We start from the raw sequence: 57,070 nt of genomic DNA on the forward strand, positions 1-57,070 counted from the left end.
CGAGAGGACGATCCCGGTGACCACGCCGACCCCGAAGCCCATCGCGAAGATGCCGAGCCAGAAGCGGTAGATCTGCAGATAGAGCGGGTCTTTGGTCTTCAGCCATAGGCCTTCCATGATGGCCAGAAACGCGGCGAGTCCGATGGAGATCGTCGGAAAGATGATGTGGAAGCTGACGGTGAACGCGAACTGGATGCGCGCGAGGATGGCGGGATCGAGGCTCACGGCTGTTTCCGTTCGGTTTGTGGGCGCCGGGAGATCGCCACGGCAAGCGCTACGAAGAGTGCGAGCGCGATGATCGACGCGGGCAGGCCGAAGACGCCGATGATGAAGAAAAAGAACGCCACGCCGAGCAAGGTTGCGCCGACTGCGCCGGGCAGGCGCCACGTGGAGGTGGACATGGCGCTCATGGCTGCGTGCCTCGGCAACTCGATCCTGCGGCCGCGACCACGTAGGCGTCGGGCGAAAACGGGTCGTGAGACATAGAAGATTCCTTCAAGATTACGTGCGTTTCCAGGCGGCGTCAGGAAATCGCGCAGATTGGGCTCAGTTACCGCACCGCGCGACGGATCCTGTGCACTGTCCAGTGGGGCAGATCCTGACAGCGGCACAACGGATCGAACGCTGGTGCAGCAATGATGCCGTATGGCAACCTTAAAAGTCCTGAGCGGGTCGTGAATCCTGCTAAAAGCGCTGGTCCCCAAGGCATCGACAGCCAGCGTCTCACTCTTCCGCACTCACGCATGCAGTGTCCGCGCAGACGTGCTCGAGCGGATCGATCCTGAGTACTGCCGCATGAACTTTTGCGGGCTGATTCTTGGCGCACAGTGGAAAAACTAGCGGGCGATCCGCAAACAGCCGCGCGATTCACTCGTGCAAAGGATCGTTCGACGGTTGACGATCAAAGCCGTAGCAAAGGCAAGCGCGTATGCGCATGAGGAGTTGAGCCATGTCTTCTCAAGGAGCAATAGGCCACGGGGACGCCCAGCGCACGTCGGCATACAGGCCGGGTTTGGTTGATGGAACACGCAGTGCATCGTCCTGTATGATCGAAGCTTCAAAAAATTCGATTTGATCAATCGAAATTTTGCGCTATTTGCGGGCTCGAACTCCCGTAGTATTTCCCCTATCTGAGGATCCTCACGAAGTTTTCGGATTCCGGTTGCACACGCGTCCGTCCTGACCTGACAACCCATAGAACAGACGATCGTGACATACGCAAAGCTGTCGCTTAATCAATTCACTCTCCTGGATTCGCGAGCTTGCGATGATTCAAATTGGACAACTTGATATTTCGCTCGAGCATCGGGAAATACGCTCGCATGGCGAATCAGTACGTCTCGGCAGCCGCGCCTTTGACATCCTCGAATTGCTGATCGCCGCGGAGGGGGCGCTGGTCTCCAAGGAGAAGATCATGCGGCACGTCTGGCCCGACACGATCGTAGAGGAAAACAACCTCCAGGTGCACATTGCGGCGATACGCAAGGCGCTGGGCGCGGATCGCGACCACATCGTGACTGTGCCGGGCCGCGGCTACCGTATGACCGGCGTGAAGAAGGGGGTGGGCGCTGAGATAGCAGAGGCGGGCGAGGGCGCCCTCGCTACACACCTGTCAAATACGCACAACCTTCCTCTCCATGTGTCGGCGCTGGTGGGGCGGCAATGCGCCGTCGCGGACGTGCTGGCCGCCATCGAACCCGCGCAGATCGTGACGCTAGTCGGCTCGGGTGGCATCGGCAAGACGAGCCTCGCTATTGAAGCGGCGAGACAGATGCTGCCGCGCTTTCCCGACGGTGTGGCGTTCGTGTCGCTTGCGCCGGTGTTGGACTCGCGCTTTGCGCTGGACGCACTTGCGATGGCGCTCGGCATGAAGATTTCTTCGTACGGCCTTTCGCTTGCGCAGATCGCGCATGAGATCAGGGGCAAGCGCCTGTTGATTGTGCTGGACAATTGCGAGCACGTGATCGAAGCGGCTGCCGCAATGGCGGAGGCGCTGGCGGCCGCCGGCGAGGGCATGCGGGTGCTGGCGACGAGTCGCGAAGCGCTGCGCTCGCGTGACGAAGTCGTCTATCCGGTTCTGTCGCTCGACGTGCCCAGCCCCGGAAACCCAAGCGATGACGTGTTGCAGACGAGTGCGGTCCAGCTGTTTCTCGCCCGTGCCCGTGCTGCCGATCCGCAATTTTCGTCTGACGAACGTAGCATCTTTCTGACCGGGGAGGTCTGCCGGCATCTGGACGGCATTCCGCTCGCCATCGAACTGGCCGCGGCGCGTGCCGCTGTCCTCGGCATCGAAGTGCTGGCGGCGCGGCTCGATGACCGCTTGCGGATACTGTCGGGAGGTTACAGGACAGCGTTGCCGCGCCATCAGACGTTGAGGGCGACCCTCGACTGGAGCTATCGTCTGCTCGACGACAGCGAACGTGCCATCTTGCGCTGGCTCGGCATGTTCGTCGATGCGTTCACGTTCGATTCGGCCTGCTACGTCGGCGCGCAACTCGGCCTCACGCAGGCGGAAGTGCTGAATGCGCTGGGTGGCCTCGTGTCGAAGTCGCTGGTCATCCGCGCCGACGGCAGCGCTTCACCGAGGTATCGTCTGCTGGAAACGACGCGTGCCTATGCGCTGCAGTGGCTCGACGACAACGGCGAGCGCGGCGCCGCCGCACTGGCTCACGCAAAGTCGTTCTGCGAGCGCTTCAAACGCGCGCGGCACGATCTGACGGTGACGTCGCTGCAAGACGGTCTGGCGGATTTCATGCGTGAAATCGGCAATGTGCGAACCGCGCTCGACTGGGCTTTTTCGGCCACTGGCAATCGCGCGGTCGGCGTCGAGCTTGCCTCGATTGTCGTACCGTACCTGTTCGATCTTTCTCTGGTTGACGAATGCCGTAGCCGCGCGCGCGTCGCGCTCGATGCCGCGTGTGACGCAAACGCTTCAAACTTTCCGGCCGAAGCGCGCTTGAGGCTGACGACGAGCTGGGCGGCTGCGCTTGTCTATACGCAGGGTCCTACTGCGCAGACGCTGGAAGCATGGTCCGAAGTGTTGGCGCTTGCCGTCGCCGTGGGCGATGCCGGATTTGAATCGCGGGCGTTGTGCGGGCTACGGCACTCGTATCAGGCGAGCGGCGAGGCGCGTCAGGCGCTGGTCGCGGCTCGGCGCTTCGAAGCGCTGGCCTGTCAGTTCACCGATGCGACGCACAGGCTGATCGGCCGCCGCATGGAAGGCGTCGCGCTGCACTACGTCGGCGAGCAGCGCATGGCTCGGCAGAAGCTCGAAGAGATGTTGAGCGCCTGGGTACCCACGGCTCACGGGTGGAACACGATCGGCTTCAGGTTCGACCAGGCCATCGTCGCGCGGGCGCTGCTCGCGCGCGTGACGTGGGCGCTCGGGGACACGGCAGGGGCAATGCGGCTTGCCGGGGAGACGCTGGAGGCTGCCCTTCAGTACGATTTCGAACTCGTGACCTGCTATGTGCTCGGCGACGTTTTTGTGCCGCTAGCGCTGCTCACCGGTGAGCGTGCCGCGGCAGAACGCGGGCTCGCGATGCTGAAGGGTATCTCGTCGCGGGTATCGCTGTCGATCTGGCACACCTGCGGTGCGTGCTACGACGAGTATCTGTTTTCGCTGTCCGGCGAGCACCCGCATCGGCTGGCGCAATTTCGCAGCGCGCTGGACGAGCTTCGCGACATCGACTTTCTGGCGCCGCTGACGATGCTGCTATGTCAGTTCGCACGCGCACTGATGCGTGCGGAACAGTACACAGAAGCGCTAGCCGCAATCGATGAAGCCTTGCAGCATTGCGAAGAGACGGGGGAGCGGTGGTACTACGCCGAGCTGTGCCGTGCGAAGGGGGACTTGATGGGCACGTTGCAGAGGGACGCGGATGCCGAAGCATGGTTGACGACCTCGCTGGAGTCGGCGCGCCGGCAGGGCGCGGCGGTTCTCGCGTTGCGCGCCGCGAGTAGTCTCGCGCGGCTCTGGATGGAGCAGGACCGCGTGGGCGAGGCGCACAGGTTGCTGTCGCGAGCGCTTGCCCGCTTGAGCGGGTACCCGGACGATCCGGATGTTCGAGACGGGCGGGCCTTGCTGGCCGGGCTGGAGGCAAAAATCGCCGCCGTGAGCGACGAGGATTACCGGCCGGCCTGTATCGGCGCCTGACACGTTCCGGCAGCCGTCATACGTACTGATGGCCGACGAAACGCTCCACGAGATCGGGCGCGTCGAGACGATCGATCCACCAGCGCATCGCCTGTCCGGTTTCGTCTTCGCGCCAGGCCATATAAAAGTGCGTCACTTCCCGCATGCCGAAGACCTGCTTGGCGACGAGCTCGCCGCGTGCGATAGGCGCTGCCGCGAGGCACTCGGGAATGGTGCCGACAGCGAGCCCTTCGAGTTGCGCGGCGAGTTTGCCGGCAAGGGTGGGCAGCGTAAGGCAATTCTCCGTAGCGGCTGCGCCGACAGTGCGCGGCACCAATTCGCGCGAGGTATCGCCGATGACCGCGCCGCGATGGCGCGCGACGGTTTCCATGGTCAGCGGTTCGGGCAGCTCTGCGAGCGGATGGGTGGGCGCCACCACGAAAATGTGGCGCATCGAACCGATCGGGCGGGCGACGAGATTGGGCACGTTGGGTGGATCGCCCGCGGCGCCGATCACCAGGTCGGCACGCCGGGTGATCAAGGCATCCCACGTACCGCCCAACACTTCCCTGGACAGGCGCAGGCGAGTCTCCATGTTCATTTCGTAAAACGCATGGACGTGCGGCCAGATGGCATCGAAAGGCAGGATCTCGTCGATGCAGATGCGCAGATCCGCTTCCCAGCCGTGTTGCACGCGTTTTGCCTTGAGCTCGAGTTCTTCGGCACCTTGCAGCAGACGCCTGCCTTCCTCGACCACCACCCGTCCGGCGTGCGTGAATTTCGCCCGCCGGCCGCTCCGGTCGAACAGGGTGACTTCGAGGTCGCTCTCGAGCTTCTGCACCAGATAGCTCAACGACGACGGCACACGATGCAGAAGTTCGGCCGCCTCCGCGAACGTACCGGTGCGATCGATTGCATCGAGTACTTCCAATACCTCAAATGACAGCTTCATCAATGATTCCTGGGGTAGTTGCCTGATTGCGCCTGTCCGGGACCGCGCGTGGTCGGATAGTGTCGATTGTCGCACTGAGTGGGGGCGGTGGCGAGGCCGATGCCCGCCGTGCGGATTCCCTATGCGTCGATCTGCCGGCGCAGGCTATCGCCACTCAAGGGCATGTCGCGCAAGCGCTTTCCGGTCGCATCGAATAACGCGTTGCCGATCGCGCCGGCGGTCGGACCCATCGACGCTTCTGCGGCGCCGAGAAAGGGCGCACCCGGGCGATTGATCAGATGTACGTTTAAACTGCGCGGCACGGCGGAAAACCGCAGGATCGGATAGCTGCTCCAGTCGAAGCTGCGGATTCCCGCTGTGTCAAACTGCAATTCTTCATAGAGTGTCCAACTGGCGGATTGAATCAGGCCACCTTCGATCTGGTTACGGATGCCGTCGGGGGTGACGATCTGCCCCGCGTCCACCGCTACTTCGGCGCGTTCGAGAATCACCTGACCCGTCTCGCGCACCACGGATATCTCCACGGCGATCGCCACATACGCCATCAGGTTCTTGTACTTGCCGAACGCAAAACCGACGCCGCGATTGGCCTTGCGCGGCGCGTGCGGCCAGCCGAATTTATCGGCCGCGAGCCGGATCACGTCGCGGGCACGCGGATCCTGCATATGCCTGAGCCGGAACGCGACGGGGTCGGTGCCGGCCGCAGCGCTCAACTCGTCCATGAACGTCTCGATCGTGAAGATGTTCATGTGCGCGCCGAGCGAGCGCATCGCCGACGTTTGCAACGGCATGGTCGGCGAAAAGTTGTTTATCACGTGCATGTTGGGGAACGCGTACAGCGGAATCGCGTTGCGGTCGCCACCGCCTTCGGGCTGCACCATCGGCACGGACGGCGCCGGCGCGAACGGTTTCTCCAGCATTTGCGCGGGGATGAGCCGGCCCGCGTTCACGATCCGCTCGTTGTGCGAGCTACTCCACAGCGCATAATTCCAGTCGACGATGCTGCCGCTCGCGTCGAGCGATGCGCTCACTTCGGTGACCATCGCGGGCGTGTAGTGATCCCAGGTATGCTCCTGTTCGCGCATCCATTGCACGCGAACCGGCTGGCCCACCATCTCGCGGGCGATCAAGGCGGCGTGCGCTGCTACGTCGTCCGCGCCGTTGTGCCCGTAGCAGCCCGATCCTTCGACGTGAACGCAGCGCACCTTCTCTTTCGGCAGCGACAGCATTTCCGCGAGCGCATTGCGCAGCGGATAGACCCCTTGCGAGTGCGTCCAGACGGTCATGAAGCCGTCCTTGAACTGCGCGACCGAGCAGGACGGGCCGATCGAACCGTGCAGCATGTAGCGCTTCGTGCACTTTGCACTCAGCGTTTTGACGGGGGTGCCGGCCGCACTGTGCGTGTTCGCAATCTCGATGTGTTCCGTGGAGATCGTCTTCAGATCGCGGTGTACGGTAGTCGGGTCGGGCAACGTGCGTCCGGCGCTCCACTGACTTCCCGCGGCCAGTGCACGTTGCGCCTGCACGGCCTGCCATTCGCCTTTGGCGACCACCGCCAGCATGCTGCCGTCCCTGACCACCTTGACGACGCCCGGCATCTTCAGAATCTCGGGAGAATTGGTCCGCAGCAGCTTCGCATCGTAGACCGGCGGCAGCACCACCCGTGCATGCAGCATGTCCGGCATCGATATGTCCTGGACGTAGCTCGCGCCGCCCGTCACCTTGGCCGGAATGTCCAATCTCGGCAATGATGTGCCGATCGTGACGAACGTCGCAGGGTCTTTCAACGGCGAGACCGGCGTGGCCATGCGATGCAGATCGACCGCGCCGACTGCCTGGCCGTAAGTCATCGCGCGGCCGTCGGACGTCTTGATCACCGCGTCTTGCACCTTCAACGTGCCGCTGTCGACGCCGAAGTGTTTGGCCGCCGCATCGACGAGCAGGCCGCGCACCTGGGCGGCGGCGTTCAGCAACGCGCTGCCGCTGTCGGCGATGGTGTGGCTGCCCGCCGTGAGTCCCTCGTCCGGCGAGGCACCCGTGTCGGCGGTCAAAAACGTGATCAGCGTGGGCGCCATGTCCAGCTCTTCGGCTGCGATCTGCAGCAGCGCAGTGCGTATGCCGGTGCCTAGTTCCACCTTGCCGGTGTAGACGGTCACCTTGCCCGCGGGATCGATCTTGATCCATGCATCGAGAAACGGATTGGTCTTCAGGCTGCCCGCGAGCGCCTCGGTCGATTTGGCAATGTGCACCGCGGCGCCTTCGTCTGCGATCACTTCCTGGGCCATCGCCTTGACGCCCGGAAACAGACTGAAACTCACGACGACGGCGCCGGACATCATGAAGCGGCGGCGTCCTTCGTTGATATCGCCGTCTTTGACGCTCATTGCATGCCTCCATGGCTTGGCGCGCCTTGGGGATTGCCGGACGCAGCGTCGCCTGGCGGCAGATGCGCGACTTCGCGGATCGCGGCGAGGATGCGTGTGTGGGTGCCGCAACGACAGAGGTTCGGCTCCATATGATCGACCAATTCACGCTCGGTCGGCCGCGGATTGCGATCGAGCAGTGCCTGGGCGCGCATGATCATGCCGGCAATGCAATAACCGCACTGCGCGGCCTGATGTTCGATGAACGACTTTTGCAGTGGGCCGGGATGCTCGGCGGTGCCGAGACTCTCGATCGTGCGCACGGGGCGGCTGCCGACCGACGACACGGGAATCAGGCAGGAAAAAGCCGCCCGGTCGCCCACGATCACCGTGCACGCGCCGCATTGTCCAAGCCCGCAGCCGAACTTGGCACCGTGCAGGCGCAGGTCGTTGCGCAGGACATAAAGCAGTGGCGTCGACGGATCGATATCCAGCGCGTGCTGCACGCCATTGACGGTAAGCTTGATCATCGCGCGTTGTTCTCCTGTCTGACTTTGGCCACCGTTTCCTCGACGTCCTTCCACGCGCCGCGCCGCGAATAGGATGCGCGGATGTAGGACACCAGGTCTGCGATCTGCTGGTCGCTATAGATTTCGCTGAAGGCCGGCATGTAGTTCGTGCTGTCCTCGCCGTGCCAGCCGTTGCCGCTGAGAATCATCTGGGCGGCGTTGCGTGGTGTTGTGGCATTGACGGCGGTGCTGAACGCGAGCGTCGGGCGCTCGCCGATCGATTGCATCGGCGCGGCGGGGCCGTGGCACTGCGCGCACGATGCGCCGAACAGGATTGCGCCGCGTTGCGCCGCAGACGGCGCATCGACGTGAACCACGCTGTCGGCCGCGGCAACCATGACGGCCGGTTGCGCTTTCTGAATCGACAGGATGTATGTGGCAATCGCCTGCACGTCCTCTTCAGGCACAGTAGCGAGGTCACGCGTGACGGGCAGCATCGGGCCGGCCGCGGCGCCATGTTCGCTGGCGCGGCCGCTGCGCAGATACGTGACGAGCTGTTCTTTGGTCCAAGGCTTCGGCGCCGCGCCAAGTGCATTCAGCGGGGGGGCTTCCCAGCCGTCGACGACGCCGCCGTCGAACGCGTGTCCCGACTTTTCACCGCCGATCGCGTTGAGCGGCGAATGACACGAGGCGCAGTGACCGAGCCCATCCACCAGCAGCTTTCCGCGATTCCACCCGGCATCTTTCGAGGCATCCGCCGCCTGCTCGCCGGGGTGCAGGAACAAGATGTTCCAGAAGGCCAGCAAAGGCCGGAAGTTCAACGGAAAGATCAGGTCGTTGGCAGGTGCGATCGCGCTGACCGGCTCGCGCGTCATCAGATACGCGTAAGCAGCAGAAATGTCGCGATCGGACATGCGCGTAAAGTGAATATACGGAAACGCGGGATAGAGCAGGTGCCCATCGCGGGCGACGCCGTATCGCACCGCTCGCGTGAATGCTGCGAGCGACCAGCTGCCGATGCCCGTTTCGACATCGGGCGTGATGTTGGTCGCGTAGAGGGTGCCGAAGGGTGTGGCAAGGGGCAGGCCGCCGGCGAACGGTTTGCCGCCCTTCGCGGTGTGACACACGATGCAGTCGCCAAGCGCCACGACGCGCGCGCCCGCGAGCTTCATCTGCGCGTCGAACGACGCCGCTGCCGGAGCACTGATCGGTGCGATGGTGGCCTTCCACATCAGCAAAGCGGCGACGATCAGTGCGGCCACGATGACCACGCCGCTCACCGCCAGCAATCTAGACTTGCGAGTCATTCATGCACCTGTCTTGGAAGTCCTGATTCAAAGAACCGGCACTCACCAGGCCGTGCGCGCGGTCCATGGATGCGATGCCTGCGCGTGTCATCGGCGCCATCACGACGTGGTTCGGCAAGCGCAGCCCATGCAGGTCGTAACCGTTGAGCAGTGGCGAAAGGGAGGACAGGGTGGTTCCTTTGCAAACGATTGAGCGTCGTTCAGGTAGATGACTATGTTGATTAGCGTATCGCCAATGTCCCGGATTTTCCTGAAGCCACGCTGAAATGTTGTTAACCGGACAGCGCGTCGTCCGGGTGCCTGGGTGGAGATGCGGTCAAGTGCTGCGGGCGGCGTGCGGACGGCCGATCGCGAGGTAGTGCGCCAGTGCAATGAGCGGGAAGGCGGTGGCGACGCCGGCGACCAGCGCCCAACCACCGTGTTCATAAAGCGGGCTGGCGAGCGCGGAACCGAAAGCACCGCCGACGAAGATGCTGGTCATATACAGCGCGTTCAGGCGGTTTCTGCTCGCCGCGTGCAACGCATAGATTTCGCGTTGGCCGAGCACCATGTTCATCTGCACGGCGAAATCGAGGACGATGCCGGTCGTGACGAGTCCGAACACGCCCCACGCCGGATGGATCAATGCCGGCATGTAAGCGAGGGCCCCCACCACGAGCGCAATCAGCGTCGCGCGCACTGTGTGACCCGCATCGGCGAGGCGTCCGGCCACCGGCGCCGAGGTTGCGCCGATCGCGCCGATCAGCGCGAAGATGCCTATGGCGGTTTGCGAGAGTCCGAACTGCCGGGTCAGCTCTACCGGGATCGCGGTCCAGAAGAGACTGAACGAAGCGAACATCAATGCCTGATACAACGAGCGGTGACGCAGAACCGGCATCGTGCGTATCAGGTGGCCGAGCGAGCCGATCAGTTCGAAGTAGGTGGCCTTGTGTTCCGGCTGGCGGGGTGGAATGGTCAGCGCCAGCACGCTGGTGACGATCGCCATCAGCACCGCTGCGGAACCGAACACAGCGCGCCAGCCGAAGTGACCGGCTACCACGCTGGAGATCGGACGCGACAGCAGAATGCCGAGAAGCAGCCCGCTCATGATGGTGCCGACCACCTTGCCGCGCGACTCGTCCGGTGCGAGATGCGCGGCGAGCGGGATCAGAATCTGCACGGCCACGGAGCTGAATCCGACCAGCAACGAGATTGCGAGGAACAAGCCAGGTTGATGAGCGAAAGCCGCGGCGCCGAGACTCACGATCGACACCAGCGCCGTGGTGATCATCAGTTTGCGGTTTTCCAGCAGGTCGCCGAGCGGCACCAGAAAGAACAGGCCGAATGCGTAGCCGATCTGCGTGAGTGAAACGATCAGGCTGGCTGTATTGCCGGACATGTGAATGTCCGGCGCGATCAGTTCGGTGATCGGTTGCGCGTAGTACAGGTTCGCGACGATAGCGCCGCAGCAGAACGCGAACAGCGCGATGAGGCCGCGTGTCAGCTTGACGGGGCTTGTGCCGCCCGCCGTGTTGGATGCCTGGGTTGACATGACAACTCCCTGAAGTGAAAAAGCGGAAAACGCGGACTCAGCGGGCGAGGTTCATCACCCGGTTGCCGAGCGAAACGCCCAGATCGGTCATCAGCCTGCCGCGTTGCAACTGTTGGATTTCCCAACGCTTGAGGGCTGCATCGATCGTTGCGCCGCTTTGCCATGTCGATGACAACGCAAGCGCCAGAGATGTAACGGATGCAGCTTATGCGTTGCGTTGAATTTATAGAATGGGTCTAAAATGCAACCTCGCGTTGCGCTGTCCGCAACCAAACGGTTGATGAGGCCATGCATGGACAAGTTCCTCGCTCTGAATACGTTGCTGGAAGTGGCTGACGCCGGCGGTTTTTCAAAGGCCGCACAACGTCTCGGGGTGGCCACCTCCTCGGTTACGCGTCTGATGGATTCGCTGGAGGCCTCCCTGGGTACCGCATTGCTGACCCGCACACCGAGAAAGGTCAGCCTCACGGACGCCGGCATTGCGTACGTCGAGCAGGTCGGCAAGGTGCTCGACGATCTGGCTGAGGCGGACGAGAGCGTCTTCGACAGCGGCGCGTCGCCGGTCGGCTCGCTCAGAATTTCGGTACCGTCCACCTACAGCCGCTTGCGGCTCGCGCCGCACCTGGCGGCCTTCCTTTCTGACAATCCGCGCGTGTTCCTCGACGTCGTCGTCGCCGATCACTTTGCCGATCTCGCGCTCGACCGGATCGACGTCGCGATCCGGATCGGCCTGCCCGATCGTGACGCCAACCTGATCGTCAGAAAGCTGGCGAACAATCTGCGCTACGTCGTGGCAAGCCAGGACTACCTCGAACGCAGCGGCATGCCTCAGACACCGCAAGCGCTCGAAGCCCACGAGTGCCTTCGTGTCGCGTACGGCGGCGGCTATCGCACTCGCCAGGTCTGGACCTTCCGCCGGGAAAGCGTCGAGCAGCGCGTCGAGGTGCGCGGCCATCTGTTGTCGAACAGTCTCGACATCCTGTTTGAGGCCGTGATGGCGGGACGCGGCATCGCCTTGTTGCCCGAATGGCTGGTCGGCGCCGAGATTCGCGCGGGACGCCTGATGCGCCTCCTCGAGAACTTCGATGCGAGCCCTCATCAAGGCGATGCACTCGTCTATGCCGCCTATCTGCCCAATCGCCGTCATTCCAGCAAAGTGCGCTCGCTCGTTCAGTTTCTTGAAGCGCGGCTTCACACCTCACTCGAAGGCTGAACGGCGACGCACGTCCGCGAGCAACGTCGTCAACGCGACGGCAATGTCGCGGGTCTCCTCTTCAGTCAGGCGAGTCGGTGTCTTCAACGGCGCCGCGCGATGCGCTGCTGCTTCAAGTGCTTCTTTCATGGCGAATTCCTTCGACTGTGTTGATAGGCGAAACTTGCGTCGACGACTACGGCTGATTGAAGTGTAGGAATGCCGCGCACATAAAGTCCTGCAGAAAATGTGAAATGTTCTGAGCCGGCATTCGCCCCGCGCCGTGCCACGGATTTTAGGATCGTCATCTTTTTTAAGAACGATTAAGGACTTTGCCAAGGACTCTGAGAAGAGCCTTCAATAGACTGGTCATCAGCTTTTCTCGCACTTCAAGCGAGTGCGGCATGTCCTCCCATGTTCACCAAATCTTTAGGATGTACAAAGCCATGGCAAATCCGAAACTTGAAGTCCTGACACCTGCAAACTCGCAGATCATCTTCATCGACCACCAGCCGCAAATGGCCTTTGGGGTCCAGTCCATCGACCGTCAGGTACTTAAGAACAACGTGGTAGGCCTCGCGAAGGCCGCGCGAGTATTTAACATTCCTACCACTATTACGACAGTGGAATCTGAAAGCTTCTCGGGATACACGTACCCCGAGTTGATGGATGTGTTTCCGGGGCACAAAGTGCTCGAACGCTCGTCCATGAATTCGTGGGACGACCAAAAGGTTCGTGACTCACTTGCCGCAAATGGCCGAAAAAAGGTGGTGGTGGCAGGTCTGTGGACAGAGGTTTGCAACAACACGTTCGCGCTATGCGCCATGGACGAAGGTGACTACGAAATCTATATGGTCGCCGACGCGTCGGGCGGCACATCCAAGGACGCACATGATTATGCAATGCAGCGCATGATTCAGGCCGGCGTGGTTCCGATGACCTGGCAACAGGTGCTGCTCGAATGGCAACGCGATTGGGCGCACAGAGAGACTTACAACGAAGTCATGGCGATTGCCAGAGAGCATTCGGGTGCGTATGGGATGGGCATTGACTATGCCTACACCATGGTGCACAAGGCTCCCCAGCGCGCGTCGGGGGAGCACGAGGTTCTGGCACCCGTGCCCGCAAAAAAGTAAGCAGTCGCATTACGTCGCCCGGCGAAGCGGCTCGAACAATGATCGGGTCGCGTCGACCTCGGATCTATTGAGCCTCCACCGGCACGAACGTGCCGGTGGAGGCGGCGGGACTCGAGTGCAGTGCATCGATATCCTGTCCCACGTGCCGGCGGCGACGGGTGTTCGAACGCTCAAAGGAAGGCCCTCGCGACGAGCGTGCGCTTCCCGGTTTCCCGCTTCCCCGGAAAGCTCCGCATCTTGAGCGCGGAGCGCTCCCTATGAGGACCATCATGAATTCCAATACTTCCGGGCCGACGCCGGCCGAGGTTGTGTTCTTCAACGGCAAGATCGCTACGCAGGACGACAAGCGTTCATTCGCCGATGCGCTTGCCGTCGCGAACGGCCGTATCATCGCTTCGGGATCTCGCGAGGCCGTGATGCGTCACGTGAACCACTCGACGCGGCAGGTTGACCTCAAGGGGCGCACGGTCATTCCCGGTCTGAACGATTCCCACTTGCACATCATTCGGGGCGGACTGAACTTCAACATGGAGTTGCGTTGGGACGGCGTGCCGTCGCTCGCGGACGCGCTCGACATGCTCCGCAAGCAGGTGGCGCGCACGCCGGCGCCGCAATGGGTGCGCGTGGTGGGCGGCTGGAACGAATTCCAGTTCGCCGAGCGCCGTGGACCGACGCTCGAAGAAATCAATGCGATTGCGCCGGACACGCCGGTATTCATCTTGCATCTGTACGACAGCGCGCTCCTGAACGCGGCGGCGCTGCGCGCGGTCGGTTACACCAAAGACACACCTAACCCGCCCGGCGGCGAGATCCAGCGAGATAAGCGCGGTAACCCGACTGGCATGCTGATTGCGCGGCCGAACGCCGGCATCCTGTACGCAACGCTCGCCAAAGGGCCCAAGCTCGCACCGGAAGATCAGCGCAATTCCACGCTGCATTTCATGCGCGAACTGAATCGCCTCGGCGTGACGAGCGCGATCGACGCGGGTGGCGGCTACCAGGCCTATCCGGATGACTACGCGGTCATCATGGACCTGGCGAAGCACAACGAACTGACCGTGCGTATCGCGTACAACCTGTTCACGCAGAATGCCAGGAAGGAAATCGAAGACTTCGCAAAGTGGGTCAAGGTCACGAGGCCCGGCGAAGGCGACGATTTTCTGCGTGTCAATGGCGCCGGTGAAATGCTGGTGTTCTCGGCAGCGGACTTCGAAGACTTTCTCGAGCCGCGCCCGGACCTGCCGGATACGCTGGAGGACGAACTGGAAGCTGTCGTCAAACTGCTGGTGGCGAACCGCTGGCCGTTCCGGCTTCACGCCACGTACAACGAATCGATCGAGCGGTTCCTGAACGTATTCGAACGCGTGAATGCCCAGATTCCGTTTAACGGGCTGCGCTGGTTCTTCGACCATTGCGAGACCATCACGCAGCAGAACATCGACCGGGTGCGCGCGCTTGGCGGCGGCATCGCGATCCAGCATCGGATGGCCTTTCAGGGCGAGTACTTCATTCAGCAATATGGCGAGGAGGCCGTCAAGCACACGCCGCCTGTCCGCCGCATGCTGGATGCCGGACTGCCGGTCGGTGCGGGCACGGACGCCACGCGCGTCGCGAGCTTCAATCCGTTCGTTTCGCTTTACTGGATGGTGTCGGGCAAAACGGTTGGCGGCACGGCGATGTATTCGAGCGTGAACAAGCTCGACCGCATGGAAGCGTTGCGCCGCTACACGGTAGGCAGCGCATGGTTCTCGAACGAGGAAGAACGTAAAGGGGCGCTGGTTCCCGGCCAGTTCGCAGACTTCGCGGTACTCAGCGAAGACTACTTTACCGTCGACGAAAACCGCATCAGGTTTCTGACCTCGGCGATGACGGTTGTTGGCGGCAAAGTCGTATACGCCGACGACGAATTCGCGCCGCTCGCGCCTCCCGACCTGCCGGTTAGCCCCTCGTGGTCTCCGGTGGCGGAATTCGGTGGCTACAGCCGTTATAAGCCGACTGCCGTGGCGTGCGCGGATGGCTGTGTGAATCTGTGCGGAGTGCATGCTCACGCGCACGGCTGGGCATGGCGTAAAAACGTGCCGGTCAGCGATTCGAATGGTTTCTGGGGCGCGTTGGGGTGTAGCTGTTTCGCGTTCTGATAACCATGGGTTCGTGCCACCACGCGAGCGAGGACCTTCGTGCCGACCCTGACCGACAGTGTGCTGTTCGGAACTGGCAGCGAAACTGACGAAGCATGAGTTCGAAGCCGCCGAGACCATTTATGCCGCGACGGATGAGGGTGATCCGGCACGCGTGTAGCGGGGCACACCGGGGAGCGGAGCTGACACCGAGGAGTTGACATGAAGAAAACCATTGCCGGCGTTGATATTCCCGACGGTGTGTTGGCTCAGGCGGCGACGGATCAGATCCGGGGCACGGAGTCAGAGTTGATGTTTCATCATGCGCTAAGGGCATTTCTGTTCGGTGCGCTGACCGGATACCGCGAGAACCTGACGTTCGACGCCGAGCTGCTTTATGTCGCTGCGATGTTTCACAACGTCGGGCTGAACGAGAAGTATCAGCGTTCGCCATACCGGTTCGAGGTGGATGGCGCGAATGCCGCGCGCGATTTTCTGCGTCAGCACGTCGTCGTCGACCGTTTGATCGACGAAGTATGGGCGGCGATTGCGTTGCACATGACACCGGGCATTCCCGAGCACATGTCGCCGCTGGTCGCGCTCATCAGCGCCGGCGTGCACATGGATATTCGGGGCGCGCGCTACGACGGATTCACGGCCCAGCAGCGCGACGAAATCGTGCAGGCCTTTCCACGCGAATCCGGCTTCAAGAAGAAGGTCATCAAAGCCTATGCGCGTGGCATGGAGCATCGTCCGGAGACGACATTCGGGACGGTGTGTGCGGACGTGCTGGACCGGTGTGACCCCAACTATTGCCGCTTGAATTTCTGCGGACAGGTGCTGGGATCGGACTGGTCGAATTGATAGCTGGTTTTAAAAAGGACGAATAGCATGGGCTACATCATTTCATTGGGAGTCGGCTTCGGTGTCGGGCTCCTCTATTGGCTGCTCAAGGTGCAATCGCCGGCGCCGCCGCTGATTGCGCTGGCCGGATTGCTCGGCATGGTGTTGGGCGAGCACGCCATCCCGGTTGCCAGGGCGCAGTTTTTCGCCCAGACGCCGACGGTTCAAGTCGCTGGGGCAGTGAAGGGCGCTGCTGCGCAAAAGCCGGTAGTGCCGGGTTCGACGAAAGAGGGCGGTTGATGTCGCCGGCACACGTCCGTCGACTCGCGCCTCTCTGCGCAGCGATACTGATTGGATTGACACCTGTTGCATCCGTATTCGCCGATGCCGGGCCGCCGGAGGTGTCGAACGGAAAAACCGCATTCACCGCGAAATATCCCGACGTATCGATGGGCGCGCAGTACAGCACCACTCACGTGTATGTCGCTTCCGCCGATCTCAACGCGTTCGTCAACAGCTTTCTCGCGACGTTCGGCGGCAAGGCATCCCAACGTGCGGTTTTCACAGTGACGCCCACGCCGAGCAAGACCGCGTCGCAGTATGTGCATACGCCGGTCGGCATGCTTTCGGTATTCGGATTCGAAACGCCGATTCCGTACCACTTCGGCAATGAGCGAACCGGGTATCTGGTCACCGATATCGATCAGGCGGTGAAAGCCGCGCGTGCGGCCGGTGCCGACATCGTCGTCGATCCGTTCGACGACCCGATTGGTAAGGACGCGATCATTCAATGGCCAGGCGGCCTGACGATGCAGCTCTATTGGCACACCAGGGCGCCGAACTATGCGCCGTTGCAGAGCGCGCCGGACAATCGCGTGTACGTGTCGCGCTACGAAGCGAACAACTTTGTTCGCCGGTGGCTGCGCTTCTCGCACGGCAAGGTGGTGTCGGACAACCCGCGCGCGGACGCCGGCGTGATCGGCCGGCCGGGCGAGACGATCCGTGTGATCCGCATCAACTCGGGCTTCGGCCATATGGTCGTGTTCGTCACGGACGGCAAGCTGCCGTCCCCGTTCGGGAGTGAAACGACCGGTTATGACGTGGAAGATGTCGCCCAGACGGTCGAGCGCGCACAGGCGGCCGGCGCGAAGGTGCTCTACCCGCCGTACCACAGCGGAACAGGTACGACCGCCATACTCGAATTCCCGGGCCGGTACGTCGCTGAAGTGCACGATGGCAAGTGACGCAAGCGCCACGAAGCCGTTGAGGTCACTTAAGTCCCGCAGGCGCGCGCCGCGCTTTCTCGCGCCGCGCTTTCTCGCGCTGCGCGCTGCCCGTGCCTTGCTGATCAGCACGGGTCTCGCGGCCGCGCTGCCGGCTTCAGCGGCAGACACTGCGCTCGGCGGGGCTGACGATACCTCCACGGCCAACACCGCCGTGACTTCGGCCCCCGCGAGTGCGTCGTGTGTGCGGCCTGTAATCATGTTCAACCGCTGGCAGGAAAACTGGTCGGTATTGGCCAATCCCTGTGTGCCGAAACGGCCGTTCGATTCGCTGAAGTACATTCCGCTATTCGGCAATCCCGACGCGTACATCTCGCTCGGCGCGGTGCTTCGCGAGCGTCTGGAGATGAACGACGCGCCGCTGTTCGGCCTCGGATCGGCACAGGACGATACGTATCTGCTGCAACGTCTGGAGGTTCACGCGGACGTCCGGCTCGGCCCGCATGTGCAGATCTTCACGCAGTTCGAAGACGCGCGCCCCTACGGCAAGGACAACGTCACGCCGGTCGATAAAAATCCGCTGGATCTGCGCCAGGCGTTCGTCGCGATCACCGAGCCGCTTGGCCCCGGCACCTTCAAGTTCCGCGTCGGCCGGCAGGAAATGGCGTTCGACTTGCAGCGCTTCGTCTCGGTTCGCGACGGCCCGAACGTGCGTCAGGCATTCGACGCGATCTGGGCCGACTATGAAACCGGTCCATGGCGCTGGATCGCCTATGCGACGCAGCCGGTTCAGTATCGCGACAATTCGGATTTCGACGACATCTCCAATCGCGATCTGACGTTCAGCGGCGTGCGCGTGGAGCGCAAGGGGGTTGGGCCGGGCAGTCTGTCCGCGTACTACTCCCGCTACAACCGCAGTAACGCGCAGTTTCTCGACGCAACCGGCGACGAACATCGCGACGTATTCGATGCGCGGTATTCCGGCAACGTCAACCACATCGACTGGGACATCGAAGGGATGTATCAGTCGGGCCATGTCGGCAGCAATACGATCGGCGCGTGGGCGGTGGGTTCGCTCGCCGGCTACACGCTGACGACCGTGCCATGGACGCCTCGCATCGGCATCCAGATCGACGCCGCATCGGGCGACCGCCATCCGGGCGACGGCCGCGTCGGTACGTTCAACCCGCTGTTCCCGAATGGTTACTACTTCTCGCTGGCCGGCTACACCGGCTACTCGAACCTGGTTCACGTCAAGCCATCGCTCATCGTCAAACCGGACAGCAAGCTGACGCTGCTGGCCGGCGTGGGGCTGCAATGGCGCGAGACCACCGCTGACGCGGTCTACCAGCAAGGTTCGGCGGTCGTGCCGGGCACGGCGGGACGGGGCAGCCGCTGGACGGGTTTCTATACGCAACTTCGCGCTGACTGGGCAGTCACCGCGAACCTCGCCGCGGCGCTGGAGGCCGTGCATTTCCAGGTCGGACAGTCGCTGAGCGAATTGGGCGCCCGTAATGCCGACTATGTAGGTGCCGAACTCAAATTCGGCTGGTAGAAGCTGTGATCAGCAATCCGTCACCACGATGATGTGCCAGATGAGGTCATGTTATGAGCACCCGGGATTTGTCCGCCGACGCGATCACCCAGTCGGAACTCGATATTCCGTATTCCTCGCTGGAGTACCGTCAGCACCAGATGTTTCCCCGTCTTTCGGCGGCGGAGATTCAAAGCTTGCGACGGTTCGCCAGGCCGATGTCGTTCAAGGCCGGCGAACTGATCTTCGAAACGGGGCACGTTGCACTCGGCCTGTTCGTGCTGCTGCGTGGGCGCGTGAGGATCTGTTCGCGCGACAGTTTCGGCCGCTCGACGCTCGTCACTGAACATGAAGACGGACACTTCATGGCCGAGATGGCGCAACTTTCCGGCAAGCCGGCATTGATCGACGGCGTCGCACTGACGGACGTCGAGACGCTAGTGATCGAGCCGGACAAGCTGCGTGCGTTGATCGTGGCCGATGCGCAACTTGGCGAACACATCATGCGCGCCCTGATCCTGCGGCGGCTTGGATTGATCGAGCAGGGGCTTGGACCGATCATCGTGGGCAATGGCGACGACGCGCGGCTGATCGGGCTGCAGGGTTTCCTGCGCCGCAATGCCTACCCCGCGATGGTGATCGACGCGCGTAGCGATCCCGAGGCGATCACACTGCTGGGTGGCATGACAACCGGCCCCGACGACTTTCCGCTCGTCTTCTGCCCGAACGGCTGTGTGCTGCGCGCGCCGGACGAGGCGCAGCTCGCATCGTGCCTTGGACTCGTGCCGACCTTCGAGCAGTCGCATGTCTATGACGTCGCGATCGTCGGCGCCGGGCCTGCCGGGCTGGCGGCGTCCGTGTATGCTGCAACGGAAGGCTTGTCGGTTGCCGTATTCGATCAGCGTGCGCCGGGCGGCCAGGCCGGCGCCAGCTCGCGGATCGAGAACTATCTGGGCTTTCCCACCGGTATATCGGGCCAGGCACTCGCCGCGCGGGCGTTCCAGCAGGCGCAGAAATTCGGCGCGCATCTGGCGATTCCCGGCAAGGTCACGAATGTGAGCCGCCATGAAGGCATCTTTCAGCTGTCGCTGCTCGACGGGCAGCGCATCAGCGCCCGCACGGTCGTGGTCGCGAGTGGCGCCGCCTATCGGAAGCCGACGGTGGATGGCTTCGATCGCTTCGAGGGACGCGGCACCTACTACTGGGCGTCGACCATCGAAGCCAGGCTGGTGAAGGGGCAGGACATCGTGTTGATAGGTGGGGGCAACTCCGCCGGCCAGGCGATCGTGTTTCTCGCCAATTTCGCGCGCAGTATCCGCGTGCTGATTCGTGGCAAGGACCTCGAGGCCAGCATGTCGAAATACCTGATCGACCGGATTGGCTCCTTGTCTAATGTCGTGCTGTGCACGCGCTGCACGCTGCGTTCGCTTGATGGCGACGAAGCCGGACTCACTCGCCTTCATGTCCGGCATGAAAACGAGGATGTCGACGAAGTCATTGCGACGCGTCATCTGTTTCTCTTTGTCGGCGCGGACCCGAAGACCGATTGGCTCAGTTCGAGCGGCGCAGAGCTCGACAACAGAGGGTTTGTCGTCACTGGTTTCGCCCGCAGCGCGCATGGGCTGCCTGAAGCAGGTGAGCGATATCCGCTCGAAACCAGCATACCGGGCATGTTTGCAGTCGGCGACGTGCGTTCGGAGTCCGCGAAACGGGTGGCTGCGGCCGTAGGCGACGGCGCGGCCGTGGTCAGTCAGATCCATGCGTACCTGAGCCAGCTGACGACAGCCGCCGTCTAGCATGGTTTAAGCGTTACCTCATGTCGGGTTTTCGCAGGGACCGACCAGGCGGCCATGACACATTCGCGCCCACGACATCAGATTAAGGCCTGCCCTGTATCATTTATTTATGAGACGGCGTGTCCTGATATCTTCGATGTACGATCGACTTCGCCGCAATTCCAACTCGCTCGGCGCGCGAGCGCGCGTACAGGGTGAAGCAGTGCTCGGGAGGATTTCTACCGAAGCGCCGGATCGGGCGTTATGGCGAGCCGAGCCCGAACGACTGGGCAAGCTGTGGGCCCTTCAGGAGCAGGGGCTCGACGGCGGCACGCCGCGCTGCTGCCCAGTCAGCAAGGACGTGCACGACGTCCTGCCCTGGCGCGGCTAGCGCCTGCGCGAGGCTCACGGCGTCGTCGGCGGCTTTCGAGGTGCCTGAGCCTGTGTGAGGCCGCAGCGTGCACGCAGCGTCGCCCACCAGAGCGATGCGTCCCTTGGAGAAAGACGGGCTCAGCGCGTCTGAGATGGCTTGCATGAAGGGGGCGTCGGTCGCGGCCACCAGTTGCGACAATCTGCGTGGAAGTCTGTCGAGCGCCGCGCGATGCAGGTGCGCCAGTGACTGCGCCGACAGCTCGCCCGGCGCAACCGATGCGTGGTGCCGTTGCCCGTCGCGACCGGTCAGGAACGAGTCGATCGACGACGCGTCAGATTCATTCCTGTACCAGAGCCAATTGAACCGGCGCATGCCCGGTTCGAGGGAGCCGTCCAGCGCTGGAATCAGAAACGTCATGAACAGTTCGGCTTGCGAGGGGAACAGCGTCATGTTCTCGATCAGATCTGCGATGTCGGCACGGTTGAAGGCGCTTTCATTCACCAGGCCGCGCCAGGCGATGTAGCCCGCGTACGACGGGGCGCTGCCGGGAAACAGCATCGCGCGAAGTCGTGAGCCGGTGCCGTCCGCGGCGATCAGTATGTCCGCGCGCGCTGGTGCCGGGCCGCCGTCGAAGCGGAGCTCGAGGCCGTCCGCGTCTTCGGCGACGCTCGCGACGGTGTGTCCATAGTGAACCGCGCCGGGCGGCAGCATGCTGCACAGCGACCGGTAGACGGCGTCCCACGATGAAAACGGCAGCAGCTCCGGGTCGTCGCGAGTCACGTTGCCGTCGCTATCGATCCAGCGCCGCCGGTGCGTCGGCACCGAGAGCATCGCGCGGGTTCGATGGCCGTGCTGTTCGAGAAAACGCAGCATCCGCCGCAGCACCACGACGCCGCCGCCGCGACCCCGAAGCGGCGCAGCGGAGCGCTCATAGACGAGCACCTCGTGACCCGTGCACGTCAGCGTCAAAGCGCAGGCGAGTCCTGCTATCGAGCCACCCGCAATGGCAATCTTCATGAGCGAATTGCTTCAGGCGCTACGGATGTTTTTTTCATGGCGAGTCCTTTTGATGTGTCGACAGGTAAAACTGTAAGGCTGTCTCGCAAGGTGGGGCAAGCTGTCTGCGTGCCGCAGCGGGTCACGAATTGCGAACCTTGACAAGGTCTCCAGTATCTGTCTTTGGTGTTATCCGTTCTTCACCATGCCGAGTTCGCAGTCGACGAGCTGGTTGCCATACAACGCACGTTCGCGCGCGGCACGTGGCGAGTTGTCGGTGATCGAGAAAAAGAACACGCCGGCGAAGGCAACGATCATCGAGAAGAGCGCCGGGTATTCGTACGGGTAGATCGCATGCGCGTGTCCAAGCACCTGCACCCAGACTGTCGGACTGAGGATCGTCAAGGCCACCGCCGTGATCAGCCCGAGCGAGCCGCCGAGCACCGCGCCTCGCGTAGTCAGGCCGCGCCAGTAAACCGAAAGAAGCAGGACCGGAAAGTTCGAACTGGCCGCAATCGAAAAAGTCAGGCTCACGATGAACGCGATGTTCTGCTTCTCGAAGGCGATGCCCAGCAGAATGGCCAGCACGCCGAGCACGAGCGTGGTGATGCGCGACACGTGCATTTCTTCGCGGTCCGTGGCTAAGCCGCGGCGAATCACATTCGCGTACAGATCATGTGAGACCGCTGAGGATCCGGCGAGCGTCAGACCTGCGACGACCGCGAGAATCGTCGAGAAGGCGACCGCGCAGATGAAGCCGAGAAACACGTTGCCGCCTACTGCGTGCGCAAGATGGATGGCTACCATGTTCACTCCACCGATCACGGCACCGGACGCCGTGTGGTAGCGCGGTTCCGTCGCAACCAGCGCAATCGTCCCGAAGCCGATGATGACGATCAGCGCGTAGCCGATGCCGACAATGCCCGTCGCGTACAGAATGCTTTTTCTGGCAGCCTTCGCGTCGCCCACCGTGAAAAACCGCATCAGGATGTGCGGCAATCCGGCAGTGCCGAAAATCAACGCCAACCCGAGCGAGACGGCAGAAACCGGATCCGACACGAGGCCGCCCGGCCTCATAATCGCGGCATGCTTCGGATGGGCGAGGATCGCCTGCGAGAAGAGGGCATTCAGGCTGAAACCGAAGCGGCTGAGCACCATGATCGCCATGAAAGCGGCGCCCGCGAGCAGCAATGCTGCCTTGATGATCTGAATCCATGTCGTGGCGAGCATGCCGCCGAAAAACACGTACACCACCATCAGTACGCCGACCATCACGACTGCGACCGTATAGTTGAAACCGAACAGCAATTCGACGAGCTTGCCGGCGCCGACCATCTGGGAGACGAGATAGAGCAGCACGATGACGATCGAACTCGACGCGGCGAAGGCGCGGATCGGCCGCTGCCGCAATCGATAGGAAACGACGTCGGCCAGCGTATATCGCCCGAGATTGCGCAGCGGCTCGGCAATCAGAAAGAGAATGACTGGCCAACTGGCGAGAAAGCCGATTGAATAGATCAGACCGTCATAGCCGCTCATGAAAACCAGCGCAGAAATGCCGAGCAGCGAAGCGGCGGACATATAGTCGCCGGCGATCGCCCAGCCGTTCTGGAAAGCGGTGATCTTGCCGCCTGCCGCATAGTGGTCGGAAACGCTGTTGTTCTTTTTTGCCGCCCAGCGGGTGATGAGCAGCGTCGACGCGACGAACAGCAGGAACATGCCGATCGCGACTGGATTGTGCGATTGCGCTGGCGCCGCGGTTTCGGCGGCAGCGGCGGGCAGCGCGGTGAGGGTGGTGAGGGCACTGACAAGCGGTACGCTCAACAGCTGGCCATGCAATAGAGGAATCCGTTTCATTGCCGTGCTCCTTGCCGGATTTCACTCACGGCGCGGTCCTGGGTGGTATTGGCTCGCGCGACATATACCGCGACCAGCGCAAACGTAAAGACGAACATACCGAAGCCGACCGGAATTCCCCACGTAGCCGGATAGCCGTCGACGATCGGCCGGCCGAGCAGCGCGGGTGCGAACGCAAGCGTGAGAATGAAGGCAAAGTACACCGCCAGCATCAGGATCGTGAGCGTCCACGAGAACGTGCGTCGCGCTCGCACAAGTGCGCGAAAGCGCGGATCGTCGAGCAGCGGATTCGCCGGGGGCGGCGGGTCGCTGGCGACGTGTCGCGCGCTCATCGGATAGGTTGGGGCGCCATGTTCCACTTTGTCTCCTTTCGAAACGACTTGCTATCGGTGCTGCAACAGTTGATTGAACCCGCTGCAGGCACAACGAATGTTTAAAAGCGTGCAGGTACCGCGGTCTCGCGCATCACCGCATCGGGTGTGCGATAGCGCTCGGCCATTTCACGATCGACCTCGTTTTTCAATTGCGCCTGCATATAAGCGCCGAGATGGCGCGCGTGCTGGACGATCGCCGCGCCGACTTGCGTGCGCACGCGGCTGTATTCCGCGAGTGCGTCCTGAATGCCGGCCTGGCTATTCAACGCGCTGACGAGTGCCATCGCATCGCTCGCCGCTTTGGTGACGCCCATGCCGCAGTGCGGCCGCGCGACGAATGCCGCGTCGCCCAACAAGGCGACCCGGCCGAACGCCATGTGCGGCACTTCAAGGTCGAAGATGGGTTGAAAGAGCGGTTGCGTCGCCCTGGTCACCACTTCGCCGAATTGCGGGGCGAGTAGCGTGAGCGCCGCGTCCTCCATGTCGGCGAGTACCTCACGGCGGATCAGCGTTGGCGGAATGCCGCCCACCCAGCGCTTGCCGGACTCATCGGTCAGCAGGTTCGGCAACTGGATGTCTTCGCTCGTCGCGCGATACCAGACGAAGTTATAGCGGCGTTCACCCGGGGTCGTGCTATTGCCCTGGCCGGCAACCGGATAGCCGAGAATCTGTTCGTGCGGGGGCAGGCAGAAGGCAAACTTGTCGAACAGCGCCTCGCGCGTTGCAGGCGAAAGCGACGCTTCGTCGACAAGGCCGCGCCATGCGACATAGCCGGCATACTGAAGCTTCACGTCAGGCAGGAACTGCTCGCGAATCGCCGACTTGAAACCGTCCGCCGCAATGACGAGGTCCGCGCGCAGCACGGTGCCGTCACTGAGCGACACCGTTGCCTGATCGGCTCCGTCTTCCACGGATACGACCGTGCCGCCGGCATGGTAGTGGACGTCTGGCAGCGCGGCGCGCAACACGTGATACATCTTGCCCCACGCGGTCAGCGTCTGCGGCAGTTTGCGCTCGGACAACACCGCGCCGTTCTGCGCGAATGTCACGCGCGACTGCACTTTGACGCCGATCGAGTCATCAATGTCGACCCCGGCTGCGGCCATTGCGTCGAATAACTCGGGATGGGTGACGATGCCGGCGCCGCGGCCGGCCAGTTCTTCAGGAACGCGTTCGAATATGTCGACATCCCAGCCATTGCGGACCAGCAGATTGGCCGCAAACAGGCCGCCCAGCGAGCCGCCGACGATGATCGCTTTTGAGCGTGCGGAAGGCTTGACCATGGTTACTCTCCTGCGTTGATGGGTGCTCGATCGACGGCCGGATGTGCTTCGGCCAGTTGGGCGATTTCTTCGGCGGGGAAATTCAGTTCGATGGTCACACCGGACGGGTCCTCGATGAACACCTGATGCAGGCCGAGGCTCGGCACCGCGCGATCGCGCCAGGCGATGCCTTCCGCCTGCAACGTTTTCCACATGTCTTCGACACCCGTCGCGAGAAACGCGATGTGGTCGAGCGTGCCGGTTCCGGTGGCGGGTAGTGCCTTGTCGCCGAGATAGGCGGTGAGCCCGGCGGGATTGTCCGGATCGACGCCAATGATATGGACGATGCCGAAGTCGGCTTCATCGCCGCCCTTGTAAAGCCACGCGCCCGGAAAATCGAAGGGCGGGCGGTAGCCCCGCTTGAAACCGAGAATCTGCTCGTAGAAGCGACAGGATTTCTCGAGATCCATCGTGCGGATCGAGTAGTGCGCAAGTTTTGAGACGGGCATCAGAAACTCCTTCTATTTATCGATCGATTAGTGATCGATGGATAAATTGTAGGCGAAATGCACTGGCAGCTGGAAGCTGCATAACGACGGTGTTTACCCTGGAAAACGCGTAGGAAACTGCGCAATGGGCGATGAAGCAAGCGGCCGGCTGTGGTGCCGGCCGGCGTCAGGCTTTGGCCTGACTGGAAGCTTTCTGCGCGTGCTTGAGCGCTTCAGGCACGCCGTTGAGGAAGGCGTCGATCTGGCGCGCGATGTGGTCTTCGACGTTGTCGCTGACCGGCAGCCCGTAAATCCATTTCCGGACGCCGAGATAGAAGATGCTGGCGTGCAGGCTCCAGATCAGCTCGAGGTCGATGTCGCGCTGCTTCGTGCTGGACGATGCCGGCAGGTCGTAGGCCGAGCGGATTTCCGCCATGACGGGCAGGAACACGCGTTCGCGCAGCCGCGACAGATATTTGGAGTTGATGCCTTCGCGCGTCAACCCGGCGAAGATGAAAATCCGGATCCATTCGCGCCGCAGGATCACGCCGGCGTACGACGAGTAGAAACTGACCATCCGTTCCTGGATCGGCACGGACCGGTCCTTGATCAGGCTTTCCCAACTCGTGTCCCATTGATAGACCTCTTCGTACACGCGGTCGATCAATGCTTCCTTGCTCGGAAAATAGCGGTAGAGAAGCGGCTGCGTCACGCCAAGCTGGCGCGCGAGTTCGCGGGTGCTGCCGGAAAAGCCGTGCGTGGCGAAGTGGTCGACGGCCTTCAGCACGATCTGGCGCTCCCGCACTTCGGGGGCGAGGCGGCGCGTGACGCCCTTCTCGTGGTCATGCACCTTGCTCTTCGACGCTGGTTCGACTGTCCGTACTTTTCTCGGCATGATGTGTTCGGTACCCAGGATGTTCGGACGCATCATACAAAGATTGCCCCGGTCTGGCTAGGCGAATGCGCCGGGCGGATTGTCCGCCCGCCGTGCAACGTCTTAAGGCTGGCTACCGGGAAAGCTGACGCTCAGTTCATGGTCGGGTAGTCGATATAGCCAGTCACATCCCCGCCGAAGAAGCTGGCGCTGTCGGCGGCATTCAGCGGGTGTCCGTCGCGTAGACGGGCCGGCAGGTCAGGGTTCGCGATGAAGGGCCGCCCGAACGCGATGATGTCGGCTCGGCCGCTGGCGATCGCCTTTTCGGCTGTATCACGATCATAGCCGCCGGCGATCATCAGCACGCCTTTGTATTCGTCTCGCAGCAGTTTGATGATGGCGTCCCACCGCGGGTCGAAGTTCTCGTCCTTCATGGTCCCAACCATCGCTGGTTCGACGAGATGCAAATAGGCGAGGCCATAGCCGTTGAGCCTTCTCACGATGTAGCCGAACGTTGCCTCGGGCGTTTCATCACCCATACCCATGAAACGTCCCATGGGGGTGAGACGAACCGCGACGTTTTGCGGACCTACTTCGTCGCTGACAGCAGCGACGACTTCAAGCAGCAGGCGGGCGCGATTTTCGATGCTGCCGCCGTAGCTATCGAGGCGGTGGTTGCTGTTGCTGTTGATGAACTGGTCCAGCAGATAGCCGTTCCCAGCATGAATCTCAACTCCGTCCATGCCGGCCGCGATCGCATTGCTTGCGGCACGCCGGTAGTCAGCGACGATTTCCCGGATGCCTTCAACGGTTAGTTCTTGCGGTACCGGCACGTCGCCCCACACGCCATTGCCGGCCTCGTCGACAATGAACGTCTTTCCGGGCACCGGCATGGCGGTGGGTGCTACAGGCAGGCTGCCATTCGGCTGGAACACGGGATGCGAGACACGGCCGACGTGCCACAACTGGAGGAACATGTGGCCGCCTTCTTCATGGACAGCCTTGCTGACAGCACGCCAGCCTTCAATCTGCTGTTCCGTGTGGATTCCCGGCGTCCACGCATAACCTTGACCTTGCTGTGAGATCTGCGTTGCTTCACTCACGATCAATGCCGCGCTGGCGCGTTGCCGATAGTATTCGACGTTCAGGTCTGTCGGCACGTTTCCCGGCTGGCCGGCACGCGAGCGCGTGAGGGGGGCCATCGCAACGCGGTGATCGAGGGAAAGCCGGCCCAGTTTGACAGGCTTAAAGAGGTGCTTAGTCATGGTGTATCTCCGTCAAAGATGTGGAACGCGCCCTGCAGACCCGCCATTTGCATTTCAAGGCGTAGCGTGATACGCACGCGTCACCTGTTCCTTTCGCAACCAGCCTGTGAGATTTCGTATTTGCCGTTGACTGTCGTGCCGCGGTGCTGCATGTCTGCGCGCTAGGCTGATGTATGTAAGGGTAGGCGGGACGGGGCTTGGGCGGAATCCCAACGGCGCGCTACGCACCATTGCGTGGTGTGCAAAGATCGAGGAAGGTGCTGCTGGTGTTGCCGGCGTTTGCCGGTACTGATCGAATGCCGGTTGCTGATGAGGGACGTAAGAGTTGGTTCAGAGATGCGAACAGGTTGGCAATGCCCTGGGAGAGGGAAGTTACGACGCCGGCTAGAGCGCATTTCTTCAAGTGGATTGCGTACCAGAACGATTATCAGCACTCCACGCAGTCACTGAGGGCCGCCCGCCAGTTCGGACACGAAATCGATAAACGCATTTACTCTTCGCGAGCCCCGCTGATTAGGTAGATACAGTGCGCTCACGACAGCCTGGGCGTTGTTCGGTCCCGCTTCGAACTCGGCGAACAACCGGGTGAGGGCGCCTGACTGAACGTCGGACGCCACCAGCCAGTCGGGAAGCAACGCGATGCCCATACCGTCCAACGCCGCTTCGCGCAATACTTCGGAACTGTTTGCCTTGAGTCTGCCCGTCACCGGCACGCGTTTTTCTTCCTTGTCACGCGAAAACGTCCAGACTTGAGGTTCTGTCGTGTATGTAAATCGAAGACATTCATGGTCTACCAGGTCGTCAGGAGACGCGGGATAACCTGCTCGATCAAGATATTCGCTGCTCGCGACAAGATAACGAGCGAAGATGCCGATGCGCTTGCTGACGACGTCAGCCATGGAAGCAACCTCACCAAGGCGAATAGCGACGTCTATTCGGTCGCTGACCAGATCTACAAAGGCATCGCTAAGTTTGACGTCCAACTCCAGCTTTGGATATTTTTGCAAGAACACGGCGAGGGAAGGTGCGATCCGTCGGGAACCGAATGCGACGGGCACGGAAACGCGTAGTGGACCCGACGGTTCGCCGCTTCTGTCCGAAACCGACGCATCCGCGTCGGCCATATCTTCGAGCAGCTTTTTCGCCTTGACGTAGTAGGAGGTCCCCGCGTCGGATAAGGTCACCTGGCGGGTGGTCCGATTCAGGAGTACCGTACCAAGCTCCTTCTCAAGGGAATCGACGGAGCGCATGACCGAGGATGTCGCCAGATCGAGGCGTCGTGCTGCACTCGAAAAGCCGCCTGCCTCAGCGACTTCCACGAACGCCCGAAGCGACAATAGCTTGTCCATAACCTTGGTCCATACAGTTTGCTGTTTTGCGCTGGGCACGCCACGCGGCGAGTGCGGCTATCTTTCTCGATGCGTCAGACATAATCGCCGCAGAGCGGTGAATTCGACGGTTGCCATGATCGTGGCGGCGCGCCGATTCGCGCCCGGCTGATTATCCTCTCGAAGGCTTTACCTTCTCAACAATTTCGCATTTTGTCGGATTGAGGAGCACACCGGCACCCATCGTCCGGGCCTTTTCCAGGCGAGGACCGTTCGCTCTAGAATGGCCGACTGCTGCCGGGCGGTGCGGGTTGGCACTGCCCGGCAACGTCTTGCTTTCTCATGCAGGTGAAAAATGCGAACGCTAGCGTCGAAGCTGCATGATGCGGTCACCAAGCGAGATGCCGAGTTCCGACATGCTGATACCGAGCCGTCTTTGCTGTAATTCCCAGCCGGACAGCGCAGACTGCAAGTGCTCGTTGCCAGTCGAGAGTGCGTAAGCTAGCGCAACGGCATTCGTGGCGGCTTTTGCGGTGCTGCCTGCGGTATGCGGACGTGGTACGTACGCAGAATCGCCAAGCAAAATCGTCCGGCCGAAGACCATTTGTTCAACCCGAAGGTCCTGGATCGCCTGAACGAACGGTTCGGCCGTAGCCTGAACGAGGACCTGCAGCGTAGGCGCGAGCAATCTGCTAGCGTCGGAACGCAGCTCGGTGATATCGTCATCCTTTGTTGTTCCGGGCGGCAGCGACGTCCTGCGTTGCATCCCGTTCCTGTCCAGCATCAATGCCCTGAGCCTGTCGTCTGACATCGGGCGATACCAGACCCAATTCCAGCGCCGCTTGCCGACCTCGGTTGCACCGTTCTCCCCTGGTACGAGATAAACCAGAATCAGATGTGCTTCACCTTGCTGGAAAGTAAAGCGGTCACGGAGAACATCCGCAGCCTCGGCTGGCAGATCATTTTCTTCGACAAGACCTCGCCACGCGATATAGCCCGCATAACTGGGCTGTGAATCAGGCAGCAGTTGAGCCCGAACCGAGGAGCGTGCACCATCGGCGCCGATCAGAAGATCCGCTTCCTCGACACGGCCACTTTCAAAATGAGCCTTTACTGTTTCCGCTGTTTGCTCGAGATGAGTGAAACGTTCGCCGGGGTGAATGACTTCAAGGGGCAAAGCACGTCTCATGGCGCTGTAAATAAGGCTCCATGAGGTTTGCGTCTGAGGCATATAGAACTGCTCGACGATACGGCCGTTCTGGTCGAGATAGATGCGATCTCCGGAGTCCACGCCTGGACAGGCCGGCAGTTGCACCCCGCCGAAACGGAAAGCTTCCAGAACGTCAGGCTGCAGCACGATGCCCCCACCCCGGCTGTCGAGCTCATTGGGCGACTGCTCAAAGATCTTGACGTCCCATCCAACTGCGCGCAGCGCTGTCGCCGTGAAAAGGCCGCTGAGCGAACCGCCGACAATAATTGCGCGGGGTCGATTGACATTGGCCATGAGGCGCTCCTGATGATTCTGCGTCTGATCTTTCGGCAGAGCTACGGCGTTCATGGCGTTCTCCTTCGATGGCTTGGTAGAGGAAGATTAGCGGTTACGGAATCAGCGGAGAATCCAGGCGTAACGCAACCCACTTTTGCGCGACATGCAAAGCTAGCCTTTCAGAAACGCTGTGGCTCGCTGAGCGGCAATAAGCGGCTATCTGCACAAGATGAGTTATTCTGAGCACGCTGCGCCGTTCGCCTCATCTCACTGCCCGCCACGCAAAGGTGCATTGCCTCACGTTGCGATTCCTGTCGGCTGGCAACCGCACTATCGTGCTTCTGCAAACAATCCCTTTTGGAGATGTTCGATGGACAAGCTGAATATCGAGGTCACGTACGATTTCATTTGCCCCTGGTGCTGGATTGGCGAGGAAAAACTGAAGAAAGCGATTAGCGAAGCGAATGCCGGCGAGCAAACTAAATTCGTGTTCGTTCCTTATGAATTGAATCCGGGTATGCCCGTCGAAGGTCTCGACCGTAAGGAATACCGGTCTGCGAAGTTTGGAAGCTGGGCGCGCTCGCAAGCAATGGATGTTCAAGTCGCAGAGGCCGGACGTCAGGTCGGTCTGGAATTCAACTATGCGCTGACCAGGCGCACGCCGAACACGCTCGCGGCGCATCGGCTTGTATGGGTGCTGCAGCAAGGACACGATGTAGCGGCGCTGGTGGAGGCGATCTTCCATGCGTATTTTTCCGCTGGGCGCGATATTGGAGACGTTGCCGTGTTGACGGAGATCGCGGTCGCTGCCGGCTTTAGGAGAGACAAGGTCGAAGCGTTTTTTGCATCAGACAGTGGCGTAGACGAAGTGCGTGCGCTTGAAGTTCAGGCAATCGAGCATGGCGTCAACTCGGTACCGTCGGTGAAGATTGGCAACCAGATTATCAGTGGCGCACAGTCTGTCGCTTTGTTTCGGGCAACACTTGAGGATGCCCTGAAGCCCAGCAAAACCGCGATGTAAGCGGAACCGCGGTGTCCTGCAGGTTCGGCAATTTGATCGTGCTCTCATATTCATTTTGCTCGCCATTTCAGTCGTTTTCGGCCTTTATGGTCTCGCCACCGGCAGTTTGACGATCTGAGCCGGTGGACAAGCGATGGCCCCCAATCCGTGCAGAATATGACAGGAATTTCGCAACCCCGATGAGAGGACAACAATGCGGCGCGCAGCATTCAAGGTGGTAAAAATAAGCGTCTTGATCGTTGTCCTGCTGATCATAGGCGCGCTGGGGTTTCGCGTCTGGTCTTCGCAGCGAGGACCGGGCCTCGCCGTCTGGCATACCTACGTACCGCGTGAGATGACAGTCAAGGAAATGGACGCCAGCGACTGGAACGGCTACCTGGCGGCGGAGTCCCGGGTATTCGACGAGGTTCGCACCAACGTCGTCGAGAAGCTGGACGCCGCCTCACGCGTCCCTTCGAACCGGTACTACGAGGGCTCGCCGATCTATCCGGAACACTTTGCGCAGAACTGGAACCGCTCTTACGTGCTCGAACCGAAGGGCGAGCCTGTCGGCGCAGTGGTGCTGCTGCATGGCCTGACTGACTCGCCCTATAGCCTGCGTCACATCGCCCGCAACTACCGTGATCATGGCTTTGTCGCAATCGGCATCCGCCTGCCGGGACACGGTACGGTTCCGGCGGCGCTCACCCAGATCGAGTGGCGCGACTGGGCAGCAGCGACGCGCCTCGCCGTACGCGAAGCACGCCGGCGTGTCGGCCCGGACAAGCCGCTGGAACTGGTCGGATACTCAAATGGAGGAACCCTCGCGCTGCAGTACTCGCTGGACGCCATTGAGGATAAATCTCTGACGCGCGCTAGTCGCATTGTGCTGATCTCGCCCATGATCGGAGTGACTCGATTCGCCCGTTTCGCGGGACTGGCCGGGCTTCCGGCGGTTTTACCGGCGTTCGCCAGGGCCGCCTGGATGGGGGTCGTGCCCGAGTTCAACCCTTTTAAATACAATTCCTTTCCGGTCAACGGTGCACGTCAGTCCTTCCTGCTGACCCAGGCACTTCAGGATCAGATACAGCGTTTGCACCGCGAGAACCGGCTGGTCGAACTGCCGCCGGTCCTGACGTTCCAGTCTGTCATCGATTCCACGGTCAGTAGTCCCGCGCTGATGTCGGCGCTCTATGATCAGCTTCCTGAGAACGGCAGCGAGATTGTGCTGTTCGATGTCAACCGCAGCGTGAAATTTCGCACCTTTCTACGCGCGGCATCCTACGGCGCGCTTGGCCGGCTTGTACGCGCCGGGCCGCAGAACTACCGGACGACGATCATTGGCAACGCTGGCCCGGACTCGGCACAGACCGTCGAGCGCACCATTGAGGCAAGCGAAGTCAAAGAACACGTGCGGCCGCTGGGCATCGACTATCCGCCGGACATTTTCTCGTTATCTCACATCGCCCTACCATTCCCTGTGACCGACCCGGTCTATGGAACTTCACCCGACACCGATGAAAATTTCAACGTGAATCTCGGGGCGCTCGCTGCGCGCGGGGAGCGCGGCGCGTTGATTCTCACGCTTGATGCCATGTTCCGGATCGCGTCGAATCCCTTCTTTCCGTATGTCGAGCAGCGGATCGACGAAGGTATGGGAAAGAAGCCAGGCCTAGTGATCAACGCGCCGGAACGATCCCACCAAAGCGCAGAAGGCGTAACGGACGAAGCGGTCGACGAGTTGCCGGAAGTCGAGCCAGCGGAGGCATACGGGCCGTGAGAGCCTCCTGCTGAAACGAAATGATCGGCAGGATTGCCTGCCGGTAACGGCTCACGGCTTTTCGCGAGATAGCGAAACACCCGCTATGGAAGGGGATTCCCACGAATCCCCGTCTCGCGCAAGTTCGCGAGTCGTGCGTGCGGTTCATGGAAGGCCGCGTTTCCGGGAGCAAACGCGGTTACCCTCTTCAAACTGCCGACGTTGCTGCGAGCCGGTATGACCGCTCAGGAATACCCGACGGCTTAGGACTTGATGAACGCCAGGAGATCAGCGTTGATCGTTTCGGCTTCCGTGGTGGGCATGCCGTGCGGGAAGCCTTTGTAGGTTTTCAACGTCCCATTGCGCAGCAGTTTGGCGCTCAGCGGCCCTGAGTCGGCATAAGGCACGATCTGGTCGTCGTCGCCATGCATCACCAGTGTCGGGACCGAGATCTTCTTCAGGTCCTCGGTAAAATCCGTCTGGGAAAAGGCGACGATGCCATCGTAGTGCGCCTTGGCGCCGCCTTCCATGCCCTGGCGCCACCAGTTCTGGATGACCCCTTCGGACGCTTTGGCGCCCGGCCGGTTATAGCCGTAGAACGGTCCCGCGGCCAGGTCGCGATAAAACTGCGACCGGTTGTTGGCTACCTGTGCCTGCAAACCATCGAAGACTTCCTTGGGAAGGCCCCCAGGATTCGCATCCGTTTTGACCATCAGCGGTGGCACGGCGCTGATCAGCACGGCCTTGGCCACGCGACTCTCGCCGTGACGCGCCAGATAACGCACGACTTCGCCGCCCCCTGTGGAATGCCCAACGTGGACGGCGTTCTTCAAATCAAGATGCGCGGTAACAGCCGCGAGATCGTCAGCATAGTGATCCATATCGTGGCCGTCGGCAGTCTGGGTCGAGCGCCCGTGACCTCGGCGGTCATGCGCGATGACCCGAAAACCCTGATTCAGGAAGAACATCATCTGCGCGTCCCAATCGTCAGCGCTCAGTGGCCAGCCGTGCGAGAAGACAATTGGCTGTCCCGTGCCCCAGTCTTTGTAGAAAATTTCGATGCCGTCCTTGGTCTTTACAGTATTCATCGCCTTATCTCCATTGTTGCGGTCGCTATGGACCGAAGTTTTCGCGGCGCGCTCGGTAGCAACGCCGCGAGAGGCATCGCGGCGACCGCACCGACGGCCGCGGCGGCTTTCAGAAGCGCCCGAGACGTTGCCATTAGCGTCGTTGGCGGCTCTGGATCTGGACTTGCAATGTCATTCTTCCTCTCTGCCTTAGCGGAACAAGTCGACGCCGCTCTCTTGTCGCGGTCTCAAAAGAAAGTGTTCAGGAGTCTTGAGGCGGTATGGAACAGGCCTCATCGGGGCGCGCCAGCCGTATGAATGCTTCGGAATCTCCCCTGGTTCCAACCGGGGGCAACCGCTGCAAGCTGATGTCTCAGATTAACTTCGAAGGCGCCCGCTTCGAGCAACACGTGTTGTGCGGGAAATAAATGAAACAAACTGAACGCTATGACGTCGTCGACCGAAGGGACGGCCGGAGGTAATCGTTACCTCGATTCACGAATCTTCCATCGCAGATCATAGGCTACTTTGCAGTGAAAGTGCGCAGTCTAAAAGGCAATAGCGGGGGCAAACCGGGACGGGCCACGAAATTCTGCAGCGCGCGGCTCGCGGGCGGGGCGTATCAGGCCGGTTTGCGTTTGCGTCCTGCACCAACCATACTCGCACTGTCGGGCAATCTTCCGGGCGAACTTCGATGAACCGTAACGATTCTCAAGGCAATCAGCAGGAGCATGCGCATGCAGACGCTCATGACCACAATGGTACTGCGTTGTCAGAGATGGATTTGCGTGTGCGTGCGCTGGAATCCTTGCTGGTAGAGAAGGGGTACGTCGATCCCCGTGCCCTGGATATCCTGATCGAGACATACGAGCACAAGGTCGGGCCGCACAATGGCGCGCGCGTGGTCGCGAAGGCATGGCGCGACCCGGCGTTCCGGCAATGGCTGCTCGACGACGCTACCGCTGCGATCGCTTCGCTCGGCTACACCGGCAGGCAGGGCGAACACATGGTGGTGCTGGAGAACACGCCCGCCCTGCACAACATGGTGGTCTGCACGCTCTGCTCGTGCTATCCCTGGTCGGTGCTTGGGCTTCCACCTGCCTGGTACAAGTCGGCGCCGTACCGGTCGCGCGCGGTGATGGATCCGCGTGGCGTGTTGAAGGAGTTCGGCTTCGAATTGCCCGCCGAAGTGGAGTTTCGCGTGTGGGACTCCACCGCGGAGGTCCGTTATCTGGTGTTGCCCATGCAGCCTCCCGGAGCCAGTGGCTTCTCCGAGGAGGCGTTGGCAGAACTGGTGACACGTGACTCGATGATCGGCACAGGATTGCCGAAGACACCGGAATCGAAACGGGAGCCCGCATGAACGGCGCACAAGACCTCGGCGGCATGCAGGCATTCGGCCCGATACTGCCGGAAGCCGACGTCTCGCTCTTTCACGCCGACTGGGAGCGCCGGGTGCTGGCGATCACGCTGGCGATGGGCGCAGTCGGCAAGTGGAACATCGACATGTCTCGTGCCGCACGGGAGAGCTTGCCGCCGGCGCAATACCTTTCCAGCAGCTACTACGAGATCTGGTTCGAAGCGCTAAAAAAGCTGCTGCTGAGCTCAGGGCTGGCAACGGCGGAGGAAATCGGCACCGGCGAGTCGAGGAGTGCGGCGGCGCCGGTCCCTCGAGTGCTGATGGCCGATGAGGTAGCCGCCGCGCTGCTCCGAGGCAGCCCTGTCAATCGCCCCGCGGCCGCCGGTGCACGCTTTAAGGTCGGTGACAGGGTGCAGACCCGTCAGCTGAATCCATCCACGCATACCCGTCTGCCGCGCTATTGCCGCGGCCGACGGGGGCACATCATCGCAGTGCACGGCGCGCACGTTTTTCCCGATGCCAACGCGGTCGGGCTCGGCGAACAACCGCAATGGCTCTATACCGTGCGCTTCAATGCCTCCGAACTCTGGGGGACGGATACGACAGCGACATCGGTCTGCGTCGATTGCTGGGAACCCTATCTCGACTTTCCGGGCGTCCGGCCTGCCTGACATGACTTCCTCCCGGCCGAAGCTGCCTGAACTGCGTACCGCCTTGCCGGCGTTGCCTTGCGACGACGCAGGGCCCGTTTTCAGTGCGCCGTGGGAAGCCCAGGCGTTTGCCATGACAGTCGCCTTGCACAAGCGCGGCGTGTTCACCTGGGCAGAATGGGCAGAATGTCTGAATCAGGCAATCTGCGATGCGCAGGCAGCTGGCGACCCGGACCGTGGCAACACTTACTACAGTCACTGGCTGACGGCACTGGAGCGCATCAGCACCATCAAGGGACTCGTGACAGACGACATGCTCCTGCAGCGTCGGAATGCGTGGGACGTCGCTGCACACCGTACCCCGCATGGGCAGCCGATTGAGCTTGGGTGACAGTGCCTCTCGCATGCATCGGCAACCGCGTCCCACGCTGATCAATGCGGCCGTCGGGTATGCCTGAGCAGGTCGCTAGTGGGTAGGGACGTGTCATGAAAGAGGACTATGCGTTGGCTGGTGAGCGTTAGGACTTCATTTGGCGGGACCGCTGGCCGCGACGCCCTATCTCCTTGAAAACGGGGATTTTCCGCCACGTCCGCGCGGCTTCGGCTCGACACCCACGCGCCGATCGCGCGCGAGCACGAGCGCCTTCATCCTTTCCACAATGGATTCAAACGCCGGATCGTCTTGTGGCACATAAAGCCATTTTCGGAGCACGGGATGCGGCTGCAAAGCGGGCATTTCATCAATGAGAGCGGCGTGGCGCTCTTGCGAGGTGCACACCAGCAAGCCGTTCCAGGGCTCGCCGCGATCGGCGGCAACCAGACACAACACGCCGTCGATATATGCGGCATCGCAGCCGAACATCCGCTTGTGAATGTAGGTTGAATCGCGCTCAAACGCTTCGAAGATCCAGGCGAGCGAGTTGCGGATGGATGCGGGCATTGGCGTGAAATCCCTGGCGACGGTCTTGAGCGCGACTGCGGTCCTTTCGGCACCACGAGGAGATGATGACCCCAATTGCGTGCCGGCCTGCGCCGCCGTTACGACATTCCCGGCATCACAGTCAGCGAGCATGACGAGCAGTTCAGGTTCCCATAAAGCAACCCGGCGCAGACCGGGCGAGACCTTCGGTTTCAAGGGCGAGGAACATCCATGCGTTCTGAAAGGAAGTGAAGGTAGTATTCGGCGACGGATTGTAGTGCGCAAGGTGCCGTCGACAGGCATGCAACATCGAACCAGTGACACAACACGTTTGCGTTGTGGCGGTATGTAGCCGACACCACTGATGCACTGGCCAGCGCAGCAACGATATTTCGAGGATTTGATATGGATACGTACGTCCTGTTGGGCATCGGTTTCGGACTGGGCCTGCTCATCGCGATTTGGGGGATATGGAATCTCAGAGAATCCCCAAAACCGCGAGTCGGACAACATGTCACAATGGGCGCAATCGGTCGTCATGAGGTCGAGCGCTCATAGATGCACGATCTTCCCGACCGCCACGGCCGGGAACGCCCCAATGTGCCGACGAACTGAAAGCCGCTTGTGCGACCGAAGACTTCATAACATTCGTAGATGAAGCGAGAGGGGTGGAAGTTGCGGCCGACAGCCTCGTTAGCCGGGGGCGGCCGCGCTCCTGCTGTGGACTGTTTTAGTGTCGCCAGACCGGACCCTCAGGAAAGCGATACTGATCAAGCGATGCCGCATGCATTTCGATGCTATAGCCGGGACGTTGCGGTGGCATGTAACGGCCGTTGCGGATCAGAACAGGATCGACGAAATGCTCATGCAGATGATCCACATATTCGAGCACCCGGTTTTCTAGCGAAGCCGACACGCAGATATAGTCGAAAAGCGAAATGTGCTGGACATACTCGCACAAGCCGACGCCGCCCGCGTGCGGACACACCGGTACGCCGTATTTCGCCGCCATCAGCAGGACGACGATCACCTCGTTCAAACCGCCCAGGCGGCAGCTATCCACCTGACAAAAGTCGATTGCGTGTGCCTGCAGCAGTTGCTTGAACATCACGCGGTTATGGCAATGCTCGCCCGTCGCGACGCCAATGGGCCGGAGCCGCTGCCGGATGGCCGCGTGGCCGAGAATGTCGTCGGGACTCGTGGGTTCCTCGATCCACCACGGATCAAATTCCGCCAGGCGCCGCATGTGCGCGACCGCTTCATCGACATCCCACACCTGGTTCGCATCCATCATCAGCTTCAGGTTTCCGCCGAGTTCTTCACGCAGAATGCGGGCTCGGCGCGCATCTTCTTCGAGATTGCCGCCCACCTTCTGTTTGAAGTGCGTCCAGCCCTGAGCGACGCCTTCACGTGCGAGCCGGCGAATCTTGTCGTCATCGTAGCCGAGCCAGCCGGCCGAGGTCGTATAGGCCGGATAGCCGTGAGCGAGCATTTCCTCTTCGCGCTCGCGCCTGGTCTGCCTGTGGCGGTGCAACATCGCGATGGCTTCATGAGGTGTAATTGCATCGGTCACATAGCGGAAGTCGAGACAACGCACGAGTTCTTCCGGACTCATGTCGACGAGCAGCTTCCACACCGGTTTGCCTTCCGCTTTTGCCCACAGGTCCCAGGTGGCATTCACGACGGCCGCCGTCGCCAGATGAATGGCGCCCTTGTCCGGACCGATCCAGCGCAACTGGCTGTCCGACGTCAACGCGCGCCAGAAAGCGCCCATGTTCGCGGCGATATCCTCGAGGGTCCTGCCAACGATCAACGGGGCGAGCGCCTGTACAGCGCTCACGCAGATCTCGTTGCCGCGCCCGATCGTGAAGGTAAGGCCGTGGCCCGTGAGCGTCTCCGACGAATCGGTTTCGAGCGTCACGTAGGTGGCGGAGTAATCCGGTGCGGCGTTCATCGCATCAGAGCCGTCGAGTGAACGCGAGGTGGGAAAGCGAATGTCCCGAACGGACAGCCTTGTGATCGTGGTCATCTTTGCACCCTCCGAGGGCGATGATTATCGACTTCCGCCTGCGAACGAAGATAGATCGGCCTCGTGCATGCGATTGCAACATGCGCTTACATACCGGCGGCCCTCTAAGTATTCGCCCGCGTTGACAACGCTGAATCCACTTCCTAGCATGCTAGCATCTTCAATGTAAATCAAGCGCGCCGTGAGCTCTTCATCCGTCGTAGCGAATGCCGCCAGCAGCCCGTATGGTGCATTGCAAAAGATCAAGGGCGGCGAACGAGGCAGTCTGACCGACGCGGTCGAACAGGCGCTGAGAGAAGCGATTGTGACGTTGGTGCTGGAACCCGGAATGATGATCGACAAGCTGGCGGTCTGTGAACGGATGGGCGTATCGCGCTTTCCGGTTTCCGCCGCATTGGCAAGGCTTGCGCACGCCGGCCTTGTCGAAGTGTTGCCGCAGCGCGGCACGCGCGTCAAACCGATCTCCCTTGAGGACATCCGTCAGCATCTGTTCATACGCAGTGCGCTCGAAGTCGAAACTGTGCGCACTGTCACGCTCATGCGTGATAGTGCGACGCTAGAGGCATTGGCTCTCAATCTCGATCAGCAGCGCGAAGCGGTCACGAGTGGCCAACGCCTGAGATTTCATGTACTGGATCTGGCCTTTCACGAGATCCTCTTTGACTCGATCAATCTGCCGCGAGTGAAGGAAATCGTTGTGGTGTCGCGCAACGCGCTGGATCGCGCCAGGCAATTGCTGGCGAGTCCTGAGCGGCTTGTCCACACGCTCGAGGAGCACGAGAGTATTTTCGAAGCCATTCGCAGCTGCAAGGCCGACGCGGCTGCGAAAGCGATGCATGACCATCTCGATCAGGTCGTCGCCGAGTTGCACCGGTCTGCGAGCGAAAGGTCGGATCTTTTCGAACCATAGTGACCCACGCCGACCGCAATCGGCGGCGGGCGACATTTAACCGTGTGTGATGTACACGCTTTTCTGCCGCCGCACACGATGAGGAATGCGTGAACTGAACCACTGTTGTGCAGCATCTCAGGATCGCTGCACGTTGGATTAAAGGGGCTTTGGCAATGTGTCTGGCTTCTCGTTGCGCTTTCAGTTCTGAATGGCGGCGTACGCCCTGTGCCTTTCTGGCTCGCTTGTTCGATGAGGCCAGCGGACGTCGCGCAATTGTCGTCGTATCCGCACCATGATCCCGCTCGTTTCCGTCAATAAGCTCAGCAAGAGCTTTCCCGGCGTGAGGGCGCTTCATGAGGTCCAGTTCGAGCTCATGGCTGGCGAAGTCCACGCGTTGATGGGCGAGAACGGCGCCGGTAAGTCGACGCTGATGAAAATACTCGCAGGCGTATACACCCGGGATTCGGGCGAAATTCTTTATGACGGCCAGCCAGTTGAGTTCCTGAGCCCGCGTGACGCGCAGGCCATGGGTGTCGGCATCATTCATCAGGAATTGCAGTTGATGAATCATTTGACCGTCGCGCAGAATATTTTCATCGGCCGCGAGCCGCGCGGACGCCTGGGCCTGCTCCTCGACGAAGACAAGCTCAACGCGCAAGCACGCGACATTCTCGCCCGCATGCATGTGCATCTCGACCCGCGCGCCATGGTCGGCGCGCTTACCGTCGCCAGCCAGCAGATGGTCGAGATCGCCAAGGCTTTATCTTTCGATTCGCGCGTCCTGATCATGGATGAGCCGACCTCCGCGCTGAACGACGCCGAAATCGCCGAGCTCTTTCGCATCATCCGCCAGTTGAAGGAGCGGGGCGTCGGAGTTATCTACATTTCACACAAGATGGATGAACTGAAGCAGATTGCCGACAGGGTCACCGTGCTTCGTGACGGCGAATATGTGGCCACCGTCGCCGCCAGGGACACGAGCGTCGAAGCGATCATCGGCATGATGGTCGGAAGAACGTTGACCGACGTCGCACCTTTTCAGGGCGCCACAGACAGGGGCGAGGTCGCGCTCGAGGTAAAACATCTCAACGCCGGCCCGCTGGTCAGGGACGTGAGCTTCACGCTGCGCAAAGGCGAAATATTGGGCTTTGCCGGCTTGATGGGTGCGGGTCGCACCGAGGTCGCCCGCGCGGTGTTCGGTGCCGACCCGATCGAATCCGGCGAGATTCTGGTGAAAGGCGTGAATGCAGCGATCAGGAGGCCGAGCGACGCGGTGGCACGCGGTATCGGTTATCTCTCGGAAGACCGGAAGCGGTTCGGCCTTGCGACCGGAATGGACGTCGAGTCGAACATCGTGATGTCCAACCTGGGCAAATTCCTGTCGCTGAATTTTTTCCTGCGCCGCGCACAGATACGCAAGACAGCTTCCCATTTCATCAATCTGCTCGCCATTCGTACACCCTCCGCGGCGCAGCCGGTACGGCTTCTCTCAGGCGGCAATCAGCAGAAGATCGTCATTGCAAAATGGCTTGAGCGCAACTGTGATGTGCTCTTCTTCGACGAGCCGACCCGTGGCATCGATGTCGGCGCCAAGAGCGAAATCTACAAGCTTTTGCGCTCGCTCGCCGGGCAAGGCAAGGCGATCGTGATGATCTCGTCGGAACTGCCGGAAATCCTGCGCATGAGCGATCGCATCGTTGTGATGTGCGAGGGTCGTATCACCGGCGAACTCTCCGCCCGCGAAGCGACGCAAGAACGCATCATGCAACTTGCGACGCAGCGCGAATCCTTGAAAGCGGCGTAAGCCTCAAGAGGTCAAATACATGACACAGCCATCTGATACTGCGGCGCTGGCTAATGAGAGACGGGCCTCTGGCTTGAGGGCTCGCGTCTTCGCGCCGACCGCCCTGCAAAAGCTGCTCGCCTTCGCGAGCCTGATCCTGCTGCTGGCCTTTTTCAGTTTCGCCTCGCCCGCCTTCATGCAGATGGACAATATCCTCGGCATTCTGCAGGCGACCGCGGTCAACGGCGTTCTGGCGATCGCCTGCACATTCGTCATCATCACGGGCGGCATCGATTTGTCCGTCGGCACGCTGATGACCTTTACGGCGGTCATTTGCGGCGTGTTTCTCACCAATTGGCACCTGCCGATGGGGGCAGGGGTCGTCGCTGCGATTGGGACGGGCGCACTCTGCGGAATGACTTCAGGAACCCTGACGGCGAAATTGAAGATCCCGCCCTTCATCGCCACGTTGGGCATGATGATGCTTTTGAAAGGGCTTTCGCTCGTTGTCTCGGCCGACAAGCCGATCTATTTCACCGACACCGAAAACTTCTACATGATCTCGCAGGATTCGCTGATCGGTCACGTGCTGCCGGGCGTTCCCATTCCCAACGCGGTTCTGATTCTGTTCTTCCTCGCGGTCGCGAGTTCGATCACACTCAATCGCACAGCGCTCGGCCGCTATACCTTCGCGCTCGGCAGCAATGAAGAAGCCGTGCGCCTCTCCGGCGTGAATGTCGATCGCTGGAAGATCGCTATTTACGGCCTGAGCGGTGCGATTTGCGGTGTCGCCGGACTGCTCATCGCCTCGCGTCTGAATTCGGCCCAGCCGGCGCTCGGCCAGGGCTATGAGCTTGAGGCAATCGCCGCCGTCGTCATCGGAGGCACCTCACTCAGCGGTGGTTCGGGCACGATTCTGGGCACGATCATCGGCGCTTTTATCATGAGCGTGTTGACCAACGGCCTGCGCATCATGTCCGTCGCTCAGGAATGGCAGATCGTGGTGACGGGCCTCATCATCATTCTTGCGGTCTATGCCGATATCCTGCGACGCAAGAAGAGTTGACCCTGCACAGGACAAAATCAAAAAAGGAGCGCCCGATGGCTCCCGCAACGGCTGAAGGTTGATGGCCCAACTTAGGAGGAGAAACACCATGTTGAAAAGAAAACTTATCGGTGTCGCGATCGGTGTCGGCGTGCTCGTCGGCGGGACGACTCTTACGCACGCGGATGAACCCTATATCCCGCTGATCTCGAAAGGATTTCAGCACCAGTTTTGGCAAGCCGTCAAATCCGGCGCTGAACAATCGGCGCAGGCCCAGAACGTGAGGATCACCTTCGAGGGCCCGGAAACCGAGGCTATGGTCGATAAGCAGATCGACATGCTCTCGGCCGCGCTTGCCAAGAAGCCCCAGGCGATCGGCATCGCCGCGCTCGACAGCAAGGCGGCCGTTCCGCTCCTGAAGAGGGCGCAGGCCAGCAACATACCCGTTATCGCTTTCGACTCTGGCGTCGATAGCGACATTCCACTGACAACCTGTGCAACGGACAATCTTGCCGCCGCCGCACTCGCCGCCGACAAGATGGCCGAGGCGATCGGCAATTCCGGTGAAGTGGGCGTGATCGTGCACGACCAGACCAGCCGCACCGGCATCGCTCGCCGCGACGGCTTTCTCAACCAGATGAAGACGAAGCATCCGAACATCAAAATCGTCTCGCTCCAATATGGCGGTGGCGACCATCTGAAGTCAGCCGAGATCGCCAAGGCGATGATCCAGGGCAACCCCAATATCAAGGGCATTTTCGGCGCTAATGAAGGCTCGGCGGTAGGTGCAGCGATCGGCGTCAGGGAGTCGGGCAAAAAACTCGTCCTGATTGGCTTCGACTCCGGCAAGGAGCAAAAGGAGGACATCAATTCGGGACTGATGTTCGGTGCCATAACGCAGAACCCGGTCGGCATCGGCAAATGCGTCGTCGACTCGGCGGTGAAGGCGCTGAAGGGCGAGAAGCTGCCCACGAAAGTCGACACGGGCTTCTACTGGTACGACAAGAGCAATATGAAAGATCCCAAGATCGCCGCTGTGCTCTATGATTGATCGACGCCGCTTAAGGCGCCATGAGAGAGGAGGAGCGCCAGCTCTTCCTCTTTTTTATTCTCCCGTCGCAGGGAGAAGTTGGTTGTGAAGTCTCGCCAAACCGAACCGGTCGTGCGCGCCACGGCCGCAGGCCGAGTATCTTGACGCGCTCTCCTTCCGGGGCGGAAGGAAGGCTACTCCCCAAAAGGCGAAACAGAGTCTAACGCGCCCAATCCCTTTCAATAAGCCTTCGATAGTAGCGTGTGGTATACCCCCCCACCCTATTTGATATATACTCCCCCACGGTATATCGGAGGTCATCAATGAGTCACACCATTCGCGAGAAACAGAAGCTGCTCAACCGCGTCCGCCGCATCAAGGGGCAAGTGGAAGCCATCGAGCGCGCGCTCGAGGAAGAGCAGGGGTGCATCGACGTGCTGCAGCAGATAACCAGCTGCCGCGGCGCGATGAATGGCCTGCTGGCCGTTGTGCTCGAGGACCATATCCGCACCCATCTCGTCGATGCCGAAACCCACGAAGAGTCGGCCGGCAGCGCGACTGACCAGCTCATCGAAGTCGTTCACAGCTATTTCAAGTAGAGCAGAAAATGAGTGATTTCAAAGACGCCGCGTTTGGCGCCGGACATGACCACATCTTTCTGGGCGCGGCCCATGAGGAGAACGAGCGCAAGACCTGGGCGGTGATTGCACTGTGCAGCGCGATGATGCTGGTTGAAATCGTCGGTGGGAGTATGTTCGGGTCGCTGGCGCTTGTTGCCGACGGTCTGCACATGTCGACGCATGCTGGAGCGATGCTGATTGCGGCCCTCGCGTACACCTACGCGCGCAAACACGCTGCCGACCCCCGCTTCGTGTTCGGTACCGGCAAGCTTGGCGACCTCGCGGGATTCACAAGTGCCATCGTGCTTGCCATGATTGCAGTGCTGATAGGGTACGAAGCTGTGTCGCGTTTTCTGTCGCCAGTGCCGATTCATTTCGGCGAAGCGATTCCCATCGCGGTGATCGGCCTGCTGGTCAACCTGGCGAGCGTTTGGCTGCTGAGCGGCGATCATCACGGACACAGTCACGGACATAGCCATGGGCACGCTCATGGTGATGACGAGCACGCTCACGAAGAAGAGGTGCAGAAGATTTTCGCCCCGTCCGGCGTGTTTGCCGTCTCCATTTTCGAGGACGGTGTGTCGCCCGTTTTCCGCATTGCGCCAGCAGCGGCGACTTCGCCACTGGACGCGTCGACAGTATCTGTAACGACCGTACGGCCTGATGGGACGCAACAGGTATTCGCTTTCGCGGACCGTGGTGGCTATCTCGAATCGAAGGAAGACATCCCTGAACCACACGCCTTCAAGGCCATCGTGCGGATGCCGGACGGCGAGCATGAAGTCGAGTTCGAAGAGCATGAGCACGGCCACGACGTGCATGATGCAGCGACCCGGGACCACAACATCCGGTCGGCGTACATCCACGTCATGGCTGACGCGGCGGTCTCCGTGCTGGCAATCATCGGTCTGGTGCTGGCGCGCGCGTTCGGCTGGCTGTGGATGGACCCGCTGGCGGGCGTCATCGGCGCACTGGTGATTGCGAACTGGTCGTACGGCTTGATGCGTGACACTGGCGCAATCCTTCTCGACATGAGTCCTGACCGGCGCATGGCAGAGAACGTGCGTCATGCTATCGAGGACCGTGGCGACCAGGTTGTCGACTTGCACGTGTGGCGGGTGGGTCCAGGCCACATGAGTGCCGTGGTGTCAGTGGCAACAGGTGAACCCCAGCGGGACTCGCGCTTCTATCATGCAGCGCTCAAGGGCTTCAAGGGGCTGTCACATGTCACCGTTGAGGTGCAGCCTTCACATGCGGCGGCCTGACCCGTGGCCGTCAAGTCACCGTGCATCGATGTGTGCCCCTTCGATGGCAAGACCAGATTGTGCGTTGGATGTTTTCGTACCCTCGATGAAATCCGAGGATGGAAGAAGATGACCGACCACCGGCGCCATCAGGTGATTAACGACCGGACGAGGCGGCAGGCCAAGCTGCAGCGTGAATCTTCGGCGTTGCCTCCAGGCCCGAGAACTTTGAACGACTCAGTCTAGGGAGCGTCCCCATCCGCCAGGAGTTTCCAGCCTGGCGACCTGCTTCTGTAAGGCGTGGGGCGCTTGCACGTCAATGACCAAGCAACAACCGGGCCATGGTTATCGGAGCGCGGAACGGGGCGATGGCTCTCCAGCGAGCAGCGGATTTCAGCGAAAGCGTTTCAGCGATGAAACTGCCTGCGGTGGCCGCTGCATTCGCGGCATCTTGACCGTGCGCATGGCTTCACTTGGAAGGGAAGCGACGTCGACTTACTTTGCACAGGTTACTGTTCACGATCCCGAGCGGTCAGCAGCCAGAACCGGATGCATCGCGACCGAGGGTGGTCCATCTTGCCGGTTCGGTTTCGGACCGGGTCCGGCCACCAGCAGCCTGTCGTGGCCGTCCGCTTTCGGGCATACTCGCGGCAACCCATTGATCGAGATATGGCAATCGACCACGGCGCACTCGACGCATGATCCTTCGCCTCGTGAAGACCGTCCCGCAGCGGCTCGATGCCATCCTGGCTGACAGTGTGGTGTGTGTGGCCGCGAGCAGGATCAGCCGTCGTCGCGCCGGCGCCTCTGTCGCGGGAAGTGTGGACGAGACCATCAGGGAGCGTCTGCAGGCGCTCCGGCGCGCCGGGCAGATCGCTTATGACCCTGCGATCACTTTGACGATGGTCGCCCACATCGATGAGCCGCTGACACGACCAGACTGCTGAACACCATGAACCAACCCCGGAACACTACCTTGACCAAAGCGCGCGCCGTGCCCATGCCTGGCAACAGCGTGCTTGCGCCGCTTTACGCGGGCGCGGACCTTTTGGACGCCTTTGCAATTCGACTGCCGGCGGAGGCCAGCGATGATCTAGAGGTGTTGGCACGCGCCGCGTTCGAGCGGCAGGCGTGGTGGATTCGTGCGCTCACGCGTGTCCGCGATGTGGTGATGGTGACAGTCGGCGTCAAATCGTCTCGCGCCGTCGGTCTTGCCGCAGCGGCGCGTGGGCCGGTTATCGGCTACTTACCGCTGCTGTCAAAGAGCGCGACGGAGTTGGTAGTGGGCGCGGACGACCGGCATCTCGACTTCCGCGCCACCATCCAACTTCGCGCCGATGCGGCAAATGGGCGAGAGCTGCTCGCTGGCACGGTGGTGCATTGCCATAACAGACTGGGGCGAATCTATCTTGCGACGATTGCGCCGTTTCATCGCGTGATTGTGCGGGCAAATTTGGAACGGGCAGTAAGAGCAATGAGGATTTAAGGATGCTTTGGCGGTGCTACGGGAGGAAATATGACTGAGCGCGACACTGAACTCCACGGTTGCTGGCGGTTGATTTCTTTTAATACTGAACTTCAGGATTCAAACGAGCGCACTCAACCTTGGGGCGCCGACCCGAACGGGTACCTTATCTTCGGCTCTGATGGGCGAATGATGGTACTGGTTACCGCAAAGGCGCGGGAGCCAGGGAACACAGATGAGAAGGTGGTGGCACTCTTCCGCACTGTGATGGCCTATACAGGACGGTATCGGGTAGAAAAGGATAAGTTCATTACAAAGATTGACTCATCTTGGAATGAAGCCTGGAACGGCAGTGAGCAGGAACGATTCTACAAGCTTGATGGAGACACGCTCGACGTCAGTACGGCCTGGATGCCGAATCCGTTAGTACCAGGAAATCCAATAGGAAGGGCTATTCTCAGCTTTAGACGCGAGTAATTTCGCGACGCTGAGTTCGCAATGTTAGTTTTCAGGTCATCAACTTGACGATGAGTCTGGCAACCAGGCAGCTACCTTTGGCTGACCAAATTTGGGTTGCCTCTCGGTCGGCTTGAGGTCGGAGGACTAAACCGCTCGCGCGGTATGGGGCTCTGGCCGGCGGAGTCGCCTCACGAGGTAGAGTTTGATCTTACCCACGTTTGGTGGACACCTTGAAAGGGGCATACAAGCTCTGCGAGGTGACTCATGGAACGCAAAGACTACAAGCGGTATAGCCGGGAATTCAAGCTGGAGGCCGTGCGACTGGCGGCGCTTGGCGAGAACCCCAAGGCGCAGATTGCACGTGAACTGGAAATTCGCGTGGAAGAGGAAGCACTCAGGTTCCGTCAGTAATTGGAAAACGTGACGAAAACTTCACTTCGCGTAGCGCGAGGCTGGACTGTATCGAAGCGATGCCGGCCTGCCGTCTCAGTACGCGCTCGACGAAATCACCGTAGGCATCCAGATCGGCGGCGACAACCTGCAGGATATAGTCCGCGTCGCCCGTGATCTTGTGGCAAGAGAGCACCTCGGGGCGATTGCGAATGACGGCCTCGAAGTTGTCGGCCGTCTTGTCCGAGTGGATGTTAAACCTGACATGCACAAACGCAAGAAGGTTGAGACCGATCGAGCGCCGGTCGATGTTCGCCTGATATCCGGTAATCACACCCTGGTCTTCCAGGAGTTTGCGGCGTCTCCAGCAAGGCGTCACGCTGAGCGAAAGCTTCTCGCCGAGGGCCGCATTCGACAGCGCACCATCTTCCTGCAGAAGACGCAGCATTGAGCGATCCACAGTATCCATCTCGACCTTTGGGCGGTTTGTGCTCATCTTGTATGTTTGATAGGCAGTTTTTCCAAAATTGTAGGCTTTGACGCAACCGAAAGCAAAATTATTGCGTCGGTGCGTCGATAGGCTGTTGGCTACCTTCCACGGCGTAGCCAACCATGCTGACCATCTACAGCAGCGATCACCGCCTGCATCACGGCGTCGAACTCAAGGACGGCGCGATCTCCGAATCGTTCGAAAAACCTCTCCGTGCCGAGACTGTGCTCGCGCGGGTTAAGGCAACGGGGCTGGGTGATGTGAACAGCCCGAAGTCCTTTGCACCCTCAAGTTACGTCGGCGCGCACAGCCAGCGGTACATCGACTTCCTGGCAGGAGCATGGAAGGAATGGTCCGCTACCGGTCGCAATTGTCAGGCGCTTCCCCTCGTTTGGCCCGTGCGCGGGTTGCCGGGTAATGAAATGCCGCAATTCATCGATGGCAAGCTCGGCTTTTTCTCGATGGATGCCGGTTCGCCGATCAACTCGGGTACCTGGGATGCGGTCTGCTCGAGTGCCAACACGGCGCTGACCGGCATGGACGCGGTATGCGATGGTGCGCGTGCCGCATTCGGGCTGTGCCGCCCGCCCGGGCATCATGCTGGACGCGAGTACATGGGTGGCTATTGCTATCTGAACAACGCCGCGATCGCTGCGCAGCATTGCATCAATCGCGGGGCCAGGCGCGTCGCAATTCTCGACATCGATTTCCATCATGGCAACGGCACACAGGACATCTTTTACGATCGATCCGACGTGCTGTTCGTATCGATCCATGGCGACCCACGCGTTTCATATCCGTATTTTTCGGGGTATGCCAACGAGCGGGGCATGGGCGCAGGAGACGGATTCAATCTGAATTTGCCTCTGCCGAAGGGAACAGCCATCAATGAATACGAGGCAGCGCTGCATCGCGCCGGCGCCACGATCGGGCGACATGCCCCCGACGCGCTGGTCATTTCTCTGGGTGTCGACACGTTCGAACACGACCCCATCAGTCATTTCCGTCTGCGCACGCCAGACTACCTGCGCATCGGCGAAATCATCGCGGGTTTCGACGTCCCCACACTGTTTGTGATGGAGGGCGGATACATGGTCGATGAGATTGGGATCAATGCAGTCAACGTTCTGCTGGGCTTTGAAGGACGTGTGTGACACATCTATGTTCGAGAAAACGGCGCGGCGCCTGTGCAAAGTGCGCCAAACCGCTTCCGACGATCAGCGCCGCCGCCATGATTCGAGTCGATCTCATATGAAGATCCTTTCAAGCTTCAAACACCGCCAGACGATCGGACCGAAGTGGTCGTGGTCGAGGAAACAGGCCGCCAGACCGACCGGCGAATCCGCCAGGGCGTATGCCTGACGGCAGGCCAGGATATACATCAATTGACGCATGGGCAGCGAAGTCAGCGGTTTGGCTGATCCAAGGCCGTCCGTAGTGACACACAATGTACTTTCCGCGCTGTGACAGTTTGGCGCGATACCGCGTACAAGCCACGGTCGGCTTGATCGGTATTCCAACGGTCCCCGGGCCGGAATGGCGCTCAATCCAGGTCATGCGTGTTCGGCACAAATAATGCCTTTACGCCTGCTGGCGTCGATCGCGGTCGCATCCCCGCGGGTCGTGTACGTTGGAATCGAGCCGTCTCACTTTGCGCGGGAATGTATGGTCGTGGGTACATCGATCGGCGTCGCAGCAGGCGGTGACGATTGTCTCGCCCGGCTCACGACGCGTGCGGTATCTCGCGTGCCGGCTTGGGAGGAACTGAATCGATGACTTCCGAAGAACAACTCCAGGATTGGCATCGCGATGCGTTGCAGTTGGAAGACGACGTTGCGAGGGGGGTGATCGGCCAACGACCAACCATACGCCTCATCAACGTAGCCCTGTTCGCCCGCGGTCATGTGTTGCTGGAGGGTGGCGTCGGGGTCGGCAAGACGACGGTGTTGCGCGCATTCGCGCGCGCAATCGGTGGGGACTTCGAGCGGGTCGAGGGCACGATCGATCTGATGCCGGGGGATCTCGTGTATCACACGTACGTCGATGCCGAGGGCAAACCGCGAATCGATCCCGGTCCGCTGCTGCGCCACGGCGAACGCCTGACCACGTTCTTCTTCAACGAAATCAACCGGGCTCGCCCGCAAGTCCAGTCGCTGCTGCTGCGCGCGATGGCGGAGCGCTCAGTCTCGGCATTCGACCGCGAATACCGCTTTCCCCACATGACGGTGTTCGCCGATAGAAACAAGGTAGAGAAAGAAGAAACTTTCGAACTGGCGTCGGCCGCGCGCGACCGCTTCCTGTTCGAGTTGAATATGCCCACACCGATCGATCCCGACGTACGGCGCGCTCTGGTCTTTGATCCGGCCTTTCACGACGTCGAAACGCTGCTGGAACAGGTCACACCGGCGATCGTGGAATGGGGGCAGTTAAATGCCGTCGGCGCCGCCATCCAGCGGAGGGTGAGCGCGAGCGAGACAATCGAACGCTACGTGCTGAACATCTGGCAGGCGACCGAAACCCCGCAGCGCTTCGACATCAAGCTCGACGGCGTCGACATGGAGCGCCTGGTCCTCATGGGCGCGAGCCCCCGCGGCATGAGCGCGCTGTTGCGCGCGGCCCGGGTCATCGCCTGGTTCGCCGGCCGTTTGCACCTGATACCTGAGGACATTCACGCGGTGCTTCTGCCTGCGCTCGGCCATCGGGTGTTCTTCACGCCCATCTATGAACTGCGCCGGCAGGAACTCGCGGAGGCGCTGATGGCGCAGATCATGCAAAAGGTCGCTGTACCCTGACGCGATGAACGGGCACCTTGAATTTCACTACCGATTGCCGGGGCGAGCCAGCGGATTCCGGCCAGGTTCGCATCCCGGCTCAAGCTTCGGCGCCGGTCAGGAATTCGCGTGGTACGGGCGTCTCTTCGACCATCCCGATCCGCGCCGGCTGGATCTGCTGGCCAGCATTCGCTCACCGCGGCACGAGTGGCTCGTGCGGATCCACCGGCAACGCGTCGCGGTGCCGGTCAACGTAGTGGTTGACGTTTCCGCGTCGATGCACTTTGGTCTGCACAAGCCGAAGTTGCATGTCGTCGCGGATTTCGTCGAGGCGCTGGGATACAGCGCGTTTCGTGTCGGCGACAAGGTGGGCATGCTGGCTTTTGATGCCGACCGGCGCGACGATCTCTTCAGGCCGGCGCGGTACGGTCGGGGCGTCGGCGACGTGATGGCGGCGGCGCTGCGCGAATCCGCGGACACCCCGGGCAGGGGCGGTGGCATCGAAGGGCTGGAACGGGCGGTGTCCAGACTCGCCGGCCAACAAGGCCTCGTCTTCCTCGTTTCCGATTTTCACTGGCCGCTGGATCGGCTACCCGCTGTTCTCGACATGTTGATTCATGCGAGCGTCGTGCCGATGGTCGTCTGGGACGCCGCCGAAATCGAGCCGCCCGCGGCGGGTTCGCTGCTGGCGGTCAACGATATCGAGTCCGGTGCGCGTCGCACGTTATGGCTGCGCGGCAGCATTCGCCGGCAGTGGCGGGACGCCGTTGCGAACAGGCGCGCGGATATCGACGGCTTGTTCGGCAAGCGCGGTATTCGGCCGTTCTATCTGGAGGGCGCTTTCGGCGCTGAAGCCCTGTCGCGCTATTTTCTGGAGGCGATCGTATGAGGCCATGCACCCGTCCGACTGGCTGGAGGCCCGGTTCGCTTTGGGATGCGGTTATCGCGACGATGTTCGTCGTTGTACTCACATCGGCCGTCGGGGCCATTGCCGCTCCGGTCATCCCGGCAAGCGTTGAGCAGCCACGGGCATTCGGTTATGTGCTGGGTGATGTGCTGACGCAACGGGTTCTCCTGAAGTCCGGTGGTCGCGATGTGGGAGCGGTGGCGTTGCCGTCGGTCGGCCGCATTGGCATCTGGCTGGAGCGGCGGCCCGCTCGGCTCGAAAGCGATGCCGAAGGCCGTCGATGGCTGGTCATCGACTACCAGATCACCAACGCGCCACAGACGCTCACCGAAATTGCGCTCCCCGCGCTGACATTGACGTCGGAGTCGGGCGCGGTGCTGCAAGTCGCAGAATGGCCCGTCAGCGTCGGTCCTCTGACATCCAGGGCCGCTTTCGGTAAGGGTGACCTGCAGGACTTGCGGCCAGACCGGGAGGCCCCCCTGGTGCAACTCGCACCGATCCGGCGGCGAATCGGTTGGGCGCTCGGCCTGTTGGCGATGACCTTGCTGACGTGGCTGGGCTGGTGGCAGTGGCGCAACCAGCGCGAAGCGGCCCGACTGCCATTTGCCCGCGCATGGCGGCAGATGCAACGCTTAGAGGCGCCGGACATCGATGCGGACGCGGATGCGTGGCTCTGCCTGCATCGCGCGCTGAACGAGACGGCGGGGCAGGTCGTGCATGCCAGCTCGCTGTCGAGTCTGTTCGCCCGTGCGCCTCATTTGCGGCCGCTGCATCCGCAACTCGAACATTTCTACCGACATTCGGCCGAACGCTTCTTCGCGGCCGCACCGGCGAACTCGCGCTTTCCCTTGCTCGACCTTTGCCGCAAGCTCTATCGCGCGGAAAAGCGCCAGCAGTGATGACCGTACCCATCGATTTCGCCCAACCCTGGATGCTGCTGATGCTGCCGCTGGCACTCTTGCCGTTACTGCCGCGGCGCAGCGACACGCTTGTTTTTGCCCATGTCGCATGGCTGCCGGTCGATCCGGTCGGTCGGGCCGTCGGATTGCTGTGGCGCGGATGTGCCGTGCTGGCGATGCTGGGTATCGTCGCCGGTCTGGCAGGCCCCGGGCGCTCACACCTGCAGGTGCTGCGTGTGGGGAGCGGTGCTGAAATCCTGATCCTGATGGATCGCAGTTCAAGCATGGACGACGTCATGGGCGCTAAGCCCGTCGTCGAATCGGCGGGCGCGTCGAAAAACGAAGTGGCGCGCCACGCGCTGACCCGGTTCGTCGACGGGCGGCCCGACGATCGCCTCGCGTTCATGATGTTCGGTATCAGCCCCATCCCCGTCGTGCCGTTCACACCGAATCACCGGATCATCCAGGAGGCGATCGCGGGCACGGCCTTCGGCCGCGGCATGCCCGACACGCAACTCGACCGCGGGCTGCTTGCGGCAATCGGGCAGTTCGACGGGCGCCAGTATTCGGGCCGGCGCGCGATCGTCCTGGTGTCCGATGGCGGAGCGCGGCTCGGCGTCCACGCACGCCAGGAGATCAAACGCGGACTTGTGCGTGACCAGATCGCACTCTATTTCATCTACCTGCGCAGCGGCGCCTACAGTCCCGATCTGAACGCTTTGACCTCTTCAGACGAGTCATCGGCGGAAGCCGAACTGCACCGTTACTTCCTCACGTTGAACACGCCTTACCGGCTCTACCAGGCCGGCGATGCGCACGCGATGGCGGCCGCCATGGCCGAGATCAACCGGCAGCAGAAAGCTCGCGTGTCACTGGTCGAACGCCTGCCGCGGCAGGATCGCAGCCCGTATTGTTTCGCCGCAGCGCTGCTCTGCTGCGCACTGCTGCTGGCATTGCGGCTCGTCCAGGTGCGGAGCTGGTCATGAGGCGCGCTTCGATCCACATCGCGTTCGGGGCGATTGCGCTCGCCTGTGCCGCGGTAGCAGGCTATGACTGGGCACGCCTCGTGCACGTACGATCCGTCGCCCAGACTGTCGCCAGCATTTCGGCCGGTACGGGCGACAAGCCACACGAAAGAGGAGAGGTCGACGACGCTCCCGAGGTGCGGCTCGCGCTCGCCGTGGCCCTGTCGAAGGCAGGCGCCTACGCCGATGCACAGAAACGCTTTGATGGCCTGATTCAGAACGGCGGGAACGGCGCCATCGAGCGCGCGGCGCTGTTTGATCTCGGCAACATGTATCTCCGACAGGCGACCGAAGGCGGCGCAGCTGGTTTGATCAAGTCGCTCCCGATGCTCGAGCAGGCGAAGGAACGCTATCGTGCGTTGCTGCGCGTCTCGCCGGACGACTGGGACGCCCGCTACAACCTCGAACGAGCCCTGTGGCTCGCCCCGGAGACGAACTACGGATCCAGTGAGCCTGACGTCCAGTCACAGCATAACGTGACGGTGCGAGGCGCAAAAAGTGAGGACCTGCCGTGAACGTTGCCAGATTGATGTGTGGCCTCTTCGAGCGACGACACTGGGCGATCACAGTGGCACTGCTATTGCTGATCGTCGCGATCGGAATGCCCCGCGTGACGCTGCCGCGCAATACGTTCAGCTACATCGTCACCTTCGACATTACGCAGAGCATGGACGTTGAGGACGTCAGTCTGGGCGATGTGCCCACGAGCCGGCTGAACTTCGCGCGTGCCGCGATGCGCGACACGCTGGGGCAATTGCCGTGCGGCTCGAAAGTCGGCTGGAGTGTGTTCACCGGCCAGCGTACCCTGCTGTTGCTGCCGCCGATCGAAGTCTGCGATAACTACGATGCCCTGCTGTCTTCGCTCGACAGCATCGATGGGCGTATGCGTTGGACCAACTGGAGCCGTATTGCCGAAGGCGGGGTCTACTCGGCGGTACGCACGGCGCAGAGCGTCGGCCAGGGGGCCGCGGTCATTTTCTTCACGGATGGCCAGGAAGCACCGCCGGTGCCGCCGTCGGACGAGCGCGTGTGGGATATCGCGCGCGGTCAGGTCAGGGGTTGGTTGATTGGGGTGGGCGGTGATCAGCCAGCCGCCATTCCGAGAACCGATGCGAACGGCAACCGGGTTGGATATTGGCGCGCCGAGGACGTCATACAGGTTCCACCGGTGCCGGGCTCGAATACGCCAATCGAAAGCCACGAAGAATTATCCGAACTGCGCGGAGGTTACCTGGCATCGGTGGCCGGACGGATCGGCTTTTACTACCGGCGCCTCGTGACCCCGGCGTCCTTGCGCGACGCCATGCTTGACACGCGGCTCGCTCACCGCGAGCTCGTGGCTACCGATCTGCGGTGGTGTCCGGCGCTGCTCGCGTTGCTGCTGCTGGGATGGCGCTTCTTGCCCGAACCCGGTTGGCTGCGAAGAAGGGCCGGCCTGAACTTCCCGTATGGACGTCAAAGAAGTACCCTCCTGTAGCAAGCACCAGTGTCTCACGAGGCGTGCACCATTTCGACGCGACGCTGCCCGCCCAGTTTGTGAGCAAAACTCGCGCACACCGTCCGGAGTAACTCGTTATGCCGCAACCTGCGATACGGCTCGCTGGCGCGACTTCCGCTGTGGGCTCAATGCGCGCGCAGTTGAAGGCGCGAGTCGTGCTGCTCGCGCTTTTCGTCGGCTCGATGTGGGCAGTGTTCTTCCTGTCGGCCGCATTGCCGTTCCTGAATCTGAACGGGCACGGTGTCGTGCCGCGCTCGCTCGGCGGCCTGCAAGGCATTCTATTTGCCCCATGGCTGCATGCGAGCCTCGGGCACATCACCGCCAACACAAGCGGGCTGCTCGTCCTGGGCTGGCTGTGCTTGTGGCCGCGCATATCCAGCTTCTGGCAGGCAACCGCTGGCGCGATGCTGGGTGCGGGTCTCTGCGCGTGGCTGCTCGGTGCGCCCCACTCGGTGCACATCGGGGCGAGCGGACTGGTGTTTGGCTATGCCGGCTACCTGGTTGCCCGGGGCTACTACACGCGCAACATCGTCTCGATACTCGTGGCGCTGTTCGTCGCAAGCAGCTACGGCCTGAGCATGCTGTTCGGCGTGCTGCCGCTATATCCTGGCGTGTCGTGGCAAAGCCACATCGGGGGCGCGCTGGGTGGTGTTCTTGCGGCGCGCGCGGGGTCTCCCAGCCGTACACGAGTCTTATAACGCAAGGCATCAGTCGCTGCTCGACCAGGCGTCGGCGGTCTGATTCAATCAATGGAAGAGGGTTTTCATATCGAGTTTATATACTGAATTAGCCTCATCCGCTCGCACTGCGAATCTCCGATTCGCCAGCTGGTCTATAAGCGGAAGGGG

At 61.3% G+C, this 57,070-nt stretch carries 55 protein-coding genes and 1 riboswitch (1 of these 56 running past the window's edge); of the genes, 33 read left to right on the forward strand and 22 right to left on the reverse strand.

Annotated elements, in window-relative coordinates; all coding sequences use genetic code 11:
- Positions 1-225: the beginning of a cytochrome ubiquinol oxidase subunit I gene (locus P3T23_RS27620; protein WP_429319267.1), read on the reverse strand. 1,188 nt of this gene lie to the left of the window's left edge; the window shows 225 of its 1,413 coding nt (coding positions 1-225); its start codon is at positions 223-225; its stop codon lies beyond the left edge, outside the window.
- On the reverse strand, positions 222-401 hold the full coding sequence (locus P3T23_RS27625; protein ID WP_429319268.1) for a hypothetical protein: 180 nt from the start codon (positions 399-401) through the stop codon (positions 222-224). Before P3T23_RS27625 ends, P3T23_RS27620 begins: the two co-directional genes overlap by 4 nt.
- 866 nt (positions 402-1,267) lie before the next feature.
- Between P3T23_RS27625 and P3T23_RS27630 the strand changes: the two genes are divergently transcribed.
- Positions 1,268-4,156, forward strand: a complete 2,889-nt coding sequence (locus P3T23_RS27630) for an ATP-binding protein (RefSeq protein ID WP_429319269.1) — start codon at positions 1,268-1,270, stop codon at positions 4,154-4,156.
- Between the two features lie 16 nt (positions 4,157-4,172).
- On the opposite strand, the gene P3T23_RS27635 is transcribed toward P3T23_RS27630, so the two are convergent.
- The 6 genes from P3T23_RS27635 to P3T23_RS27660 all read right to left on the reverse strand — a co-directional run bounded on the left by P3T23_RS27635 (position 4,173) and on the right by P3T23_RS27660 (position 10,972).
- On the reverse strand, positions 4,173-5,087 hold the full coding sequence (locus P3T23_RS27635) for a LysR family transcriptional regulator (RefSeq protein WP_429319270.1): 915 nt from the start codon (positions 5,085-5,087) through the stop codon (positions 4,173-4,175).
- Between the two features lie 119 nt (positions 5,088-5,206).
- The gene (locus P3T23_RS27640) at positions 5,207-7,471 is read right to left on the reverse strand and encodes a molybdopterin cofactor-binding domain-containing protein (RefSeq protein ID WP_429319271.1); all 2,265 of its coding nucleotides are present in this window, start codon (positions 7,469-7,471) and stop codon (positions 5,207-5,209) included.
- On the reverse strand, positions 7,468-7,980 hold the full coding sequence (locus P3T23_RS27645; protein WP_429319272.1) for a (2Fe-2S)-binding protein: 513 nt from the start codon (positions 7,978-7,980) through the stop codon (positions 7,468-7,470). Before P3T23_RS27645 ends, P3T23_RS27640 begins: the two co-directional genes overlap by 4 nt.
- On the reverse strand, positions 7,977-9,266 hold the full coding sequence (locus P3T23_RS27650; RefSeq protein ID WP_429319273.1) for a c-type cytochrome: 1,290 nt from the start codon (positions 9,264-9,266) through the stop codon (positions 7,977-7,979). Before P3T23_RS27650 ends, P3T23_RS27645 begins: the two co-directional genes overlap by 4 nt.
- A 316-nt stretch (positions 9,267-9,582) precedes the next feature.
- Positions 9,583-10,797 carry an MFS transporter gene (locus P3T23_RS27655; RefSeq protein WP_429319274.1) on the reverse strand — a complete coding sequence of 405 codons (1,215 nt, stop codon included), beginning with the start codon at positions 10,795-10,797 and terminating at the stop codon, positions 9,583-9,585.
- A 37-nt stretch (positions 10,798-10,834) separates the two neighbouring features.
- Entirely contained in the window at positions 10,835-10,972 is a 138-nt protein-coding gene (locus tag P3T23_RS27660; protein ID WP_429319275.1) for a hypothetical protein, read from the reverse strand.
- A 117-nt stretch (positions 10,973-11,089) separates the two neighbouring features.
- Between P3T23_RS27660 and P3T23_RS27665 the strand changes: the two genes are divergently transcribed.
- Positions 11,090-12,010 (forward strand): LysR family transcriptional regulator, encoded by a 921-nt coding sequence (locus P3T23_RS27665; RefSeq protein ID WP_429319276.1) that lies wholly within the window; start codon positions 11,090-11,092, stop codon positions 12,008-12,010.
- Here P3T23_RS27665 and P3T23_RS27670 read toward each other — a convergent pair.
- Positions 11,996-12,139: a hypothetical protein gene (locus P3T23_RS27670; RefSeq protein ID WP_429319277.1), complete on the reverse strand. Its 144-nt coding sequence runs from the start codon at positions 12,137-12,139 to the stop codon at positions 11,996-11,998. The two genes, P3T23_RS27665 and P3T23_RS27670, sit on opposite strands and share 15 nt — an antisense overlap.
- Positions 12,140-12,435: 296 nt before the next feature.
- On the opposite strand from P3T23_RS27670, the gene P3T23_RS27675 reads away from it, so the two are divergent.
- From P3T23_RS27675 to P3T23_RS27705, 7 genes are all read left to right on the forward strand, one after another.
- The gene (locus tag P3T23_RS27675; RefSeq protein WP_429319278.1) at positions 12,436-13,125 is read left to right on the forward strand and encodes a hydrolase; all 690 of its coding nucleotides are present in this window, start codon (positions 12,436-12,438) and stop codon (positions 13,123-13,125) included.
- Between the two features lie 269 nt (positions 13,126-13,394).
- Complete coding sequence (locus P3T23_RS27680) at positions 13,395-15,263, forward strand: amidohydrolase (protein WP_429319279.1); 1,869 nt, start codon at positions 13,395-13,397, stop codon at positions 15,261-15,263.
- Positions 15,264-15,464: 201 nt separating this feature from the next.
- Positions 15,465-16,106, forward strand: a complete 642-nt coding sequence (locus P3T23_RS27685; RefSeq protein ID WP_429319280.1) for a phosphohydrolase — start codon at positions 15,465-15,467, stop codon at positions 16,104-16,106.
- A 27-nt stretch (positions 16,107-16,133) separates the two neighbouring features.
- Positions 16,134-16,385 (forward strand): DUF1427 family protein, encoded by a 252-nt coding sequence (locus P3T23_RS27690; protein WP_429319281.1) that lies wholly within the window; start codon positions 16,134-16,136, stop codon positions 16,383-16,385.
- The gene (locus P3T23_RS27695) at positions 16,385-17,329 is read left to right on the forward strand and encodes a VOC family protein (protein ID WP_429319282.1); all 945 of its coding nucleotides are present in this window, start codon (positions 16,385-16,387) and stop codon (positions 17,327-17,329) included. Before P3T23_RS27690 ends, P3T23_RS27695 begins: the two co-directional genes overlap by 1 nt.
- The gene (locus P3T23_RS27700) at positions 17,319-18,863 is read left to right on the forward strand and encodes an alginate export family protein (protein ID WP_429319283.1); all 1,545 of its coding nucleotides are present in this window, start codon (positions 17,319-17,321) and stop codon (positions 18,861-18,863) included. The genes P3T23_RS27695 and P3T23_RS27700 overlap by 11 nt, the downstream gene beginning before the upstream one ends.
- Positions 18,864-18,916: 53 nt before the next feature.
- A complete protein-coding gene (locus P3T23_RS27705; RefSeq protein ID WP_429319284.1) occupies positions 18,917-20,638 on the forward strand; it encodes an FAD-dependent oxidoreductase in 1,722 nt (573 codons plus the stop codon).
- A 241-nt stretch (positions 20,639-20,879) separates the two neighbouring features.
- On the opposite strand, the gene P3T23_RS27710 is transcribed toward P3T23_RS27705, so the two are convergent.
- The 9 genes from P3T23_RS27710 to P3T23_RS27750 form a co-directional block, all read right to left on the reverse strand.
- Positions 20,880-22,007: an FAD-dependent monooxygenase gene (locus tag P3T23_RS27710; RefSeq protein WP_429319285.1), complete on the reverse strand. Its 1,128-nt coding sequence runs from the start codon at positions 22,005-22,007 to the stop codon at positions 20,880-20,882.
- Between the two features lie 168 nt (positions 22,008-22,175).
- Positions 22,176-23,843 carry a cation/acetate symporter ActP gene (actP, locus tag P3T23_RS27715; RefSeq protein WP_429319286.1) on the reverse strand — a complete coding sequence of 556 codons (1,668 nt, stop codon included), beginning with the start codon at positions 23,841-23,843 and terminating at the stop codon, positions 22,176-22,178.
- Positions 23,840-24,175, reverse strand: coding sequence for a DUF485 domain-containing protein (locus P3T23_RS27720; RefSeq protein WP_429319328.1), 336 nt, complete (start codon positions 24,173-24,175; stop codon positions 23,840-23,842). Before P3T23_RS27720 ends, actP begins: the two co-directional genes overlap by 4 nt.
- 101 nt (positions 24,176-24,276) lie before the next feature.
- The gene (locus P3T23_RS27725; RefSeq protein WP_429319287.1) at positions 24,277-25,500 is read right to left on the reverse strand and encodes an FAD binding domain-containing protein; all 1,224 of its coding nucleotides are present in this window, start codon (positions 25,498-25,500) and stop codon (positions 24,277-24,279) included.
- 2 nt (positions 25,501-25,502) lie between these two features.
- Positions 25,503-25,988: a VOC family protein gene (locus P3T23_RS27730; RefSeq protein ID WP_429319288.1), complete on the reverse strand. Its 486-nt coding sequence runs from the start codon at positions 25,986-25,988 to the stop codon at positions 25,503-25,505.
- A gap of 166 nt (positions 25,989-26,154) precedes the next feature.
- Positions 26,155-26,862, reverse strand: coding sequence for a TetR/AcrR family transcriptional regulator (locus P3T23_RS27735; protein WP_429319289.1), 708 nt, complete (start codon positions 26,860-26,862; stop codon positions 26,155-26,157).
- A gap of 131 nt (positions 26,863-26,993) precedes the next feature.
- Positions 26,994-28,106, reverse strand: coding sequence for an alkene reductase (locus tag P3T23_RS27740; protein WP_429319290.1), 1,113 nt, complete (start codon positions 28,104-28,106; stop codon positions 26,994-26,996).
- A gap of 443 nt (positions 28,107-28,549) precedes the next feature.
- Positions 28,550-29,455: a LysR substrate-binding domain-containing protein gene (locus P3T23_RS27745; protein ID WP_429319291.1), complete on the reverse strand. Its 906-nt coding sequence runs from the start codon at positions 29,453-29,455 to the stop codon at positions 28,550-28,552.
- Positions 29,456-29,798: 343 nt separating this feature from the next.
- A complete protein-coding gene (locus P3T23_RS27750) occupies positions 29,799-30,938 on the reverse strand; it encodes an FAD binding domain-containing protein (protein ID WP_429319329.1) in 1,140 nt (379 codons plus the stop codon).
- 352 nt (positions 30,939-31,290) lie between these two features.
- Between P3T23_RS27750 and P3T23_RS27755 the strand changes: the two genes are divergently transcribed.
- Entirely contained in the window at positions 31,291-31,941 is a 651-nt protein-coding gene (locus P3T23_RS27755; protein ID WP_429319292.1) for a DsbA family oxidoreductase, read from the forward strand.
- A gap of 193 nt (positions 31,942-32,134) precedes the next feature.
- Positions 32,135-33,700: an alpha/beta hydrolase gene (locus tag P3T23_RS27760; RefSeq protein ID WP_429319293.1), complete on the forward strand. Its 1,566-nt coding sequence runs from the start codon at positions 32,135-32,137 to the stop codon at positions 33,698-33,700.
- Between the two features lie 242 nt (positions 33,701-33,942).
- Here P3T23_RS27760 and P3T23_RS27765 read toward each other — a convergent pair whose 3' ends face one another.
- A complete protein-coding gene (locus P3T23_RS27765) occupies positions 33,943-34,767 on the reverse strand; it encodes an alpha/beta fold hydrolase (protein ID WP_429319294.1) in 825 nt (274 codons plus the stop codon).
- A gap of 673 nt (positions 34,768-35,440) precedes the next feature.
- On the opposite strand from P3T23_RS27765, the gene nthA reads away from it, so the two are divergent.
- From nthA to P3T23_RS27780, 3 genes are read left to right on the forward strand one after another with little or no spacing between them, the layout of a single operon-like run.
- Entirely contained in the window at positions 35,441-36,109 is a 669-nt protein-coding gene (gene nthA, locus P3T23_RS27770) for a nitrile hydratase subunit alpha (RefSeq protein WP_429319295.1), read from the forward strand.
- The gene (gene nthB / locus P3T23_RS27775; protein WP_429319296.1) at positions 36,106-36,777 is read left to right on the forward strand and encodes a nitrile hydratase subunit beta; all 672 of its coding nucleotides are present in this window, start codon (positions 36,106-36,108) and stop codon (positions 36,775-36,777) included. The genes nthA and nthB overlap by 4 nt, the downstream gene beginning before the upstream one ends.
- A 1-nt stretch (position 36,778) precedes the next feature.
- Positions 36,779-37,147 (forward strand): nitrile hydratase accessory protein, encoded by a 369-nt coding sequence (locus P3T23_RS27780; RefSeq protein ID WP_429319297.1) that lies wholly within the window; start codon positions 36,779-36,781, stop codon positions 37,145-37,147.
- A 165-nt stretch (positions 37,148-37,312) separates the two neighbouring features.
- Here the strand turns inward: P3T23_RS27780 and P3T23_RS27785 are convergent, their stop codons facing one another.
- Positions 37,313-37,696, reverse strand: coding sequence for a hypothetical protein (locus P3T23_RS27785; protein ID WP_429319330.1), 384 nt, complete (start codon positions 37,694-37,696; stop codon positions 37,313-37,315).
- Between the two features lie 709 nt (positions 37,697-38,405).
- Complete coding sequence (locus P3T23_RS27790) at positions 38,406-39,704, reverse strand: L-fuconate dehydratase (RefSeq protein ID WP_429319298.1); 1,299 nt, start codon at positions 39,702-39,704, stop codon at positions 38,406-38,408.
- Positions 39,705-39,885: 181 nt separating this feature from the next.
- Here P3T23_RS27790 and P3T23_RS27795 point away from each other — a divergent pair, with 181 nt between their 5' ends.
- The 11 genes from P3T23_RS27795 to P3T23_RS27845 all read left to right on the forward strand — a co-directional run bounded on the left by P3T23_RS27795 (position 39,886) and on the right by P3T23_RS27845 (position 48,653).
- Positions 39,886-40,614 carry a GntR family transcriptional regulator gene (locus tag P3T23_RS27795; protein WP_429319299.1) on the forward strand — a complete coding sequence of 243 codons (729 nt, stop codon included), beginning with the start codon at positions 39,886-39,888 and terminating at the stop codon, positions 40,612-40,614.
- Positions 40,615-40,888: 274 nt separating this feature from the next.
- On the forward strand, positions 40,889-42,400 hold the full coding sequence (locus tag P3T23_RS27800; RefSeq protein ID WP_429319300.1) for a sugar ABC transporter ATP-binding protein: 1,512 nt from the start codon (positions 40,889-40,891) through the stop codon (positions 42,398-42,400).
- 19 nt (positions 42,401-42,419) lie between these two features.
- A complete protein-coding gene (locus P3T23_RS27805) occupies positions 42,420-43,445 on the forward strand; it encodes an ABC transporter permease (protein ID WP_429319301.1) in 1,026 nt (341 codons plus the stop codon).
- A gap of 88 nt (positions 43,446-43,533) precedes the next feature.
- Positions 43,534-44,475 carry an ABC transporter substrate-binding protein gene (locus P3T23_RS27810; protein WP_429319302.1) on the forward strand — a complete coding sequence of 314 codons (942 nt, stop codon included), beginning with the start codon at positions 43,534-43,536 and terminating at the stop codon, positions 44,473-44,475.
- A 12-nt stretch (positions 44,476-44,487) separates the two neighbouring features.
- A riboswitch (yybP-ykoY riboswitch) is annotated at positions 44,488-44,663 on the reverse strand.
- Between the two features lie 114 nt (positions 44,664-44,777).
- Positions 44,778-45,053 (forward strand): metal/formaldehyde-sensitive transcriptional repressor, encoded by a 276-nt coding sequence (locus P3T23_RS27815; protein ID WP_429319303.1) that lies wholly within the window; start codon positions 44,778-44,780, stop codon positions 45,051-45,053.
- An 8-nt stretch (positions 45,054-45,061) separates the two neighbouring features.
- Positions 45,062-46,339 carry a CDF family Co(II)/Ni(II) efflux transporter DmeF gene (dmeF, locus tag P3T23_RS27820; RefSeq protein ID WP_429319304.1) on the forward strand — a complete coding sequence of 426 codons (1,278 nt, stop codon included), beginning with the start codon at positions 45,062-45,064 and terminating at the stop codon, positions 46,337-46,339.
- A 3-nt stretch (positions 46,340-46,342) separates the two neighbouring features.
- Positions 46,343-46,564, forward strand: coding sequence for a DUF1289 domain-containing protein (locus P3T23_RS27825; RefSeq protein ID WP_429319305.1), 222 nt, complete (start codon positions 46,343-46,345; stop codon positions 46,562-46,564).
- Between the two features lie 452 nt (positions 46,565-47,016).
- Entirely contained in the window at positions 47,017-47,265 is a 249-nt protein-coding gene (locus tag P3T23_RS27830; protein WP_429319306.1) for a hypothetical protein, read from the forward strand.
- Positions 47,266-47,294: 29 nt separating this feature from the next.
- Positions 47,295-47,804, forward strand: a complete 510-nt coding sequence (locus P3T23_RS27835; protein WP_175947768.1) for a DUF2867 domain-containing protein — start codon at positions 47,295-47,297, stop codon at positions 47,802-47,804.
- A 30-nt stretch (positions 47,805-47,834) separates the two neighbouring features.
- The gene (locus P3T23_RS27840; RefSeq protein WP_429319307.1) at positions 47,835-48,260 is read left to right on the forward strand and encodes a lipocalin-like domain-containing protein; all 426 of its coding nucleotides are present in this window, start codon (positions 47,835-47,837) and stop codon (positions 48,258-48,260) included.
- A 246-nt stretch (positions 48,261-48,506) separates the two neighbouring features.
- Positions 48,507-48,653 (forward strand): hypothetical protein, encoded by a 147-nt coding sequence (locus tag P3T23_RS27845; protein WP_429319308.1) that lies wholly within the window; start codon positions 48,507-48,509, stop codon positions 48,651-48,653.
- On the opposite strand, the gene P3T23_RS27850 is transcribed toward P3T23_RS27845, so the two are convergent.
- A complete protein-coding gene (locus tag P3T23_RS27850; RefSeq protein WP_429319331.1) occupies positions 48,637-49,128 on the reverse strand; it encodes an Lrp/AsnC family transcriptional regulator in 492 nt (163 codons plus the stop codon). The genes P3T23_RS27845 and P3T23_RS27850 overlap by 17 nt on opposite strands.
- Positions 49,129-49,244: 116 nt before the next feature.
- Here P3T23_RS27850 and P3T23_RS27855 point away from each other — a divergent pair, with 116 nt between their 5' ends.
- From P3T23_RS27855 to P3T23_RS27890, 8 genes are all read left to right on the forward strand, one after another.
- Positions 49,245-50,276, forward strand: a complete 1,032-nt coding sequence (locus P3T23_RS27855; protein WP_429319309.1) for a histone deacetylase family protein — start codon at positions 49,245-49,247, stop codon at positions 50,274-50,276.
- A 618-nt stretch (positions 50,277-50,894) separates the two neighbouring features.
- The gene (locus P3T23_RS27860; protein WP_429319310.1) at positions 50,895-51,914 is read left to right on the forward strand and encodes an AAA family ATPase; all 1,020 of its coding nucleotides are present in this window, start codon (positions 50,895-50,897) and stop codon (positions 51,912-51,914) included.
- Between the two features lie 4 nt (positions 51,915-51,918).
- Positions 51,919-52,782 carry an MxaS protein gene (locus P3T23_RS27865; RefSeq protein WP_429319311.1) on the forward strand — a complete coding sequence of 288 codons (864 nt, stop codon included), beginning with the start codon at positions 51,919-51,921 and terminating at the stop codon, positions 52,780-52,782.
- The gene (locus P3T23_RS27870; protein WP_429319312.1) at positions 52,779-53,699 is read left to right on the forward strand and encodes a calcium incorporation protein MxaA; all 921 of its coding nucleotides are present in this window, start codon (positions 52,779-52,781) and stop codon (positions 53,697-53,699) included. Before P3T23_RS27865 ends, P3T23_RS27870 begins: the two co-directional genes overlap by 4 nt.
- Positions 53,699-54,685 carry a vWA domain-containing protein gene (locus tag P3T23_RS27875; RefSeq protein WP_429319332.1) on the forward strand — a complete coding sequence of 329 codons (987 nt, stop codon included), beginning with the start codon at positions 53,699-53,701 and terminating at the stop codon, positions 54,683-54,685. The genes P3T23_RS27870 and P3T23_RS27875 overlap by 1 nt, the downstream gene beginning before the upstream one ends.
- A complete protein-coding gene (locus P3T23_RS27880) occupies positions 54,682-55,239 on the forward strand; it encodes a tetratricopeptide repeat protein (RefSeq protein WP_429319313.1) in 558 nt (185 codons plus the stop codon). Before P3T23_RS27875 ends, P3T23_RS27880 begins: the two co-directional genes overlap by 4 nt.
- A 14-nt stretch (positions 55,240-55,253) precedes the next feature.
- Positions 55,254-56,201: an MxaL protein gene (locus P3T23_RS27885; RefSeq protein ID WP_429319333.1), complete on the forward strand. Its 948-nt coding sequence runs from the start codon at positions 55,254-55,256 to the stop codon at positions 56,199-56,201.
- 98 nt (positions 56,202-56,299) lie between these two features.
- Complete coding sequence (locus P3T23_RS27890; protein ID WP_429319314.1) at positions 56,300-56,920, forward strand: rhomboid family intramembrane serine protease; 621 nt, start codon at positions 56,300-56,302, stop codon at positions 56,918-56,920.
- Positions 56,921-57,070: the final 150 nt, after the last annotated feature.

It is taken from the genome of Paraburkholderia sp. GAS448 (genome assembly GCF_050435685.1).
Taxonomy (GTDB): Bacteria; Pseudomonadota; Gammaproteobacteria; order Burkholderiales; family Burkholderiaceae; genus Paraburkholderia.

Coding starts and splice junctions, on each gene's coding strand:
- P3T23_RS27645 (WP_429319272.1), bottom strand. CDS start 7,980: ATGATCAAGCTTACCGTCAATGGCGTGCAGCACGCGCTGGATATCGAT.
- P3T23_RS27630 (WP_429319269.1), top strand. CDS start 1,268: ATGATTCAAATTGGACAACTTGATATTTCGCTCGAGCATCGGGAAATA.
- P3T23_RS27790 (WP_429319298.1), bottom strand. CDS start 39,704: ATGACCACGATCACAAGGCTGTCCGTTCGGGACATTCGCTTTCCCACC.
- P3T23_RS27840 (WP_429319307.1), top strand. CDS start 47,835: ATGACTGAGCGCGACACTGAACTCCACGGTTGCTGGCGGTTGATTTCT.
- P3T23_RS27705 (WP_429319284.1), top strand. CDS start 18,917: ATGAGCACCCGGGATTTGTCCGCCGACGCGATCACCCAGTCGGAACTC.
- P3T23_RS27730 (WP_429319288.1), bottom strand. CDS start 25,988: ATGCCCGTCTCAAAACTTGCGCACTACTCGATCCGCACGATGGATCTC.
- P3T23_RS27830 (WP_429319306.1), top strand. CDS start 47,017: ATGATCCTTCGCCTCGTGAAGACCGTCCCGCAGCGGCTCGATGCCATC.
- P3T23_RS27635 (WP_429319270.1), bottom strand. CDS start 5,087: ATGAAGCTGTCATTTGAGGTATTGGAAGTACTCGATGCAATCGATCGC.
- P3T23_RS27680 (WP_429319279.1), top strand. CDS start 13,395: ATGAATTCCAATACTTCCGGGCCGACGCCGGCCGAGGTTGTGTTCTTC.
- P3T23_RS27650 (WP_429319273.1), bottom strand. CDS start 9,266: ATGACTCGCAAGTCTAGATTGCTGGCGGTGAGCGGCGTGGTCATCGTG.
- P3T23_RS27800 (WP_429319300.1), top strand. CDS start 40,889: ATGATCCCGCTCGTTTCCGTCAATAAGCTCAGCAAGAGCTTTCCCGGC.
- dmeF (WP_429319304.1), top strand. CDS start 45,062: ATGAGTGATTTCAAAGACGCCGCGTTTGGCGCCGGACATGACCACATC.
- P3T23_RS27880 (WP_429319313.1), top strand. CDS start 54,682: ATGAGGCGCGCTTCGATCCACATCGCGTTCGGGGCGATTGCGCTCGCC.
- P3T23_RS27765 (WP_429319294.1), bottom strand. CDS start 34,767: ATGAATACTGTAAAGACCAAGGACGGCATCGAAATTTTCTACAAAGAC.
- P3T23_RS27860 (WP_429319310.1), top strand. CDS start 50,895: ATGACTTCCGAAGAACAACTCCAGGATTGGCATCGCGATGCGTTGCAG.
- nthB (WP_429319296.1), top strand. CDS start 36,106: ATGAACGGCGCACAAGACCTCGGCGGCATGCAGGCATTCGGCCCGATA.
- P3T23_RS27745 (WP_429319291.1), bottom strand. CDS start 29,455: ATGGACAAGCTATTGTCGCTTCGGGCGTTCGTGGAAGTCGCTGAGGCA.
- P3T23_RS27885 (WP_429319333.1), top strand. CDS start 55,254: ATGTGTGGCCTCTTCGAGCGACGACACTGGGCGATCACAGTGGCACTG.
- P3T23_RS27690 (WP_429319281.1), top strand. CDS start 16,134: ATGGGCTACATCATTTCATTGGGAGTCGGCTTCGGTGTCGGGCTCCTC.
- P3T23_RS27870 (WP_429319312.1), top strand. CDS start 52,779: ATGAGGCCATGCACCCGTCCGACTGGCTGGAGGCCCGGTTCGCTTTGG.
- P3T23_RS27700 (WP_429319283.1), top strand. CDS start 17,319: ATGGCAAGTGACGCAAGCGCCACGAAGCCGTTGAGGTCACTTAAGTCC.
- P3T23_RS27785 (WP_429319330.1), bottom strand. CDS start 37,696: ATGCCCGCATCCATCCGCAACTCGCTCGCCTGGATCTTCGAAGCGTTT.
- P3T23_RS27890 (WP_429319314.1), top strand. CDS start 56,300: ATGCCGCAACCTGCGATACGGCTCGCTGGCGCGACTTCCGCTGTGGGC.
- P3T23_RS27675 (WP_429319278.1), top strand. CDS start 12,436: ATGGCAAATCCGAAACTTGAAGTCCTGACACCTGCAAACTCGCAGATC.
- P3T23_RS27720 (WP_429319328.1), bottom strand. CDS start 24,175: ATGAGCGCGCGACACGTCGCCAGCGACCCGCCGCCCCCGGCGAATCCG.
- P3T23_RS27810 (WP_429319302.1), top strand. CDS start 43,534: ATGTTGAAAAGAAAACTTATCGGTGTCGCGATCGGTGTCGGCGTGCTC.
- P3T23_RS27685 (WP_429319280.1), top strand. CDS start 15,465: ATGAAGAAAACCATTGCCGGCGTTGATATTCCCGACGGTGTGTTGGCT.
- P3T23_RS27655 (WP_429319274.1), bottom strand. CDS start 10,797: ATGTCAACCCAGGCATCCAACACGGCGGGCGGCACAAGCCCCGTCAAG.
- P3T23_RS27805 (WP_429319301.1), top strand. CDS start 42,420: ATGACACAGCCATCTGATACTGCGGCGCTGGCTAATGAGAGACGGGCC.
- P3T23_RS27750 (WP_429319329.1), bottom strand. CDS start 30,938: ATGGCCAATGTCAATCGACCCCGCGCAATTATTGTCGGCGGTTCGCTC.
- P3T23_RS27625 (WP_429319268.1), bottom strand. CDS start 401: ATGTCCACCTCCACGTGGCGCCTGCCCGGCGCAGTCGGCGCAACCTTG.
- nthA (WP_429319295.1), top strand. CDS start 35,441: ATGAACCGTAACGATTCTCAAGGCAATCAGCAGGAGCATGCGCATGCA.
- P3T23_RS27640 (WP_429319271.1), bottom strand. CDS start 7,471: ATGAGCGTCAAAGACGGCGATATCAACGAAGGACGCCGCCGCTTCATG.
- P3T23_RS27760 (WP_429319293.1), top strand. CDS start 32,135: ATGCGGCGCGCAGCATTCAAGGTGGTAAAAATAAGCGTCTTGATCGTT.
- P3T23_RS27695 (WP_429319282.1), top strand. CDS start 16,385: ATGTCGCCGGCACACGTCCGTCGACTCGCGCCTCTCTGCGCAGCGATA.
- P3T23_RS27755 (WP_429319292.1), top strand. CDS start 31,291: ATGGACAAGCTGAATATCGAGGTCACGTACGATTTCATTTGCCCCTGG.
- P3T23_RS27735 (WP_429319289.1), bottom strand. CDS start 26,862: ATGCCGAGAAAAGTACGGACAGTCGAACCAGCGTCGAAGAGCAAGGTG.
- actP (WP_429319286.1), bottom strand. CDS start 23,843: ATGAAACGGATTCCTCTATTGCATGGCCAGCTGTTGAGCGTACCGCTT.
- P3T23_RS27865 (WP_429319311.1), top strand. CDS start 51,919: ATGAACGGGCACCTTGAATTTCACTACCGATTGCCGGGGCGAGCCAGC.
- P3T23_RS27850 (WP_429319331.1), bottom strand. CDS start 49,128: ATGAGCACAAACCGCCCAAAGGTCGAGATGGATACTGTGGATCGCTCA.
- P3T23_RS27670 (WP_429319277.1), bottom strand. CDS start 12,139: ATGAAAGAAGCACTTGAAGCAGCAGCGCATCGCGCGGCGCCGTTGAAG.
- P3T23_RS27845 (WP_429319308.1), top strand. CDS start 48,507: ATGGAACGCAAAGACTACAAGCGGTATAGCCGGGAATTCAAGCTGGAG.
- P3T23_RS27740 (WP_429319290.1), bottom strand. CDS start 28,106: ATGACTAAGCACCTCTTTAAGCCTGTCAAACTGGGCCGGCTTTCCCTC.
- P3T23_RS27780 (WP_429319297.1), top strand. CDS start 36,779: ATGACTTCCTCCCGGCCGAAGCTGCCTGAACTGCGTACCGCCTTGCCG.
- P3T23_RS27710 (WP_429319285.1), bottom strand. CDS start 22,007: ATGAAGATTGCCATTGCGGGTGGCTCGATAGCAGGACTCGCCTGCGCT.
- P3T23_RS27815 (WP_429319303.1), top strand. CDS start 44,778: ATGAGTCACACCATTCGCGAGAAACAGAAGCTGCTCAACCGCGTCCGC.
- P3T23_RS27725 (WP_429319287.1), bottom strand. CDS start 25,500: ATGGTCAAGCCTTCCGCACGCTCAAAAGCGATCATCGTCGGCGGCTCG.
- P3T23_RS27875 (WP_429319332.1), top strand. CDS start 53,699: ATGACCGTACCCATCGATTTCGCCCAACCCTGGATGCTGCTGATGCTG.
- P3T23_RS27665 (WP_429319276.1), top strand. CDS start 11,090: ATGGACAAGTTCCTCGCTCTGAATACGTTGCTGGAAGTGGCTGACGCC.
- P3T23_RS27855 (WP_429319309.1), top strand. CDS start 49,245: ATGCTGACCATCTACAGCAGCGATCACCGCCTGCATCACGGCGTCGAA.